The 57,391-nt window shown below is 72.2% G+C and carries 50 protein-coding genes (1 of these 50 cut by a window edge); 15 read left to right on the forward strand and 35 right to left on the reverse strand.

Going from position 1 to position 57,391, the window contains the following annotated elements:
• The 5 genes in view from hisH to hisD are tightly spaced (at most 14 nt apart) and all read right to left on the reverse strand, a layout consistent with a single transcriptional unit that may run on beyond the window.
• Positions 1-78, reverse strand: the beginning of a protein-coding gene (gene hisH, locus ABZX65_RS03535; RefSeq protein ID WP_355334049.1) for an imidazole glycerol phosphate synthase subunit HisH. It extends 570 nt beyond the left edge of the window; the window shows 78 of its 648 coding nt (coding positions 1-78); the start codon lies at positions 76-78; its stop codon lies beyond the left edge, outside the window.
• A gap of 14 nt (positions 79-92) precedes the next feature.
• Complete coding sequence (locus tag ABZX65_RS03540) at positions 93-245, reverse strand: hypothetical protein (protein ID WP_188280531.1); 153 nt, start codon at positions 243-245, stop codon at positions 93-95.
• Entirely contained in the window at positions 242-835 is a 594-nt protein-coding gene (gene hisB, locus ABZX65_RS03545; protein WP_355334053.1) for an imidazoleglycerol-phosphate dehydratase HisB, read from the reverse strand. Before hisB ends, ABZX65_RS03540 begins: the two co-directional genes overlap by 4 nt.
• Positions 832-1,989 carry a histidinol-phosphate transaminase gene (locus tag ABZX65_RS03550; protein ID WP_355334055.1) on the reverse strand — a complete coding sequence of 386 codons (1,158 nt, stop codon included), beginning with the start codon at positions 1,987-1,989 and terminating at the stop codon, positions 832-834. Before ABZX65_RS03550 ends, hisB begins: the two co-directional genes overlap by 4 nt.
• Positions 1,974-3,287 carry a histidinol dehydrogenase gene (gene hisD / locus ABZX65_RS03555; RefSeq protein ID WP_355334058.1) on the reverse strand — a complete coding sequence of 438 codons (1,314 nt, stop codon included), beginning with the start codon at positions 3,285-3,287 and terminating at the stop codon, positions 1,974-1,976. The genes ABZX65_RS03550 and hisD overlap by 16 nt, the downstream gene beginning before the upstream one ends.
• Before the next feature lie 186 nt (positions 3,288-3,473).
• Here hisD and ABZX65_RS03560 point away from each other — a divergent pair, with 186 nt between their 5' ends.
• From ABZX65_RS03560 to ybaK, 3 genes are all read left to right on the forward strand, one after another.
• A complete protein-coding gene (locus tag ABZX65_RS03560) occupies positions 3,474-4,979 on the forward strand; it encodes an oxidoreductase (protein WP_355334698.1) in 1,506 nt (501 codons plus the stop codon).
• Positions 4,980-5,179: 200 nt separating this feature from the next.
• The gene (locus tag ABZX65_RS03565) at positions 5,180-5,938 is read left to right on the forward strand and encodes an LON peptidase substrate-binding domain-containing protein (protein WP_355334061.1); all 759 of its coding nucleotides are present in this window, start codon (positions 5,180-5,182) and stop codon (positions 5,936-5,938) included.
• A 20-nt stretch (positions 5,939-5,958) separates the two neighbouring features.
• Complete coding sequence (gene ybaK / locus ABZX65_RS03570; protein ID WP_355334064.1) at positions 5,959-6,480, forward strand: Cys-tRNA(Pro) deacylase; 522 nt, start codon at positions 5,959-5,961, stop codon at positions 6,478-6,480.
• Positions 6,481-6,516: 36 nt separating this feature from the next.
• Here ybaK and ABZX65_RS03575 read toward each other — a convergent pair whose 3' ends face one another.
• The 4 genes from ABZX65_RS03575 to ABZX65_RS03590 form a co-directional block, all read right to left on the reverse strand.
• Complete coding sequence (locus tag ABZX65_RS03575) at positions 6,517-7,167, reverse strand: hypothetical protein (protein ID WP_355334067.1); 651 nt, start codon at positions 7,165-7,167, stop codon at positions 6,517-6,519.
• A 34-nt stretch (positions 7,168-7,201) separates the two neighbouring features.
• A complete protein-coding gene (locus ABZX65_RS03580; RefSeq protein ID WP_355334070.1) occupies positions 7,202-8,023 on the reverse strand; it encodes an ABC transporter permease in 822 nt (273 codons plus the stop codon).
• A gap of 157 nt (positions 8,024-8,180) precedes the next feature.
• Positions 8,181-9,263: an ABC transporter ATP-binding protein gene (locus ABZX65_RS03585; protein WP_355334073.1), complete on the reverse strand. Its 1,083-nt coding sequence runs from the start codon at positions 9,261-9,263 to the stop codon at positions 8,181-8,183.
• Positions 9,264-9,371: 108 nt separating this feature from the next.
• The gene (locus ABZX65_RS03590; RefSeq protein ID WP_355334076.1) at positions 9,372-10,622 is read right to left on the reverse strand and encodes an NYN domain-containing protein; all 1,251 of its coding nucleotides are present in this window, start codon (positions 10,620-10,622) and stop codon (positions 9,372-9,374) included.
• Between the two features lie 226 nt (positions 10,623-10,848).
• On the opposite strand from ABZX65_RS03590, the gene ABZX65_RS03595 reads away from it, so the two are divergent.
• Positions 10,849-11,025, forward strand: a complete 177-nt coding sequence (locus tag ABZX65_RS03595; RefSeq protein ID WP_355334079.1) for a hypothetical protein — start codon at positions 10,849-10,851, stop codon at positions 11,023-11,025.
• Positions 11,026-11,189: 164 nt separating this feature from the next.
• On the opposite strand, the gene dnaE is transcribed toward ABZX65_RS03595, so the two are convergent.
• On the reverse strand, positions 11,190-14,744 hold the full coding sequence (gene dnaE, locus ABZX65_RS03600; RefSeq protein WP_355334082.1) for a DNA polymerase III subunit alpha: 3,555 nt from the start codon (positions 14,742-14,744) through the stop codon (positions 11,190-11,192).
• A gap of 210 nt (positions 14,745-14,954) precedes the next feature.
• Between dnaE and ABZX65_RS03605 the strand changes: the two genes are divergently transcribed.
• Both ABZX65_RS03605 and ABZX65_RS03610 read left to right on the forward strand, forming a co-directional pair.
• On the forward strand, positions 14,955-15,650 hold the full coding sequence (locus ABZX65_RS03605) for a hypothetical protein (protein WP_355334084.1): 696 nt from the start codon (positions 14,955-14,957) through the stop codon (positions 15,648-15,650).
• A gap of 55 nt (positions 15,651-15,705) precedes the next feature.
• A complete protein-coding gene (locus ABZX65_RS03610) occupies positions 15,706-16,488 on the forward strand; it encodes a thioredoxin domain-containing protein (protein ID WP_355334086.1) in 783 nt (260 codons plus the stop codon).
• 96 nt (positions 16,489-16,584) lie between these two features.
• Here ABZX65_RS03610 and ABZX65_RS03615 read toward each other — a convergent pair whose 3' ends face one another.
• Positions 16,585-17,238, reverse strand: a complete 654-nt coding sequence (locus ABZX65_RS03615; protein ID WP_355334701.1) for a dienelactone hydrolase family protein — start codon at positions 17,236-17,238, stop codon at positions 16,585-16,587.
• Positions 17,239-17,280: 42 nt separating this feature from the next.
• On the opposite strand from ABZX65_RS03615, the gene ABZX65_RS03620 reads away from it, so the two are divergent.
• The gene (locus ABZX65_RS03620) at positions 17,281-18,387 is read left to right on the forward strand and encodes a mechanosensitive ion channel domain-containing protein (protein WP_355334704.1); all 1,107 of its coding nucleotides are present in this window, start codon (positions 17,281-17,283) and stop codon (positions 18,385-18,387) included.
• Between the two features lie 67 nt (positions 18,388-18,454).
• On the opposite strand, the gene ABZX65_RS03625 is transcribed toward ABZX65_RS03620, so the two are convergent.
• The 4 genes from ABZX65_RS03625 to ABZX65_RS03640 form a co-directional block, all read right to left on the reverse strand.
• A complete protein-coding gene (locus ABZX65_RS03625; RefSeq protein ID WP_355334089.1) occupies positions 18,455-20,044 on the reverse strand; it encodes a Na+/H+ antiporter in 1,590 nt (529 codons plus the stop codon).
• Positions 20,045-20,122: 78 nt separating this feature from the next.
• Positions 20,123-21,064, reverse strand: a complete 942-nt coding sequence (locus ABZX65_RS03630) for an RluA family pseudouridine synthase (protein ID WP_355334093.1) — start codon at positions 21,062-21,064, stop codon at positions 20,123-20,125.
• A gap of 67 nt (positions 21,065-21,131) precedes the next feature.
• A complete protein-coding gene (gene lspA, locus ABZX65_RS03635) occupies positions 21,132-21,812 on the reverse strand; it encodes a signal peptidase II (protein WP_355334095.1) in 681 nt (226 codons plus the stop codon).
• Positions 21,813-21,916: 104 nt separating this feature from the next.
• Positions 21,917-22,654 (reverse strand): TraR/DksA family transcriptional regulator, encoded by a 738-nt coding sequence (locus ABZX65_RS03640; RefSeq protein ID WP_355334097.1) that lies wholly within the window; start codon positions 22,652-22,654, stop codon positions 21,917-21,919.
• Between the two features lie 687 nt (positions 22,655-23,341).
• Here ABZX65_RS03640 and ileS point away from each other — a divergent pair.
• The gene (gene ileS / locus ABZX65_RS03645) at positions 23,342-26,509 is read left to right on the forward strand and encodes an isoleucine--tRNA ligase (protein ID WP_355334099.1); all 3,168 of its coding nucleotides are present in this window, start codon (positions 23,342-23,344) and stop codon (positions 26,507-26,509) included.
• A gap of 124 nt (positions 26,510-26,633) precedes the next feature.
• Here the strand turns inward: ileS and ABZX65_RS03650 are convergent, their stop codons facing one another.
• From ABZX65_RS03650 to mraZ, 17 genes are all read right to left on the reverse strand, one after another.
• Positions 26,634-27,806, reverse strand: coding sequence for a DivIVA domain-containing protein (locus ABZX65_RS03650; protein ID WP_355334102.1), 1,173 nt, complete (start codon positions 27,804-27,806; stop codon positions 26,634-26,636).
• 46 nt (positions 27,807-27,852) lie between these two features.
• Positions 27,853-28,140 (reverse strand): YggT family protein, encoded by a 288-nt coding sequence (locus ABZX65_RS03655; protein WP_355334104.1) that lies wholly within the window; start codon positions 28,138-28,140, stop codon positions 27,853-27,855.
• Positions 28,141-28,203: 63 nt separating this feature from the next.
• A complete protein-coding gene (sepF, locus tag ABZX65_RS03660) occupies positions 28,204-28,842 on the reverse strand; it encodes a cell division protein SepF (RefSeq protein WP_355334106.1) in 639 nt (212 codons plus the stop codon).
• Positions 28,843-28,935: 93 nt separating this feature from the next.
• Entirely contained in the window at positions 28,936-29,688 is a 753-nt protein-coding gene (locus ABZX65_RS03665) for a YggS family pyridoxal phosphate-dependent enzyme (RefSeq protein WP_355334108.1), read from the reverse strand.
• Entirely contained in the window at positions 29,685-30,446 is a 762-nt protein-coding gene (gene pgeF / locus ABZX65_RS03670) for a peptidoglycan editing factor PgeF (RefSeq protein ID WP_355334110.1), read from the reverse strand. The genes ABZX65_RS03665 and pgeF overlap by 4 nt, the downstream gene beginning before the upstream one ends.
• On the reverse strand, positions 30,443-31,663 hold the full coding sequence (gene ftsZ, locus ABZX65_RS03675) for a cell division protein FtsZ (protein WP_355334113.1): 1,221 nt from the start codon (positions 31,661-31,663) through the stop codon (positions 30,443-30,445). Before ftsZ ends, pgeF begins: the two co-directional genes overlap by 4 nt.
• 250 nt (positions 31,664-31,913) lie before the next feature.
• Positions 31,914-32,705: an FtsQ-type POTRA domain-containing protein gene (locus tag ABZX65_RS03680; RefSeq protein ID WP_355334115.1), complete on the reverse strand. Its 792-nt coding sequence runs from the start codon at positions 32,703-32,705 to the stop codon at positions 31,914-31,916.
• Positions 32,706-32,824: 119 nt separating this feature from the next.
• Positions 32,825-33,916, reverse strand: a complete 1,092-nt coding sequence (gene murG, locus ABZX65_RS03685) for an undecaprenyldiphospho-muramoylpentapeptide beta-N-acetylglucosaminyltransferase (protein WP_355334117.1) — start codon at positions 33,914-33,916, stop codon at positions 32,825-32,827.
• A gap of 6 nt (positions 33,917-33,922) precedes the next feature.
• Positions 33,923-35,206, reverse strand: coding sequence for a putative lipid II flippase FtsW (gene ftsW / locus ABZX65_RS03690; protein ID WP_355334118.1), 1,284 nt, complete (start codon positions 35,204-35,206; stop codon positions 33,923-33,925).
• A gap of 97 nt (positions 35,207-35,303) precedes the next feature.
• Entirely contained in the window at positions 35,304-36,734 is a 1,431-nt protein-coding gene (murD, locus tag ABZX65_RS03695; protein WP_355334707.1) for a UDP-N-acetylmuramoyl-L-alanine--D-glutamate ligase, read from the reverse strand.
• A 71-nt stretch (positions 36,735-36,805) separates the two neighbouring features.
• A complete protein-coding gene (gene mraY / locus ABZX65_RS03700) occupies positions 36,806-37,870 on the reverse strand; it encodes a phospho-N-acetylmuramoyl-pentapeptide-transferase (protein WP_188282125.1) in 1,065 nt (354 codons plus the stop codon).
• Positions 37,867-39,327, reverse strand: coding sequence for a UDP-N-acetylmuramoyl-tripeptide--D-alanyl-D-alanine ligase (murF, locus tag ABZX65_RS03705; protein WP_355334122.1), 1,461 nt, complete (start codon positions 39,325-39,327; stop codon positions 37,867-37,869). Before murF ends, mraY begins: the two co-directional genes overlap by 4 nt.
• Entirely contained in the window at positions 39,324-40,937 is a 1,614-nt protein-coding gene (locus ABZX65_RS03710; RefSeq protein ID WP_355334124.1) for a UDP-N-acetylmuramoyl-L-alanyl-D-glutamate--2,6-diaminopimelate ligase, read from the reverse strand. The genes murF and ABZX65_RS03710 overlap by 4 nt, the downstream gene beginning before the upstream one ends.
• 2 nt (positions 40,938-40,939) lie before the next feature.
• Positions 40,940-43,066, reverse strand: coding sequence for a penicillin-binding protein 2 (locus ABZX65_RS03715; protein ID WP_355334127.1), 2,127 nt, complete (start codon positions 43,064-43,066; stop codon positions 40,940-40,942).
• Between the two features lie 66 nt (positions 43,067-43,132).
• Positions 43,133-43,603, reverse strand: coding sequence for a cell division protein FtsL (locus tag ABZX65_RS03720; RefSeq protein WP_355334129.1), 471 nt, complete (start codon positions 43,601-43,603; stop codon positions 43,133-43,135).
• A gap of 356 nt (positions 43,604-43,959) precedes the next feature.
• Positions 43,960-44,937, reverse strand: coding sequence for a 16S rRNA (cytosine(1402)-N(4))-methyltransferase RsmH (gene rsmH / locus ABZX65_RS03725; RefSeq protein WP_355334131.1), 978 nt, complete (start codon positions 44,935-44,937; stop codon positions 43,960-43,962).
• A gap of 198 nt (positions 44,938-45,135) precedes the next feature.
• The gene (gene mraZ, locus ABZX65_RS03730) at positions 45,136-45,567 is read right to left on the reverse strand and encodes a division/cell wall cluster transcriptional repressor MraZ (protein ID WP_355334133.1); all 432 of its coding nucleotides are present in this window, start codon (positions 45,565-45,567) and stop codon (positions 45,136-45,138) included.
• Positions 45,568-45,857: 290 nt separating this feature from the next.
• On the opposite strand from mraZ, the gene ABZX65_RS03735 reads away from it, so the two are divergent.
• From ABZX65_RS03735 to ABZX65_RS03750, 4 genes are all read left to right on the forward strand, one after another.
• On the forward strand, positions 45,858-46,421 hold the full coding sequence (locus ABZX65_RS03735) for a carbonic anhydrase (RefSeq protein WP_355334136.1): 564 nt from the start codon (positions 45,858-45,860) through the stop codon (positions 46,419-46,421).
• Positions 46,422-46,573: 152 nt separating this feature from the next.
• Positions 46,574-47,596, forward strand: a complete 1,023-nt coding sequence (locus tag ABZX65_RS03740) for a MoxR family ATPase (protein ID WP_188283215.1) — start codon at positions 46,574-46,576, stop codon at positions 47,594-47,596.
• Positions 47,596-49,119 (forward strand): DUF58 domain-containing protein, encoded by a 1,524-nt coding sequence (locus tag ABZX65_RS03745; protein WP_355334138.1) that lies wholly within the window; start codon positions 47,596-47,598, stop codon positions 49,117-49,119. The genes ABZX65_RS03740 and ABZX65_RS03745 overlap by 1 nt, the downstream gene beginning before the upstream one ends.
• Entirely contained in the window at positions 49,116-51,518 is a 2,403-nt protein-coding gene (locus ABZX65_RS03750; protein WP_355334140.1) for a DUF3488 and transglutaminase-like domain-containing protein, read from the forward strand. Before ABZX65_RS03745 ends, ABZX65_RS03750 begins: the two co-directional genes overlap by 4 nt.
• A 452-nt stretch (positions 51,519-51,970) precedes the next feature.
• Here ABZX65_RS03750 and ABZX65_RS03755 read toward each other — a convergent pair whose 3' ends face one another.
• From ABZX65_RS03755 to ABZX65_RS03765, 3 genes are all read right to left on the reverse strand, one after another.
• Positions 51,971-52,399, reverse strand: a complete 429-nt coding sequence (locus ABZX65_RS03755; protein WP_355334142.1) for a DUF3040 domain-containing protein — start codon at positions 52,397-52,399, stop codon at positions 51,971-51,973.
• 247 nt (positions 52,400-52,646) lie between these two features.
• Positions 52,647-53,417: a methyltransferase domain-containing protein gene (locus ABZX65_RS03760; protein WP_355334145.1), complete on the reverse strand. Its 771-nt coding sequence runs from the start codon at positions 53,415-53,417 to the stop codon at positions 52,647-52,649.
• A gap of 149 nt (positions 53,418-53,566) precedes the next feature.
• Complete coding sequence (locus ABZX65_RS03765; protein WP_355334148.1) at positions 53,567-54,064, reverse strand: SAV_6107 family HEPN domain-containing protein; 498 nt, start codon at positions 54,062-54,064, stop codon at positions 53,567-53,569.
• Between the two features lie 164 nt (positions 54,065-54,228).
• Between ABZX65_RS03765 and ABZX65_RS03770 the strand changes: the two genes are divergently transcribed.
• The 3 genes from ABZX65_RS03770 to ABZX65_RS03780 all read left to right on the forward strand — a co-directional run bounded on the left by ABZX65_RS03770 (position 54,229) and on the right by ABZX65_RS03780 (position 57,283).
• A complete protein-coding gene (locus ABZX65_RS03770) occupies positions 54,229-54,843 on the forward strand; it encodes a TetR/AcrR family transcriptional regulator (RefSeq protein ID WP_355334150.1) in 615 nt (204 codons plus the stop codon).
• Positions 54,844-55,124: 281 nt separating this feature from the next.
• A complete protein-coding gene (locus ABZX65_RS03775; protein ID WP_355334153.1) occupies positions 55,125-55,733 on the forward strand; it encodes a DUF4126 domain-containing protein in 609 nt (202 codons plus the stop codon).
• Positions 55,734-55,768: 35 nt separating this feature from the next.
• Entirely contained in the window at positions 55,769-57,283 is a 1,515-nt protein-coding gene (locus ABZX65_RS03780; RefSeq protein WP_355334156.1) for an NAD(P)/FAD-dependent oxidoreductase, read from the forward strand.
• Positions 57,284-57,391 lie beyond the last annotated feature (108 nt).

Raw genomic sequence — 57,391 nt, forward strand, 5'->3', positions numbered from 1 at the left:
GAGCGCCCGCTCGGCCGAACGGACGTTGCCGAAGCCGTAGTCGAGGACGACCACGCTCTTGTGCCTCAGTCCAGTCATGTCGGCTCCTCCCGCTAGAGCTGGAGCAGCCCGGCCGCCAGCGCCATCACGGAGCCGATGGCCAGGACCGCGATCATGCTCTTGGACTGCTTCTGCTGCCAGAAGGAGTAGACGCCTCCGGCGAGGAAGAGCCCGAGCAGGATGAAGAGGGTCGAGTACGTGTTCATAGCGCGCCCTTGGTCGACGGCAGGATTCCGGCGGCGCGCGGGTCGCGCTCGCTGGCGTAGCGCAGCGCCCGGGCGAGCGCCTTGAACTGGCACTCCACGATGTGGTGCGCGTTGCGCCCGTACGGCACGTGGACGTGCAGCGCGATCTGCGCCTGGGCGACGAAGGACTCCAGGATGTGCCGGGTCATCGTGGTGTCGTAGGAGCCGATCATCGGCGCCATGTTCTCCGGCTCGGTGTGCACCAGGTAGGGGCGGCCCGACAGGTCCACGGTCACCTGGGCGAGGGATTCGTCCAGCGGGACCGTGCAGTTGCCGAAGCGGTAGATGCCGACCTTGTCGCCGAGCGCCTGCTTGAACGCGGCACCGAGCGCGAGCGCGGTGTCCTCGATCGTGTGGTGCGTGTCGATGTGCAGGTCGCCCTCGGTCTTCACCGACAGGTCGAACAGGCCGTGCCTGCCGAGCTGGTCGAGCATGTGGTCGTAGAAGCCCACACCGGTGGAGACGGCCACCTGTCCCGTACCGTCCAGGTCGATCTCGACGACGACGGACGTCTCCTTGGTGCTGCGCTCCACGCGGCCCACGCGGGTCATGCGGACTCCTCCGTACGGTGGTGCCTGATGTGCTGCTGGTCGCTGTGTTCCTTGACCACGGTCCTGACGGCGTCGAGGAACGCGTCGTTCTCCGCCGGGGTGCCCGCGGAGACCCGCAGCCAGCCGGGGACGCCGTTGTCCCGGACGAGGACGCCGTGGTCGAGGATCGCCTGCCAGGCGGCGTGGCTGTCGGCGAAGCGGCCGAACTGCACGAAGTTGGCGTCGGACTCGGTGACCGCGCAGCCGATCGCCGTCAACTCGGCGACGAGCCGGTCCCGTTCGTCCTTGAGCTGCTGGACGTAGCCGAGCAGTGTGTCGGTGTGCTCCAGGGCGGCCAGCGCGGTCGCCTGGGTGACCGAGGACAGGTGGTACGGCAGCCGGACGAGCTGTACCGCGTCCACCACGGCGGGGTCGGCCGCCAGATAGCCGAGCCGGAGCCCGGCGGCGCCGAACGCCTTGGACATGGTGCGGGTCAGCACCAGGTGCGGGCGGCCCTCGATCAGCGGCAGCAGCGACGGGCGGTGCGAGAACTCGCCGTACGCCTCGTCCACCACCACCATCGACGGCTTGGCGGCCTGCGCGGCCTCGTACAGCGCCAGTACGGTCGCGGCGTCCACGGCCGTACCGGTCGGATTGTTGGGCGAGCAGACGAACACCACGTCGGGGCGGCGGCGGTGGATCTCGCGGACCGCCGCGTCCACGTCGATCCGGAACTCCGCGTCGCGCGGCCCGGAGATCCAGCCGGTGCCGGTGCCGCGCGAGATCAGCGCGTGCATCGAGTACGACGGCTCGAAGCCGATCGCGGTCCTGCCGGGGCCGCCGAAGGTCTGGAGGAGCTGCTGGATGACCTCGTTGGAGCCGTTGGCCGCCCACACCTGGTCGCTGCCCACGCGGTGGCCCGCGGTCCTGGACAGATACGCGGCCAGCTCGGTGCGCAGCTCGACGGCGTCCCGGTCCGGGTAGCGGTTGAGCTGCCGGGCGGCCTCGGTGACGCGCTCGGCGATCCGGGCGACCAGCGCGTCGGGCAGCGGATACGGGTTCTCGTTGGTGTTCAGCCGCACCGGCACGTCGAGCTGGGGCGCGCCGTACGGGGACTGGCCGCGCAGTTCGTCGCGGATGGGCAGGTCGTCGATGCCGGTCACGGGAGGTCCCATCCGAAGCGGGCCTTGACCGCGGCGCCGTGCGCGGGCAGGTCCTCGGCCTCGGCGAGCGTCACCACGTGGTGGGCGACCTCGGCGAGCGCGTCGCGCGTGTAGTCCACGACGTGGATGCCGCGCAGGAAGGACTGCACGGACAGGCCCGAGGAGTGGCAGGCGCAGCCGCCGGTGGGCAGGACGTGGTTGGAGCCCGCGCAGTAGTCGCCGAGCGAGACGGGGGCGTGCGGGCCGACGAAGATCGCGCCCGCGTTGCGCACGCGGGCCGCGACGACGGCGGCGTCCTCGGTCTGGATCTCCAGGTGCTCGGCGGCGTAGGCGTCCACCACCTCAAGGCCCTGGTCGAGGGTGTCGACCAGCACGGTCGCCGACTGGCGGCCGGTGAGCGAGGCGGTGATCCGCTGGGTGTGCCGGGTGGCCTCGACCTGGGCCTCCAGCTCCTTGTCGACCGCGTCGGCCAGCTCGGGCGAGGTGGTGACCAGGACGGCGGCGGCGAGCGGGTCGTGCTCGGCCTGGCTGATCAGGTCGGCGGCGACGTAGCCGGGGTCGGCGGCGGCGTCGGCGAGGATCGCGATCTCGGTGGGCCCGGCCTCGGCGTCGATGCCGATCCGGCCCTTGAGCAGGCGCTTGGCGGCGGCCACGTAGATGTTGCCGGGGCCGGTGACGAGGTTGACCGGGCGGCACTCGTCGGTGCCGTACGCGAACATCGCGACGGCCTGCGCGCCGCCGGTGGCGTACACCTCGGTCACGCCGAGCAGCGCGCAGGCGGCGAGGATGGTGGGGTGCGGGGAGCCGCCGAAGTCCTTCTGCGGCGGGGAGGCCACCGCGATGCCCTCGACCCCGGCCTCCTGCGCGGGCACGACGTTCATCACGACGGACGACGGGTAGACGGCGAGGCCGCCGGGCACGTAGAGGCCCACGCGCTGGACGGGCAGCCACTTCTCGGTGACGGTCCCGCCGGGCACGACCCGTGTGGTGACGTCCTGGCGGCGCTGTTCGCAGTGGACCAGGCGGGCGCGGCGGATCGACTCCTCCAGCGCGGCGCGCACGGCCGGGTCGAGCGCGGCCAGCGCGTCGCTCAGCGCCCGCTCGGGCACCCGCAGCCGGTCGACCCTGACGCCGTCGAACCGCTCTCCGTACTCGATGACCGCCGCCGTGCCGCGATGGCGCACGTCCTCGCAGATCGGCCGCACGGTGTTCAGCGCCGCCTCCACGTCGAACTCGGCTCGGGGCAGCAGGTCGCGGTCGATCCCGCCCTCGGGGAAGGCGGCACCGCGCAGATCGATTCGGGAGATCACCCTGCCAAGTGTAGAGACCCGGGCATGGGGGACGTTCCGCGGTTCCACTCCGTGATACGCCGCCCGGGACGGGCCCGCCGCTGTCGCGGGCATGCCCTAGCGTGGCGGCGGGTCGTGGGAGGGGGAAGGGTGAGCGAGCGTCGTGGTGAGGGGCCGCCGGGCGACTGGACGGCTGTGGAGCAGGGGATGTGGCGGGCCTTCCGGCTCGGTGCGGCCTTCGGGGCGGGGGCCGGGGGGACGCCCGCGGTACGGGCCGACGCCGTCGCGCAGCTGCTGCTGGACGGGCCGCCGCCGGAGCCGGGGCGGGTGGCGGCGCTCAAACTGGCGGGCCTGCGGATCACCGGCCGTCTGTCGCTGGCGGGCGGCACCGTCGCCCCCTACGTGCAGTTCGACGACTGCCGCTTCGAGGACCAGGTGCTGCTGCCGGAGTGCCGGGCGGGCAGTGTCCGGCTGGTGCGCTGCCACCTCCCGCGGCTGGAGGCCGCCCGGCTCCAGATCACCGGTGACCTGCATCTGCCGCAGTGCGTCGTGACCGGCGGCATCCGCCTGACCGACGCCCAGATCGGCACCGACCTCCTGCTCAACCAGCTCACCGTCCGCCGCGACCGCCACGGCCGCGCCATCGCCGCCGACGGTCTCACCGTCGGCCAGGACCTGGACGCCGAACTCCTCGACCTGCGCGGCGAGTTCAGCCTCCGCAGCGCCCGCGTCGGCGGCCGTCTCAACCTGCGCGGGGCCACCCTGCGCAATCCGTACGGCCGCGACGCGCTCAACGCCGCCCGCACGACGGTCGAGCACACCGTCTACCTCACCACCAGTTGGCCCGCGAACCGCTCGCCCGACACGACCGCGGCTCCCGGCGGGACGGACCCCGCGGGCGGCGGCGAGCCGTCCGGCACAGCCCGCAGGGAATTCAGCGCGGAGGGCGGGGTGCGGCTGGACGACGCCCGGGTGGGCAACGCCGTGGTGATCGACCGGGCGCGGTTCCGGCTGGGGGAAGGGCAGCAGCTCTCGCTACGGCGCTTGCAGACGCCCGAGTTGCGGATCACCTTGGGGACGCCGCCCAGCGGGCCGGTGTCGTTGGCGGGCGCGCGGGTGGGGCGGCTGACCGACGCGCCGCAGAGCTGGCCGGGGCCTGGGCAGGTCGATCTGACGGACTTCTCGTACGAGGCGCTGACCCCGCGCACCGCTTTCCCGCTGCGCGAGCGCGTCGCGTGGCTGAACGCGGCGACGCCGGAATACAGTCCCGGCCCGTACGAGCGGCTGGCCGCCGCACTGCGGGCGGGCGGCGAGGACGCGCACGCCCGCGAGGTGCTGCTGGCCAAGCAGCGCCGCCGCCGCGAGTCGCTGCCGCCGGCCGGGCGGGCGTGGGGGTGGCTCCAGGACGTGACGGTCGGATACGGCTACCGGCCCGGCCGGGCGGCGGTGTGGATGGCGGTGCTGTGGGCGCTGGGCGCGCTGTACTTCGCCCTCCACAGGACGCCGCCCCCGGCGGGGAACGACTACCGGCCGCATTGGAGCCCCGCGCTCTACGCCCTTGACCTGCTCCTGCCGGTGATCGACCTCGGCCAGGACAACGCGTGGCGGGAGGTCGGCGTCAGCCAGTGGGTGGCCTCCCTGCTCACCCTGCTCGGCTGGACCCTGGCCACCACGGTCGCCGCGGGCGCCTCCCGCATGCTCAGCCGCGGTTGAGCACGGGCGGCCGCCCTCGGCCGCGGTCGAGCCGGACGACAGCCGTCAGAGCCGGGCGGGCCGGACGGCCGGACGACAGCCGTCAGGGCCGGGCGGGCGCCGTGTGCGGGAGAGCCGGGCGGCAGCCATGAGGTGCGTCACCCCCGCTCAACCGATCGGCGGCGTTTCGGGGCCCGCCGCGGCCCCGAGGGGCGCAGCGGATGCCTAAGGCGGGCGTACTGCCCGTACCCTTGCTCACTGTGACCGATCGTCTTCCGCTCTTCCCGCTCAGTACGGCGCTCTTTCCCGGCCTGGTGCTGCCGCTGAACGTCTTCGAGGAGCGGTACCGCGCGCTCGTGGGCGATCTGCTGGCGCTGCCCGAGAACGCGCCGCGGCGTTTCGGCGTGGTGGCGATCAAGAACGGCCAGGAGGTCGCTCCGACGGGCCAGGACGGCGGGGACACCGGTCCGGCCGCCGGTCTCGGCGAGGACCCGGAGGCGGCGCTGTACGGCTACGGGTGCATCGCGGACGCGGCGGGCATCGCGGAGCGCGACGACGGCGGGTACGAACTGGTGGCCACGGGTCTGATCCGGTTCAAGCTGCTGTCGGTGGACGCGAGCGGGCCCTATCTGACGGCCGAGTACGAGGAGCTGCCGGACGAGCCCGGCGCGGGCGCGGGCGCGCTGGCCTCCGAGGTCTCACGGGTGTTCGGCACATATCAGAAGCGGCTGGCCGGGGCGCGCGAGCGCACCCTCGCGCCGGGGCAGGAGTTCCCCGACGACGCCACGGTGCTGTCGTATCTCGTCGCGGCGGCGGTGGTCGTGGAGACCTCGGTGAAGCAGGAGCTGCTGGAGGCGGCGGACACCGCCGCCCGACTGACGGCCGAACTGCGGCTGCTGCGCCGCGAGAGCGCGGTGATCGACAAGCTGCCGTCACTGCCCGCGGTGGAACTCACCCACCAGGCGATCAGCGCCAACTAGCGCGCATCAGGGGGTCGGCGATGGCGAAGAAGGCGCGTGCGGCCGGAGGCACCCCGGCCACGGTCGCCCTGGAGAAGGCGGGCCTGCCGTTCACCGTGCACGCCTACGCGCACGACCCTGCGTCCGAACTCTCCTACGGCGCCGAGGCCGCGGCGGCGCTGGGCGCGGCGCTCGGGGTGCCCCCCGACGAGGTCCGGGGCCGGGTCTTCAAGACGCTGGTCGCGGAGGTGGACGGCGCTTTGACCGTGGCGGTCGTCCCGGTCGCGGGCTCGCTCGACCTCAAGGCGCTGGCCGCGGCGGTCGGCGGCAAGCGCGCCACGATGGCGGCGCCGGCCGACGCCGAGCGCAGCACCGGTTACGTGCTCGGCGGGATCTCCCCGCTGGGCCAGCGCAAGCGCCTGCCCACGGCCCTGGACGCCTCGGCGCTCGGCTTCCCCACGGTCTTCGTCTCCGCGGGCAAGCGCGGCCTGGAGCTGGAGCTGTCCCCCACCGACCTGGTGACGCTCACCTCAGCGGTGACGGCCCGGATCTCCCGTATCTGACCGGGACGTCTCGACCTCGCCTTGAGCGGGAGAGCGTCACTGCGCCGGGGGCGGCGGCGGAGGCGGCGGCGCGCCCCACGGCTGCGGCGCCACGTACACCGGCTGCGGGTCACGCGGCCCGAAGAGCGAGGTCAGGCCCAGGTGCACCAGCATCGCCGCCGCCGACCAGGCGACCAGCGCGCTCTTGGCGCGCAGCTTCAGCGGCCCGTCGAAGACGACGTTCGGGCCGACCTCCTTGGCGTGTGCCTTGATGTGGACGGTCGGTCCGAGGGCGATGCCCAGCCGCCAGCCGACGAGGGAGGCGAGGACGCCGCCGACCGCGAGGCCGAGGACCACGGCGACGCCGCCGCGGCGGTACCAGAGGAAGACGCCGAGGGCGGTCAGCGCGCCCAGGCACAGCGCGATCAGCACGAAGGTGCCGTCGCCGCCGATCGCCTCTTCGCCCTCGGTGTCCTTGAGGTAGATGTACTTGCCGTCCGAGATCAGCGGGACGCGCGGTGACAGCCACGCCCACAGCAGCCCGAGGAACACCCCGCACACCGTGACGGCGACCGCGACGAGCGCGGCGCGGCCCAACTCGGCGACCGGTGAGGGCCGGTCCCCCTTGCCGTCGCCTCCACCGGGGCCTGCGCCCGGGTACGGCGGGAACGGCGGCGGCTGATCATGCGGCGTCAGGGGTGCGGTCACCCGCCCATCGTGCCAGGTCTGCCTGTCCGTCGCTTCATCGGCAGGCCGCCCTGCGGTAGGCCCAGGTGGCGACGGCCAGCGAGCCGACGCCGACAGCCGCGCACACGGACAGGTCGCCGACGACCGCGGCCCAGTGCGGATGCCCGCCGAAGGTGCGGGCGAACGCCTCGACGCCGTACGTGGAGGGCAGCAGATCGCGCGCCCAGGAGATCGGCGCGGGCATGTGCGAGGCGGGCAGCACGCCGAGCAGCAGCGCCGCCGACATGCCCAACTGGCCGAAGAGCGTGGCGATCTCCTGCCGCGGCGCAAGCAGCCCCAGGGCCGCGCCGAGGCCGGAGAGCGCGGCCCCGGCCAGCGGGATCACGACGGCGAGAATCCACAGATTGGCCAGCGGCAGATGGAACAGGACGCAGCCCGTCACGGCGGTCACGAGGGTGCCGGGCACGGTGAAGGACGCGTACGCGCCCGCCGCGCCGAGGACGACGGCGGCCGGCGGCACCGGCAGCGTCGCGTAGTGGTCGAGTCCGCCGGACGCCCTGAGCTGTCCGAAGTACTGCGCGAGCAGATTGAGCGCGACAAAGGCGACCACCAGGACGCTGGAGCCCGCGACGACCGAGCGCGCCGCCTCCCCGTCCCCGCCGTCGACCACTCCGCGCATCATCACCATGATCCCGACGGACTGGAAGGTGGCGACGAACAGCAGCGGTATCCGGGCCACCCGGGCCCGCGAGAGCTGCGCGCGGTAGACCGCGCCGAAGGCGGGCCACAGCCGGGCCCGCGGCGCGAGCGGCGCGGCGCCGGACTGCTGCGCGGCGACGCCCCGGGGCGCGGGAACGGTTGGGGTGAGCACGCTCATACGCAGGCTCCACGCGTCGGTGCGGAACACGGCGGGGCCGTGTCGTACGGCGAAAGCACGGGGTCGCACCGCCTGGGGGCGGGTGCGTACGGCCGGAGGGCGGGGTCGTACGGCGCGACCGCCGGCCGGGGCGGCGCGGACCGCGGGGGGACCCGTCTCATGACTTCACCAGGCCCTCTCCCCTGCCGCCGAGCGCGAGGTAGACGTCCTCCAGGCTGGGCATCGCCAGGGTGAAGTCGTCCAGGGCGGCGAAGGCCGGTCCCCCGGTGACCTCGGCGACGGCGGCGCGGGCCCGCTCCTGGGGCAGCCGCAGCGTCCAGCGGCGGCCCGAGATGTCGGCGAGCGGGTGCAGGGCGGCGATGGCGGGCAGCGACATCGGCGGCTCGTCGCGCCACACGAGGTCGAGCCTGACCTCGTCGGCGACCAGCGACCGCAGGCCCGTGGGGGTGTCGCAGGCGATGACCTTGCCGTGGTCGAGCACGGCGACCCGGTCCAGGACGTTCTCCGCCTCGATGACGTTGTGGGTGACCAGCAGCACCGTCGCGCCGTGCTCGGTCCTGCGGCGGCCGACCGCGGCCCACACCGCGCGCCGGGCGACCGGGTCCATGCCGGTGGTGGGCTCGTCGAGGACCAGGACGGGCCGCTGGCCGACCAGGACGGCGGCGAAGCAGGCCAGCCGCCGCTGGCCGCCGGAGAGGCGCTTGATGGGGCGTCCCGCGATCGGGCCGAGTTCGAGTTCGTCCAGGACGGCGTCGCGTTCGGCGCGGGCGGCGCGCGCGTCCAGGCCGCGCAGCCGTCCGGTGGTCTCGGCGGCGAGCGCGACGGTCAGCTCGTCCAGCGCGGACGACTCCTGGCCGAGGTAGCCGACCAGCCGGGAGGCCCGGTCCGGGTGGCGTACGAGGTCGTGGCCGAGCAGGTCGATCGATCCGGCGTCGGGCCGCAGCAGGCCGGTGAGCTGGCGGACCAGGGTGGTCTTGCCCGCGCCGTTGGGGCCGAGGATGCCGAAGAGTTCACCGCGGCCGACGTCGAGGTCGATGCCGTCGTTGGCGCGTACGACACCGGGCCTGGGCGCCGCGGCGGTCTCGGGTGCCTGGTCGGCGGCGGTACGGCGGCGGCGCAGCCCTCGGCCCCTGGCCGCGGAACCGGCCGGGTACGTTCTGACCAGACCGCGCACGGTGCACACCGTGTCGCGGGCTGTGGCGACCGCTGGGGGCGCCGTCTCCTCCGTGCCCGTACTCACGAGGATCGAGAGTACGCGCCGCACGCGGCATCCGGCGCAAGGGGGGCCCGGTTCACCCGCTTTCCCCTCGGACCCGCCCGAGGCGCGGGAGGGCGCGGGCCCGGCCGCTCACTCCCCCGCGGGTGCGTGCTCGGCGACCGCGTGGGCGTCGACCTCGCGCCAGAATCCGGCCCTGATCGCGTACCGGTCGTGCTCGTCGATCTGGTCGTCCTTGTGGGCGAGCAGGCCGAAGCGGGCGGCGTATCGCAGCAGCTCACCGTCTATGCGGTGCGGGACGCGGGGGTAGTGGGTGGAGAGCTGCTGGAGCTGGGAGGTGTCGGTGAGGCGGGCGATCCAGCGGCGGGCGAAGACCTGGCCGACCTCGAAAGGGTCGCCGCTGACCGCCGTGATGTCGGCCTCGCGGTCCGCCCAGCGCTGCTCGGCGGAGGTGAGCTGGGCGAGGGTGGGCAGGCCGCTGGTGTCGGGCAGGTCGGCGCCCGCGCCGCGGTCGGTCCAGCCCTTGTCCGACGACCAGCGCAGGGTGGCGCTGGGGGCCGGCTGGGCCGGCGGCGGCGCGGGGGCGGCGTGGCTGCGGCCGAGATCGGCGAGATCCTTCGGGGTGGGCACGGTGGGACCGGCGGGTTCCGGCGGGGCAACCTTGCCCGGCGGTGTGCTCTCGGCCGCCGCCGGTTCCGGCGCGGCGCCGTTCTTGCCCGGCCGCTCCTCCGGGGGCGCCAGCCGCTCGCCGCCCGAGGCCGACTCGGGCAGCGGCGCGGAGAGGATCGCGGCGATCTCCGGGCGCGGGCCGGGCGGCGGACAGACGCCGGGGATCTCGCGGGCCCTGATCGCCGCGGTGATCCACTGGCGGTCCAGCACGCGCCGCTCGTCGGCCTCCGCGACCAGGTCTTCCGACTGGTTGTAGTCCCCGTCGGCGGCCTGGACGGCCCACAGGTGCACGGCGACGCCGTGCTCCTTGGCGGACATCATGCCGGGCAGCAGATCGCCGTCACCGGTCACCAGGACGACGTCGGAGCACGCGCGGTTGCGGGCCAGCTCCGACAGCTCGGCGTGCATGGCGGCGTCCACGCCCTTCTGCGCCCACCGGCCGTCCGTCCGGGTGAGTGCGCCCAGTCGTACGGTCACTCGGGGCATCACCCGCAGCCGACGGTGTTCCGGTTGCGGAACCCGGTCGGGTGCGCCGTCGAACCAGTAGATCCGCAGCAGTGGCTGACCGGTCTCCAACTCGGCACGTTCGCGCAGGCCAGCGACGACGGCGGCATGATCAACGGTGATCCGGGACCGGGAGGGTTCACCCGCCAACAGACTCGCCGCAGCACCCAGTAGGTAGCCTGCGTCCACCAGGACGACGCAGCGGTCCATGTTGCACCTCTTCCGGTCGCCCCCCGGCACGGATTTCCCCCGAGTCTGCCCGAATGCTCGGGGGTTATGACCTCGAACCCGATCATCGGCGTGGCGGTGGTCACTTTTCCGGCCGCCCCACTCCGTCAACTGCCCGAAATGCGCGCTTCGTACTCCCATGCAAATCTGATGGCGGCCGATGGGCCACCAGGCCAACGGCCGACATCCCCCACTAGGAGAGACGATCGTGGCTAAGAACAAGAACCAGAACCGTCAGCGCGAGAACCAGAACCAGCAGCGCGGCGCCGCCGCCACCGAGGAGCGGGAGCGCACGCAGCGCCCGATGGACGAGAACCAGCCGGAGATGGCGCCCGCGCAGGACTTCTCGCACAAGCAGAACAAGCAGAAGTTCGGCCACAACTAGTCCCACCGCGTGGTCGCGGGGGCACCCCTCCACCAGGGGTGCCCCCGCACTCACATCACGCGCGCCGGGCTCGTGCGGCCCGCGCCCCGGCGGTCAACCCGCCCCCGGCCCGGCGGTCAACGCGCGCGCCGCTCCGGCGGTCGACCCGCCCGCCGCGCCGGTGATCAGCCCGCCTGTTGCTGCGCGGCGCCCAGGCACGCGGGGCCCAACAGGGCCTTGAGGTCGCCGAAGAGCGAGGGGTCCGCGGTCACCCGGTGCCGGTCGAGCCGCAGCACCGTGGTCGTGCGCGCGCCCTGGAGCTTCACCCGTACCTCGGTGTTGCCCTTGTGGCTGGAGAGCACTTCGCCGAGCCTGGCCACCAGCGGCGGGGTCACCTTGACCGTCGGGATGGAGATCATCACCGGCGCGTTGGTGCCCACGTCCGACAGGTCGGGGACCATCAGCTCCATCGCCACCAGCCGCGGGATGTCCTCCCGCTTGTCGAGCCGCCCCTTGACGAAGACCACGGCGTCCTCGACGAGTTGGGTCGAGACCAGTTGGTAGGTGGCGGGGAAGAACATGCAGTCGACCGAGCCCGCCAGGTCCTCGACGGTGGCGATCGCCCACGCGTTGCCCTGCTTGGTCATCTTCCGCTGGAGCCCGGAGATGATGCCGCCGATGGTGACGATCGCGCCGTCGGAGTAGTCACCGGCCAGCGCGGCGATCGCGGCGTCCGTCTTGTCGTTGAGGATGTGCTCGATGCCGAAGAGCGGATGGTCGGAGACGTAGAGGCCGAGCATCTCCCGTTCCTGCGCGAGCAGATACGTCTTGTCCCACTCGATGTCGGAGAAGACCACGTCCATCCCGAAGGCCGGGGTGTCGTCGCCCTCCTCCCCCGCGCCGCCGAACAGGTCGAACTGGCCCTCGGCCTCCTTGCGTTTGACCTGCACCACGTTGTCGATCATCGTCTCGAAGTGCTCGGTCAGACCGCGCCTGGTGTGCTTCATCGTGTCGAACGCGCCGGCCTTGATCAGCGATTCGACGGTCCGCTTGTTGCACGCCACCACCTCGACCTTGTCGAGGAAGTCCGGGAAGGTCGCGTACCGCCCCTTGGCCTTGCGGCTGCGGACCACCGACTCCACCACGTTCGTCCCGACGTTGCGCACGGCGGTGAGGCCGAAGACGATCGTGTCGTCACCGCGCGGTGTGAAGTTGGCGTTGGACTCGTTGACGTCCGGCGGCAGCACCTTGATGCCCATCCGGCGGCACTCGTTGAGATAGAGCGCCATCTTGTCCTTGTCGTCCTTGACCGAGGTCAGCAGGCCCGCCATGTACTCGGCCGGGTAGTTGGCCTTGAGATACGCGGTCCAGTAGGAGACCAGGCCGTACGCGGCGGAGTGCGCCTTGTTGAAGGCGTATCCGGCGAACGGCACCAGCACGTCCCAGACCGCCTGGATGGCCTGGTCGGAGTAGCCGCGCTCGCGCATGCCCGCCTGGAAGGGGATGAACTCCTTGTCGAGGACTTCCTTCTTCTTCTTGCCCATCGCGCGGCGCAGCAGGTCGGCCTGGCCGAGCGAGTAACCGGCCAGCACCTGGGCGGCCTTCTGCACCTGCTCCTGATAGACGATCAGGCCGTAGGTGATGTCGAGGACTTCGCGGAGCGGCTCTTCCAGCTCCTTGTGGATCGGGGTGATCTCCTGCTGCTTGTTCTTGCGCAGCGCGTAGTTGATGTGCGAATTCATGCCCATCGGGCCCGGCCGGTACAGGGCCGAGACGGCGGAGATGTCCTCGAAGTTGTCGGGCTTCATCATGCGCAGCAGGGCGCGCATGGGGCCGCCGTCGAACTGGAAGACGCCCAGGGTGTCGCCGCGCCCGAGCAGCGCGTACGTGTTGGGGTCGTCCAGCGGCAGGGACAGCAGGTCGATGTCGATGCCCTTGTTGGCCTTGATCGACTTGACCGCGTCATCCATGATCGTCAGGTTGCGCAGGCCGAGGAAGTCCATCTTCAGCAGGCCGAGCGACTCACAGCTCGGGTAGTCCCACTGCGTGACGACCGCGCCGTCGTTCTTCGGCGAGAAGATCGGCACGTGGTCGATCAGCGGCTCGGCGGACATGATCACGCCCGCCGCGTGCACGCCCATCTGCCGGACCAGGCCCTCGATGCCCTTGGCCGAGTTGATCACCTTGGTGACGTCCGGCTCGTTCTCGTACATCGCCCGGACCTCGCCCGCCTCGCTGTAGCGCGGGTGGTCCTTGTCGGTGATGCCGGAGAGCGGGATGCCCTTGCCGAGGACGTCGGCGGGCATGGCCTTGGTGATCCGGTCGCCCATGGAGAAGGGGTAACCGAGCACGCGGGCCGAGTCCTTGATCGCGGCCTTGGCCTTGATGGTGCCGTAGGTGGCGATCTGCGCGACCTTGTCGGAGCCGTACTTCTCGGTCACGTAGCGGATGACCTCGCCGCGCCGACGCTCGTCGAAGTCGATGTCGACATCGGGCATGGACACGCGCTCGGGGTTGAGGAAGCGCTCGAAGATCAGGCCGTGCGGGACCGGGTCGAGGTCGGTGATGCCCATGGCGTAGGCGACGATCGAACCGGCCGCGGAACCACGCCCGGGGCCGACCGCGATGCCGTTGTTCTTCGCCCACATGATGAAGTCGGCGACGACGAGGAAGTAGCCGGGGAACCCCATCTGGACGATGGTGTCCATCTCGTAGTCGGCGAGCTTCTGCCGGTCCTCGGGGATGCCGGCGGGGAAGCGCCGGGCCATGCCGCGGGCCACTTCCTCGCGGAACCAGGTCACTTCGGTGTAGCCCTCGGGGACGTCGAACCTGGGCATCAGGTTCTTCGTCTCGAACATGCCCTCGGTCTCGATCCGGTTCGCGATCAGGAGCTGGCTGTTGCGGCAGCCCTCCTGCCACGCGTCCGAGGAGTCGATCGCGTACATCTCGGCGGCGGACTTCAGGTAGTAACCGCTGCCGTCGAACTTGAACCGGTCGGGGTCCGACATGTTCGAGCCGGTCTGGATGCACAGCAGGGTGTCGTGCGCCGAGGACTCGTTGGCGTACGTGTAGTGCGAGTCGTTGGTGACGACGAAGGGCGCGTCGATCTTCTTGGCGATCTCCTCCAGGCCCGCGCGGGCCCGGCGGTCGATGTCGATGTCGTGGTCCATGATCTCGACGAAGAAGTTCTCTTTGCCGAAGATGTCCTGGTACTCGCCGGCGGCCTTGATCGCCTCGTCCATCTGCCCGAGCCGGATGCGGGTGGAGATCTCGCCGGAGGGGCAGCCCGTGGTGCCCATCAGGCCCTCGGCGTACTCGCTGAGCAGTTCGCGGTCCATCCGGGGCTTGCGGAAGTAGCCCTCGAAGGCCGCCCGCGACTGGGCGCGGAAGAGATTGTGCAGCCCGACGGCGTTGCGCGCCCAGATGGTCATGTGGGTGTACGCGCCCGCACCCGAGATGTCGTCCCGCTTCTGGTGCGGCGCGCCCCACTTGACGGGCTTGTTGTACCGCCGCGACTCGGGCGCGAGATACGCCTCGATGCCCATCACCGGCGTGACACCGGCGTCCTTGGCCTGGTGGAAGAAGTCGTACGCCCCGTGCAGATTGCCGTGGTCGGTGATGGCCACATGGCTCATCCCCATCTCGTTGCACGCCTTGAACATGTCCTTCAATCTCGCCGCTCCGTCCAGCAGCGAGTACTGGGTGTGGACATGGAGATGGGTGAAGGGCTGGTCGGTCACGGGCGGCGATACCTCCGGCGAGAGGGGCGGACTGCTGGTGCGTCGCTGGCTGATTCTGGCGGCGCTGCGAGTCTACGACTCGGGTCCGACAACGCGGCGCGGCTCCCCGTACCGCCACCCGCGCCGGTCCGCCGGAGGAGTCCGCCGCGTGCCGGCCGCCCTCTGTAGTCCCATCCGTTACCCGCCTTTAGGTCACACATACGCTCGCGCATGGCACACTCTGTCGCCATGGAGGACATACGGCCGAGGCTGAGGGCGCTGCGCGCTGCCCTTTTCGCCGCGCTGTGCGTCACCCTCTCCTCCACCTCCCATGTGCTGATGTCGCACACCCCGCTGCCGCTGACCGTGGTCGGCGGCGCGTTCGGCGGTGTCTTCGCGCTGGCGTATCTGCTCGGCGGCCGGCACGAGCGCGGCTTCTGGCCGATCGCGGGCCTGATGGTCCCGCTGGAACTGGCCGTCGACACCGTCTTCACCGCGGGCCAGCAGGCCTGTTACGGGCCCGCGGGCGGCCCGGTGACCGGTTCGTGGTGGTCGTTCCACGAGACGTTCCTGTGCAACGGCGGCCAGGTCGGCGGCCAGGGGCTGTCCGCGGTACCGGGCGGCGCCGCCGCGGCGCAGATGCCGTCCACCGCGCTGCCGTGGCTGCTGCTGGCCGTCCATGTGACCGTCGGCCTGGTCGCGTCCTGGTGGCTGCGGCGCGGTGAGGCCGCGCTGCACCGGGTGCTGCGCGTGATGGCCGCCGCCGCCTTCCGGCCGCTGCTGCTGGCCGTGGCCGCCCGCACCGGGCTCGCGGTGCCGCCGCGCCGGTTCCGCCCGGCCGCCCGCGCCTCGGCGGGCCCGCTCGCCGCGCGCCCGCTGCTGCACTCCGTCGTACGCCGTGGTCCGCCCGTCGCGGTCGCAGTCTGACCGTCGTACCGGCACTTTCCTCTCATACCACCACGCGTCATCACGGAGATCCCCCATGAGCAGCAGGAACAGCAAGGCCAGCAAGCAGGCCGCCCGCGAGCGGCTGCGCGCGGAGCGCGAGCGCGAGGCGAAGCGGGCGAAGGTCCGCCGCCAGATATTCGTCGGTGTCGGCGTCGTCGCGGTGCTGGCCATCGCGGGCGGTGTCGCCGTCGCGGTCAACGCGGCGAACAAGCCCAGCTACTGGGAGTCCGCCAAGAAGGACAAGCTGGTCAAGCCCGCGAACACCTCGGGCACCAACGGCTCGACCATCGTGGTCGGCGACCCGAAGAACAAGAACAACCTCGACCTGTTCGAGGACCTGCGCTGCCCGGCGTGCGCGCAGTTCGAGCAGACCTCGGGCGCGGACGTCCTCAAGGGCGCCAAGGACGGCAAGTACAAGATCACGTACCACTTCGGCACGTTCCTGGACGGCAACCTCGGCGGCACCGGCTCCAAGAACGCGCTGAGCGCGGTCGGCGCGGCGGCCAACGTGAGCCTGGACGCCTTCGAGGCGTACCACACGCTGCTCTACTCCAAGGACCACCACCCGGAGGAGTCCGGCCCCGACCTGTTCGCGGACGACGCCAACATGATCAAGCTGGCGCAGTTGGTCCCGGCGCTCAAGGACAACGCCGCGTTCCAGACCGCGGTCAAGGAGGGCACCTACGACAAGTGGGCGCTGGACTCCTCCGACGCGTTCAACGCGGCGGGCATCAAGTCCACGCCGACCATCAGGCTCAACGGCAAGGCGCTGACCGCCGACGGTGTGATGGACCAGATCACGGCGGCCCTGAAGTAGCGGCACACCGCTCCGAACGGCGGGAGCCGGTCCCGTACGCGTACGGGACCGGCTCCCGCCGTTTCGCGCGGCCCGGTCTCCTGCGGCCCCGCGGTCCTACAGCCCGGCCAGGAAGTCCAGCGCGACCGCCCAGGTCTTCTCGGCGGCCTCGGCGTCGTGGTCCGGCAGGTCGGGGTCGGTGTAGAGGTGGCCGGCGCCCCGGTAGCGGTGCACCTCGACGTCGGCGCCGGCCTTGCGCATCCCCAGGTACCAGGAGTTCAGCCAGTCCTCCGGCTCGAAGGGGTCGGGGTCGGCGACATGGAGCTGTACGGGGATGTCGGTGGCCGCGTCGTCGGCGATGTCCGAGGTGCCGTGCAGGAGCAGCAGCCCGCGCGCCTTCTCGTCGCCGAGCGCCACGGTCTGCGCGAGGGCCCCGCCCAGCGAGAAGCCCGCGTAGACCAGCTCCCGCTCGGAGTACGGCGCCGCCGCGAGGACCGCCCGGCGCAGCAGCTCCTCGTTGCCGATCTCCTCGCGGATCGCCCGTCCCGCCTCGACGGTGTCCACGACCCGGCCGTCGTACAGATCGGGCACGACGACCTCGTGCCCGGCCGCCCGCAGCCGGTCGGCGGCGGCGTGCACGGCGGGACGCGGTCCGTAGACGGAGTGGAACAGGACGATCGTCACAGTGCTGCCTTTGTTCGGGTTCGGTACGCGACCATGGTGCCAGCTACCCTCCTTGGGCGGAGCGCCGCGATACGAAGACCCGATGATCCGGGTTTCCTACAAGAAAGCCGAGGTGGACGCGGGATGGTGATGGACAGCGCGCTGCGCCCGGTTCTCGTCGTCTGTGTGGCGGTCGGGGTCTCGCTGGTCGTGGGGTGGACCGTCGACCGCTCCCTGCGCAAGGTGGACGGACGGCACCCGGAGACCCCGCTGTGGCATCTGCTGCGCCGCTGCGGCATACCCCTCCAGGTGGTGATCTGCACCGCCATACTGCGCGGCGGCTACCGGTCCGCCCATCTGTCGAAGGACCACGCGGAGGCCGTCGGCCAGTTCCTCGTGCTGGTGCTGATCGCCGCGTCCGGCTGGCTGGTGGTACGGGTCGCCGCCGCGGTCATCGACTCCTCGTACGCGCGCTATGTCGCGGTCAGCCACGACGTGCCCAAGATCCGCCGCCTGCGCACCCAGCTCACGCTGATCCAGCGGGTGTTCACCGCGATCGTGACGGTCATCGTCGTCGCGTCGATGCTCTTCACCTTCCCCGCGATGCGGACGGTCGGGGCGTCGGTGCTGGCCTCCGCGGGCATCATCGGCATCGTCGCCGGTGTGGCCGCCCAGTCCACGCTCGCGAATCTCTTCGCCGGTCTCCAGATCGCCTTCGGCGACATGGTGCGGATCGGCGACACCGTGGTCGTGGAGGGCCAGTGGGGTGTGGTCGAGGAGATCACCCTCACCTTCCTGAGCGTGCGCACCTGGGACGAGCGGCGGATCACGATGCCGGTGTCGTACTTCACCAGCAATCCGTTCGAGAACTGGTCGCGCGGCGACCCGCGGATGACCGGCACCGTCCTGCTGCACCTGGACCACTCGGCGCCGGTGGCGCTGATGCGCAAGCGGCTGCTGGAGATCCTGGAGAGCTGCGCGGAGTGGGACCGCAGGGCGTGGGGGCTCGTCGTGATCGACTCCACCCCGACCACGATCCAGGTCAGGGCGCTGGCCACCGCGAAGGACTCGGACGACATCTTCAACCTGCGCTGCATCGTCCGCGAGCAGCTGATCGACTGGCTGCGCTGCGAGCACCCGTACGCGCTGCCCCGGCTCAGCACCGCGCCCGCGCCCGGCCAGGAGCAGGACCCGGGCCGGGAGGCGGCCCCGGCGCCGGACTCGGGCGACCTGGGCCCGGGACCGGGCACCAGGTAAGAGGCTCTTACGCCCCCACGGGGCCCTCACGCTGCGGGGCGTTACGGCAGTGAGAGGCTCTCACCTGTCAGCCGCGCATCGAGCGCAGGTCCAGCTGGCGCAGCACCCGGTCGACGACCTCCGGGTCGTACCCCGCCTCGCTGCGCGCCGACAGCACCTCGTGCCGGGCGGCGGACATCATCTCGTCCTGGATGCGGCGCACCGACTTGAGCCGCTTGACGCGCTTGGCGTGGCTCTCGCGCCGCTCGTCGTCCACGATGTCCGGGCAGATCCGCGCGCCGAGGTCGAAGGCGCGGCGGTGCAGCAGCTCCGACAGGTCGTCGCTCAGCGGCTCGACGGACTCGATGTCGCGCAGCCGCGCCTTGGCGGCCGTCATGGCCCGCAGCGCCAGCATCTTCTCCAGGTCGTGCTCGGCGTCGATGTCGCTGCGCACCCCGAGCCGTTTCACCAGCCACGGCAGCGTCAGCCCCTGGAGCACCAGGGTGCTGAGCACCACCGCGAAGGCGATGAACAAGATCTCCGTGCGGGCCGGGAAGCCGTCGCCGCTGTCGGTGGTCAGCGGGATGGCCAGGGCCAGCGCGACGGACGCCACCCCGCGCATCCCCGACCACCACATGATGACGCTCTCGCGCCAGCTCATCGGGATGTCCTCGTCCAGGTCGCGCAGCTTGTGCATCTTGCGCGCCGCCCAGGTCGCGGGCAGCAGATACAGCAGCCGCACGCCGATGACCACCGCGACCACTATGGCGGCGTGCCGCACCATCGGGCCCCAGTCGCCCGCGCCGACCCGGAACACATTGTGCAGTTCGAGGCCGATCAGGCCGAAGGCGATGCCGGTGACGAGGGTGTCGACGATCTCCCAGAAGGTGTTGCCCGCCAGACGGGCCGTCACGTCGTCGGCCTCGAAGGCGTATTCGGCCAGGAACAGCGCGGTGGTGAGCACGGCCAGGACCCCGGAGCCGCCGAACTCCTCGGCCAGCGCGTAGGAGGCGAAGGGCACCAGCAGTGACAGGCCGATCTGCAAGGTGGGGTCGCCGACGACGCCCATCAGCTTGTTGGCGCCCCAGCCGAGGGCCAGGCCGACCGCGATCGCGACCACGGCGGACAGCACGAGCTCCAGGGCCGCGTGGGGCGCGGAGAAGTTGCCGGACAGCGCCGCCGCGACGGCCACGTGGTACAGCACGATGGCGGTGACGTCGTTGAACAGCCCCTCGCCCTCCAGGATGGAGATCATGCGCCGGGGCAGTCCGAGGCTGCCCGCGACGGCCGTGGCGGCCACCGGGTCGGGCGGCGCCACGAGCGCGCCGAGCGCGAAGGCCCCGGCCAGTGTGATCTCCGGCACGACCGCGTCGGCGACCGCCGCCACCGCGGCCGTGGTGACGAAGACCAGCGCGACCGCGAGCAGGAAGATCGCCCGCCGGTTCGCGGCGAACTGCCGCCAGGAGGTGCGCTGTACGGACGCGTAGAGCAGCGGGGGCAGCACCAGCGGCAGGATCAGATCGGGGTCGATCTGGACGTTGGGCACCTGCGGGAGCAGCGCGAGGACCCCGCCGAGCAGCGTCATCAGGACCGGCGAGGGCAGCCCGATCCGGTCGCTGAGCGGCACCATGACGATGGCCGCGAGCATGAGGAAGAAGAAGAGAGCGAGCTGATCCACGGCGTCACGATGCCACACCGGCTCCGCGCCGCCGGACCCGCGGCCGCCCCGCCGTGCCTTTCACCGGCCCCGATACGGCTACTCGCTGTCGGCGCGGATCACGTCGAGCGCGTGCCGGAGGTCGTCCGGGTACTCGCTGCTGAACTCCACCCAGCGCCCGTCCGAGGGGTGTTCGAAGCCCAACTGCTTGGCGTGCAGCCACTGCCGGGTCAGGCCCAGGCGCTTGGCGAGCGTCGGGTCGGCGCCGTAGGTGATGTCGCCGACGCAGGGGTGGCGGTGCGCGGACATGTGCACCCGGATCTGGTGGGTGCGGCCGGTCTCCAGCTTGATGTCCAGCAGGCTGGCGGAGCGGAACGCCTCGATGAGGTCGTAGTGCGTCACGGACGCCTTGCCGTCGGCGACGACGGCCCACTTGTAGTCGTGGTGGGGGTGACGGCCGATCGGCGCGTCGATCGTGCCGCTCATCGGGTCCGGGTGGCCCTGCACCAGAGCGTGGTAGCGCTTGTCCACGACGCGGTCCCTGAACTGCGCCTTGAGCAGGGTGTACGCCCGCTCGGACTTGGCGACCACCATCAGGCCAGAGGTGCCGACGTCGAGCCGGTGCACGATGCCCTGGCGCTCGGCGGCCCCCGAGGTGGAGATCCGGTATCCGGCGGCGGCGAGGCCGCCGATCACGGTGGTGCCGGTCCAGCCGGGGCTCGGGTGGGCGGCGACGCCGACCGGCTTGAGGACGACGACGATGTCCTCGTCGTCGTGGACGATCTCCATGCCCTCGACCGGCTCCGCGACGATCCGCACCGGGGCGGCGGCCTCGGGCATCTCGACCTCCAGCCACGCCCCGCCGTGCACCCGCTCGGACTTCCCCGCGGCCGACCCGTCGATCGACACCTTGCCCGCCGCCGCCAGCTCCGCGGCCTTCGTCCGCGAGAAGCCGAACATCCGGGCGATGGCGGCGTCGACACGCTCGCCCTCGAGGCCGTCGGGCACGGGCAGGGAACGGATTTCCGGAACGGTACTCACCACACGAGTATGCCGGACCCGGCGCCCCCGGCCGTACCAGCGCGGGACCGGGCGCCTCCGGCGGGAGTCAGTCCTCGCGGTGGACGGTGCCGTCCGGGTCGACGCCGCGGAAGGAGAGCAGGACGATCAGGGCGCCGCCGCAGCAGATGGCGGAGTCGGCGAGGTTGAAGACGGCGAAGTGCTCGGGCGCGATGAAGTCCACCACCCGGCCCTGGAAGCCGCCGGGAGCGCGGAAGACGCGGTCGGTGAGGTTGCCGAAGGCGCCGCCGAGGAGCAGGCCGAGCGCGACGGCCCACGGCAGGCTGTGCAGACGGCGGGAGAGCCGGGCGATCACGACGATGACACCGGCCGCGATCATCGTGAAGACGATCGTCATGCCCTGCCCCATGCCGAAGGCCGCCCCGGCGTTCCGGATCGCGTCCAGCCGCAGGTAGTGGCCGAAGACGTTGACCGGCTCGTGGTTCTCCAGGCTGGTGACCACCCAGATCTTGGAGAGCAGGTCGAGGAGGTACGCCAGCGCCGCCACCCCGATCAGGGTGACGATCCGGCGCCGCCGCCGCGAGACGGCCTGCGGCCCGGCGGGCTCGTCGCCCCGCGCCGCCCCTTCCGCCCCGTCCGCCCCGTCCGCCGCCGGAGCGGCCTGCTCCGACGGCTCGGCGACGCCCGACTCCTCGACGCCCGTCCCGCCGTCAGGCGTCGCGTCCGGCGTCTCCTCCGGCGTGGTGATGGTGCGCTCCGCTTCCGTCACGTGAGTCCCTCAGCCTTTGTGCTCCGTGCCCGCCAGGCCGAATCCTGACTGATGACGAGGGTACGGCACACCCGTACGACCGGGGCCGTCCGCGGGCGGAGCCCTCAGCGCCGCTCCTGCTTCTGCTTGCAGTCCAGGCACAGCGTGGCCCGCGGGAACGCCTGCATGCGGGCCTTGCCGATCGGATTGCCGCAGGACTCGCAGAGGCCGTACGTGCCCTCGTCCAGCCGCTCCAGGGCGTGCCTGGTCTGCGCCAGCATCTCGCGGGTGTTGGCGGCCAGCGCCATCTCGTACTCGCGGGTGATGTTCTTGGTGCCGGTGTCGGCCTCGTCGTCACCCGCGCCGTCGCCCGAGTCGCGCAGCAGGCCCGCCACGGCCGCCTCCGAGGAGCTGATGCCCTCCGTGAGCCGCTGGACCTCGCCCAGCAGCTCGGCGCGGGCCTCCTCGACCTCTTCCGGCGTCCACGGGTCCTCACCGGGGAGGACGGCCAGGCCGCCGGGGCCCGCGGTGCGGGCGGCGGGCACCGCGGACGCGGCCCCCGTGGTCGCGGCCGTACCCGCCGCGGTCTTCTTCGCTGCCACCTTGCCGGCTCCCGTCTTCTTCGCCGTACGGCCCGTCGCCGCCTTTTCGGCCGCCGCCTTCTTCGCGGCCGTCTTCTTCGCCGGCGCCTTCGCGGCGGCGGCCTTCCCTGCCGGAGCCGTTTCCCTGGCTGCCGTCTTCTTCGCCGCCGCCTTCTTCGCCGCCGTCTTGGCCGGGGCCTTCTTGGCCGCCGCCTTCTTCCGCGGTGCCTCCTCGGCCGCGTCGCCCTCCTCCGCATCGATGGCGACCGTGACCGTACGCACGGACTTCCTCGCCGCCGCGGGCCCGCGGGCAGGCGCCACGGACACCCCGGTCACACCGGGATGGTCGGAGCCGGCCGCAGGCCGTCCCCTTTTCTTCACGACCATGGCCGCGACCCCTTCACATCCGTGATCTTGTTCGCGAATCGTGCCGGAAACGGTAAATCGGCTCCGGACCCGCGGCAACGGGGCGCGCTGCCTGGCCGACCGGTCCGCCCCGGAGGGCGGGCAGGTCTGCATCCGTTGTGCCCAGCTCACCGCCAGGTATTCCGGTACCTGGCGGTAACGATCCGTGACAGTCGCCGTCGGGGCGCGCGGAGCAGGCCATTCGGGTCAGTGGGCGGCCCCGGTAAACCGTTCGGCCGGGCCGCTCCCAGCGCCGTACACTGAGCGCAGCGAAAGGCGTGGATGGGACGAGTAGCGCCGCACGCAGCCATGAGCGACCCGGGGACGGTGGAAGCCCGGGGGTGTGCGCGGTGCGAAGATCACCCCGGAGCCGCCGGAAGAAAGCCCGCGGGAGGCCCCTCAAGGCCCCCGGGCGAGTAGAACCGGCGTCGCTGCCCCAATGAGGGGGCGGTGGGTTCCCCGTGCGCGGGGCGCCTCCACCGCCAAGGAGGGTGGTACCGCGGGAGCGCTCGCTCTCGTCCCTTCGACGGAGTACGCACCAGTGTCCGCCGGAGGAAACCACCGATGAGCGACCACCAGACCGCGCAGGGACAGCCGCAGCCGCCGCAGTACCGGCCGGTGCCCGCCCAGGTCGACCTGCCCGCCCTCGAACACGAGGTGCTCGACCTCTGGAGCGAGCGGAAGACCTTCGCCCGTTCCGTCGAGCAGAGCCGCGGACTGCCCGACTGGGTCTTCTACGAGGGCCCGCCGACCGCCAACGGCATGCCAGGCGCCCACCACATCGAGGCCCGCGTCTTCAAGGACGTCTTCCCGCGCTTCAAGACCATGCAGGGCCACCACGTGACCCGCAAGGCCGGCTGGGACTGCCACGGGCTGCCGGTCGAGCTGGCGGTGGAGAAGGAACTGGGCTTCACCACCAAGCAGGACATCGAGGACTACGGCGTCGCGGAGTTCAACGCGAAGTGCCGCGAGTCGGTGACCCGGTACACCGACGCCTTCACCGACCTGACCACGCGCATGGGCTACTGGGTCGACCTCGACAACGCCTACCGGACGATGGACCCGGAGTACGTCCAGTCCGTGTGGTGGTCGCTCAAGCAGATCTTCGACAAGGGCCTGCTGGTCCAGGACTACCGGGTGGCGCCCTGGTGCCCGAAGGACCAGACCGGCCTGTCCGACCACGAACTGGCCCAGGGCTACGAGACGGTCGTCGACCCGTCGGTCTTCGTCCGCTTCCCGCTGACCGGCGGCCCGCTGGCGGGCGAGGCCGCGCTGCTGGTGTGGACGACCACGCCCTGGACGCTGGTCTCCAACACCGCCGTCGCCGCGCACCCCGACGTGACGTACGTCGTCGCCACCGACGGCACCGAGAAGCTGGTCGTCGCCGAGCCGCTGCTCGGCAAGGCGCTGGGCGAGGGCTGGACGGCGACCGGGCAGTCCTTCACCGGCCGCGAGATGGAACGCTGGACGTATCAGCGGCCGTTCGACCTCGTCGAGATCCCGGACGCGCACTATGTGGTGAACGCCGAGTACGTCACCACCGAGGACGGCACGGGCCTGGTCCACCAGTCCCCCGCCTTCGGTGAGGACGACCTCAAGACCTGCCGCGCGTACGGCCTTCCGGTGGTCAACCCGGTGCGCCGCGACGGCACCTTCGAGCCGGACGTCCCCCTGGTCGGCGGGGTCTTCTTCAAGAAGGCCGACGAGGCGCTGGTCGCCGAACTCCACGCTTCGGGACGGCTGTTCCGGCACCTGCCGTACGAGCACAGCTACCCGCACTGCTGGCGCTGCCACACCGCGCTGCTCTACTACGCGCAGCCGTCCTGGTACATCAGGACCACCGCGGTCAAGGACGCCCTGCTGCGGGAGAACGAGAAGACCAACTGGCACCCGGACTCGGTCAAGCACGGCCGCTTCGGCGACTGGCTGAAGAACAACGTCGACTGGGCGCTGTCGCGCAACCGCTACTGGGGTACGCCGCTGCCGATCTGGCGCTGCGAGGACGGCCATCTGACCTGTGTCGGCTCACTGGCCGAACTCGGCGAACTGACCGGCACCGACCAGTCCGGGCTCGACCCGCACCGCCCGTACATCGACGCGGTCACCTTCGGCTGCCCGTCCTGCGGCGGCACCGCGACCCGCGTCCCCGAGGTGATCGACGCCTGGTACGACTCGGGTTCGATGCCGTTCGCGCAGTGGGGCTACCCGTTCCACAACAAGGAGGTCTTCGAGCGCACGTACCCGGCGCAGTTCATCGCGGAGGCGATCGACCAGACCCGCGGCTGGTTCTACACGCTGATGGCCATCGGCACGCTCGTCTTCGACAGGTCGAGTTACGAGAACGTGGTCTGCCTCGGCCACATCCTCGCCGAGGACGGCCGCAAGATGTCCAAGCACCTGGGCAACATCCTCCAGCCGATCCCGCTCATGGACCAGCACGGCGCCGACGCGGTGCGCTGGTTCATGGCGGCCGGCGGCTCCCCGTGGGCGGCCCGCCGGGTCGGCCACGGCACGATCCAGGAGGTCGTCCGCAAGACGCTGCTCACGTACTGGAACACGGTCGCCTTCCAGGCGCTGTACGCCCGTACGTCCGGCTGGGCCCCCTCGGCGGCCGACCCGGCCGTCGAGGACCGCCCGCTGCTCGACCGCTGGCTGGTCGGCGAGCGGAACGTGCTGGTGCGCGAGGTGACCGACGCGCTGGAGTCGTACGACACCCAGCGCGCGGGCAAGCTGCTGTCGGCCTTCGTGGACGACCTGTCGAACTGGTACGTGCGCCGTTCGCGGCGCCGCTTCTGGCAGGGCGACCCGGCCGCGCTGCGCACCCTGCACGACGTGGTGGAGACCGTGACGCGGCTGATGGCCCCGCTGGTGCCGTTCATCACCGAACGGGTCTGGCAGGACCTGGTGGTGCCGGTGGTCCCCGGTGCCCCCGACTCCGTCCACCTCTCGTCCTGGCCCGTCGTGGACGAGCGGCACGTCGACCCGGCCCTGTCGGAGCGGATGCTGCTCGTACGGCGGCTGGTCGAGCTGGGCCGTGCCACGCGCGCGGAGTCCGGTGTCAAGACGCGTCAGCCGCTGTCGCGCGCGCTGGTCGCCGCCGCGGGCTTCGAGGGGCTCTCGGCCGAGCTGCGGGCGCAGATCACCGAGGAGTTGAACGTCAGCTCCCTGGCGTCGCTGTCCGAGGTCGGCGGGTCGCTGGTCGACACCACGGCCAAGGCCAACTTCCGCGCGCTGGGCAAGCGTTTCGGCAAGGGCGTCCAGGCCGTGGCGGCCGCGGTCGCCGCCGCCGACGCGGCGGCCCTGTCGGCGGCGCTGCGCGACGGCGGTACGGCCTCGGTGGTCGTGGACGGCGAGGAGGTCGCGCTCGCTCCTGAAGAGGTCATCATCACCGAGACCCCGCGCGAAGGGTGGTCGGTCGCCTCAGACTCCGGCGCCACGGTCGCGCTCGACCTGGAGATCACTCCCGAACTCCGCCTGGCCGGGCTCGCCCGCGACGCCATCCGGCTGATCCAGGAGGCCCGCAAGACCTCCGGCTTCGACGTGGCCGACCGGATCCACGTCCGCTGGGCCACGGCCGAGCCCGACGTCTCGACGGCCCTGTCCGCCCACGCCCCGCTCATCTCCGAGGAGGTCCTGGCGGACAGCTTCACCGACGCGTCTGCCGATGCCTCCTTCGGCCCGGCGTTCACGGACGAGTCCCTGGCCCTGACCTTCCACCTGCGCAAGAGCTGAGCCCGTAGGGGGCGAAGTCCCCTACGCACGGTGGTCGTCGCACAGAACAGGGCCGGGCCCCGCGGGGAAAAAGGATTCCCCGGGGGCCCGGCCCTGTGTGGTGCGGGTCCAGCCGACCGCTAGGTCAGTTGTCGTCCTCGTCGATCAGGAAACCGCGCATCGGCGTCGGCGCCTGCTGCATCGGCTGCGGCGCCTGCGGCCGTACCGGTGCCATCGGCTGGGTCATGGCAGGAGACATCTGCTGCTGGCCGCCGTACGTCGGGCCGGGGGTGTGACCGCCGCCCATGCCCTGGCCGCCGTAGGACGGCGCGGAGCCCGCGTGTCCCATACCGGCGCCCGCGCCTGCCGGTGCCATGCCGTTGCCCATACCGCCGTTGCCCATGGATCCGCCCATCGAGCCGCCCATGGTGGACGCGGCCGGGAGGGAGGGAGCCGCGGGGGTGGTACGCGGCGGAGCCAGCGAGTCGTCGGCCTGGTTCTCGAGCTGACGGAGCTGGGACTCCAGGTAGGACTTCAGACGCGTGCGGTACTCGCGCTCGAAGCCGCGCAGGTCCTCGACCTTGCGCTCCAACGTGGCGCGGGCGGACTCCAGGGAGCCCATCGCGACGCGGTGCTTCTCCTGGGCGTCCCGCTCAAGAGCGTCCGCCTTGGCGCGGGCGTCCCGCTCCAGGCCCTCGGCGCGGCTGCGGGCCTCGCCGACGATCTTGTTGGCCTCGGAACGCGCTTCCGCGATGGCCTGGTCCGCCGTCTGCTGCGCGAGCGAGAGCACGCGGGCGGCGCTGTCGCCACCGGGTCCCTGCTGCTGCATCGGGTGGTGCTGCTGTTGTTGCTGCTGCTGCATCGGGTGCTGGCCCATGGGGCCGGGTCCCTGCTGCTGCATCGGGTGCTGGCCCATCGGACCAGGCCCCTGCTGCTGCATGGGGTGCCCCATCTGCTGCTGCATCGGGCCGGGCCCGTGCTGCTGCTGGGCGCTGGGGCCGGGCGGCAACTGCGGCATACCGCCCTGCTGCTGCGGCGGACCCATCTGCTGCTGCGGCACCGGCTGCGGACCGGATATGGCAGCGGGCACCGGCCGGTCCTGCTGTTCGGGCTTGCGCATGCCCTGTTGCTGGTTCTGGGCGGCGGCACGGGTGGCCGCGGCCAGTTTGGCGCGCAAGTCCTCGTTTTCGCGGAGCAATCGAGTCAGCTCCGCCTCCACCTCGTCGAGGAAGGCGTCGACCTCATCCTCGTCATAGCCCTCTCGGAGGCGGACGGTCGTGAACTGCTTGTTCCGAACGTCCTCGGGGGTCAGCGGCATCTCTTCACCTCAACGTGATCGTCGACATATCGGGAGCCCGCACCGTTCACATCAAGTTCCCCACGACGGAGATCAGGATGTACACGATGATCATCAATACGAAGAAGGACAGGTCGAGCGCCACGCCCCCGAGACGTAGCGGCGGGATGAACCGCCGCAAGAGCTTGAGTGGCGGATCGGTGACAGTGTAGGTGCCCTCCAGGACCACCACCATCGCCTTCCCAGGGTGCCATGAACGGGCGAACTGGAAGACGTAATCCATCACCAATCGGAAGATCAGCACAAACAGGAAGCAGTACAGCGCGATGTACAGCACCTGGAGTGCGACACTCATCGCGCTTCCCTCTCCCCTGCTCGTCTTCGGCCCGGTGGCCGGGTCCCTGCGGTTGCGTCTCGTTCAGCTCTGGTTGAAGAACCCGCCCTCGGCGATCCGGGCTTTGTCCTCCGCCGTGACATCGACGTTAGCAGGCGACAGGAGGAACACCTTCTGCGTCACCCGCTCGATGCTTCCGTGAAGACCGAAGACCAGGCCGGCGGCGAAGTCGACAAGACGCTTCGCGTCCGTGTCGTCCATCTCCGTCAGATTCATGATCACCGGCGTTCCCTCGCGGAAGTGTTCCCCGATGGTACGGGCTTCGTTGTAGGTCCGGGGGTGCAGTGTCGTGATCCGGTACGGCTCTCGCTCTGACACGACCTTGGGCATGATCACCGGTGCGTTCTTCTCCAGGCTGTGACGTTCGGGTGTGATGGACGCCACGGGGGCGATCCGCGGTTCACGGGGCGCCGGGGCGTGTACGAGACGCGCCGGTTCGTCCTGCGACGACTGGTGCTGGCTCTGTGCTACGTGCTGCGGTACGTGCTGGCTGACCTGCTGCTGACGGCGAGGGGCACGCTCGGGGTCGGCGCTGGCCCGTGCTGCGGGCGGAGCGGCCATCTCGGGCTCGAACTCGTCGTCGGGGTCAAATCCCGGCCCGTCGTATCCGTCGTCCTCCACGAGGCCGAGGTAGACCGCCATCTTGCGCATCGCGCCGGCCATGCTCTGCGTCCTCTCAGCGGGGTTGCGGTCCTCGGCCGCCGCTCGGACGGCCGCCACACCATATTTATGCTGTGGTCCGACTTGTTGGTGACGTTACCCGAGCCCGGGACGGACTCCGAGTACCGCCGTACCGACGCGTACATGTGTCGCTCCGGCCGCAACGGCTTCGTCGAGGTCCTGGCTCATCCCTGCCGAGACCATGGTCGCAGCCGGATGGGTCTCGCGCAGGCCGGATGAGATTTCCATCAACCGATCGAAGGCGGCGCGGGGTTGGCCCGCGTATGCCCCGGCCAGCGGCGCGACGGTCATCAGGCCGTCGAGACGCAGCCCCGGTGCCGCCGCGATCGCGTCGGCGAGCGCGGCGACCGCGTCGGGTGCCACCCCGCCGCGCTCTCCCTGAGTGCCCGACTCCGCGTCCAGGGCGACCTGAACGAGGCACCCGAGCCGCTTTCCTGCGGCGGTCGCCGCGGTCGACAGCGCGCCGGCCAGCCGGAGCCGGTCGACCGAGTGCACATGATCAGAGTAACGGACCACTGAACGAGCCTTGTTGGTCTGCAACTGCCCCACAAAATGCCAAGTAAGCGGAAGATCGGCGCACGCCGCCGCCTTGGGCGCGGCGTCCTGGTCGCGGTTCTCCGCCACATGCCGGACGCCGAGGCCGGCCAGCAGCCGGACGTCACTCGCCGGGTAGGTCTTGGTGACCACGATCAGGGTCACGTCCGCGCGGTCCCGCCCGGCCGCCTCGCAGGCGGCGGTGATCCGCTTCTCGACACGGTCCAGATTCGCGGCGAGTTCCGCGCGCCTGGCGCCGTCCTCGGCCTCGGGGTCGGTCTGATGCTCGGTCACGCGGCGCCGTCCAGCCAGACATAGCCCGCCAGGCGACCGGTGACACCGTCGCGGCGGTAGGAGAAGTGATCGGCGGACTCCAGGGTGCACACACCCGCGCCCGGCCCGTCGGATGATCCGGCGCTCGGCCCGAGGTTCACTCCGGCGCGCGCGAGTTGGGCGCGCACCCCCGAAGCCACGTCGACCGCCGGAGTGCCCCAGCTCGTCTCGGCGTACGCCTCCGGCACCGCCCGGGCGACCTCGTCCCGCATCGCGGCGGGCACTTCATAGCACTTTCCGCACACGGCGGGTCCGAGCAGCGCGGTGATCCGCGCGGGGTCGGCCCCCCGCGCCGTCATCGCCTCGACGGCGGCGGGCACCACACCCGCGACCAGTCCCGGCCGTCCCGCGTGCGCGGCGGCCACGACACCGGCCACCGGGTCGGCGAGCAGTACGGGCACGCAGTCGGCGGTGAGTACGGCGAGCGTGAGGTCGGCGCGGGTGGTGACGAGCGCGTCGACGGCCGGGACCGGCCGGTCGCCCCACGGGGCGTCCACGACGGCGACCTCGCGGCCGTGCACCTGGTTCATCCACACCACCCGGTCGGGGTCGCGGCCGAGATCGGCCGCGGCGCGCTCGCGGTTGGCGCGTACGGCGGCGGGGTCGTCCCCCACCGCGCCGCCGAGGTTGAGGCTGTCGTGCGGAACGGCGCTCACCCCGCCCCACCGGTCGGTGAAGGCGAAGTGCGCGCCGCTCGCTGTCTGGCGGTGCCCTATCACTTCAAGAAGTCGGGTACGTCGAGCTCTTCGGCCGCGGTGTCCTGGTAGGGACGGGCCGGCGGCACGTGCGGGGGCGGGACCGGGGTCGGCGCCTCCGCGACGGGCTCGTTGTCGCTGTCGCGGTCCGACGAGGCGACCGGGACACTGCCGAGGCCGGTGTACGAGGTCGCCGGGCGGGCGGGTTCGGGCTGGCTGGCGATCCGGGCGCCGGAGGCGGGGGTCGTGTCGCGGTATCCGTCGAGCGCCTTGGCGCTGCTCTTGGTGGGCGGCTGACCGCCGTCGAACCCGGCGGCGATCACGGTGACCCGCACCTCGTCGCCGAGCGCGTCGTCGATGACCGCGCCGAAGATGATGTTGGCCTCGGGGTGGGCCGCCTCGCTGACGAGTTGGGCCGCCTCGTTGATCTCGAACAGGCCGAGGTCGGAGCCGCCGGAGATGGAGAGCAGCACCCCGCGGGCGCCGTCGATGGAGGCTTCGAGCAGCGGCGAGGAGATCGCCATCTCGGCGGCGGCGACCGCACGGTCGTCACCGCGCGCGGAGCCGATGCCCATGAGGGCCGAACCCGCCTCGGACATCACGGACTTCACGTCGGCGAAGTCGAGGTTGATCAGGCCGGGGGTGGTGATCAGGTCGGTGATGCCCTGCACGCCGGAGAGCAGGACCTGGTCGGCCGAGCGGAAGGCGTCGAGCACGCTGACCTGGCGGTCCGAGATGGACAGCAGACGGTCGTTGGGGATGACGATCAGGGTGTCGACGTTCTCCCGCAGCCCCGCGATGCCGTCCTCCGCCTGGTTGGCGCGGCGGCGGCCCTCGAAGGTGAAGGGGCGGGTGACGACCCCGATGGTCAGGGCGCCGAGCGAGCGGGCGATGTTGGCGACGACGGGTGCGCCGCCAGTGCCGGTGCCGCCGCCCTCACCCGCGGTGACGAAGACCATGTCGGCGCCCTTGAGCACCTCTTCGATCTCCTCGCGGTGGTCCTCGGCGGCCTTGCGGCCCACGTCGGGGTTGGCCCCGGCGCCGAGGCCCCGGGTCAGTTCACGGCCGACGTCGAGCTTGACGTCGGCGTCGCTCATCAGGAGGGCCTGCGCATCGGTGTTGATCGCGATGAACTCGACGCCCTTGAGACCGACCTCGATCATCCGGTTGATGGCGTTGACGCCACCGCCGCCGATGCCGACGACCTTGATGACTGCGAGGTAGTTCTGCGGTGCTGCCACGTCGAAGGCCTCTCGCCTCGAGTTACGTATCTTGTGGGACGGTCGGTACGCTCGCCGATGCCGTTCCGAACCCTAACCGTGAGGTTTAGGGTTACCAGTATGCATGTCCCATGTGTTCCTTGGGACGAGACACTAAGTCGACAAGCGGTAGTGGTTCAACGAACACGCCGAACCTACCGTTTTTCTTTTGACCCTATGTGATCACGTCACCGGCTGGTGGGCCAGGGGTCGAATAATGCCATAAGGGGCGTCAACTCCCTGACGCCGCAGGGGCGCTGGGGGCACTCACGTCGTAGTGGGAGGCGTGTGGCTGGACCTTCAGGAGCGCATTGAGCACCGCGGCCTTCCGCGCGCCCTGTTCCGCGCTCCCCCACATCACGCTGCGTCCGCGCGAGAGTTCGACGGTGATGTTGTCGTAGGAACGGACCCGGATCGCGGTCGCCTGGCCGTGCAGCGATTCCGGAAGATCGGCGGCGACCGCAATGGCGGCCCGCAGCAGGCTCTTTGTTCCGAAATGCCGAAGGCTCGGCGACTGATCCGGCGTCAATTGCACGAGCGGTACGCCGCGCGGCGCGGTGTCGACCGTCGCGAATCGCACACCGCCCGGGTCCACTTCGGTGAACTTGTCGCCGCTTTTCAGTACGGCGGAGGCCGTTCGTTCGGTCACTTTCACCCGGACCGTGTGCGGCCACGACCGTTCCACGTCCACATGGTCGATCCGCGGCAGCGCGGTGAGCAGCCGCCTGCGGACCGCGCCGGTGTCCACGGAGGCCAGCGCGCCGCCCAGCGGTACGCCCGCGGCGCGCTCGATCTGCTGCGGCGTCAGCACGTCGTTGCCCGTGACGGTCACGCGCGTGGCGCGGAACCAGGAGGAGCCGTAGACGGCCCAGGTGCCGCCCGCGACGAGGACGGTGAGGACGGCCAGTGTGATGATCGCCGTCCGGCGGCTGGGGAGGGTCAGCCGGGGGCGCGGGCGCCGTCCGGCGCCGGGTACCGCCCCGTCCCGGTCGGCGCGGACCGGCTTCGCTTGCGTCCCGGTCACCCCGGTCACCCGGCCTCCCCGCGTCGACGGATGCGGAGCGCGTCCGCGCCCCGCGGGCCCTATCGTGCCAGGCCCGGTCCGCCGCGCCGCGGGACACGCCCTCGGCGCGGCGGCCACCGTCAGCGGCGGCCCGCGGCCACCGCCTCGTACACCATGGCGACCAGCAGGTCGTCCGCGTCGCGGCGGCCGAACTCGGCTGCCGCGCGCGACATGTCGTACAGGCGGTGCGGGTCCGTCAGGACGGGCAGCACGTGTCCCAGCACCCAGTCGGGGGTGAGTTCGGCGTCGTCGACCAGCAGGCCGCCGCCGGCCTTCACCAGCGGCTGGGCGTTGAGCCGCTGTTCGCCGTTGCCGATGGGCAGCGGCACGTAGGCGGCGGGCAGTCCGACCGCGGACAGTTCGGCGACGGTCATGGCACCGGCCCGGCAGAGCATCATGTCGGCGGCGGCGTAGGCGAGATCCATCCGGTCGACGTAGGGCACCGGGCGGTACGGCGGCATGCCGGGCATGTTGTCGGACCGCGGGAGTTCGTTCTTGGGGCCGACCGCGTGCAGGATCTGCACGCCGGACTGCTGGAGCCGCGGCGCGACGGTGGCGATCACCTCGTTGAGCCGCCGGGCGCCCTGGGAACCGCCGGAGACCAGCAGGGTGGGCAGGTTCTGGTCGAGGCCGAACGCGTGCCGGGCCTCGGGGCGGGCGGCGGCCCGGTCGAGGGTGGCGATGGTGCGGCGCAGCGGGATGCCGATGTAGCGGGCGTCGCGCAGCTTGCTGTCGGGGGTGGAGACGGCGACGGCGTGCGCGTACCGCGACCCGATCTTGTTGGCCAGGCCCGGCCGCGCGTTGGCCTCGTGCACGACGATCGGCACGCCGAGCCGCTTGGCGGCCAGGTAGCCGGGCAGCGCCACGTAGCCGCCGAAGCCGACCACGCAGTCCGCCTTGGTGCGTTCCAGGATCTGCTCGGCGGCCTTGATGGTGCCGCGCAGCCGTCCGGGGACGGTGATCAGTTCCGGGGTGGGGCGGCGCGGCAGCGGGACGGCCGGGATGAGCGCCAGTTCATAACCGCGTTCCGGCACCAGCCTGGTCTCCAGGCCCTTCTCGGTGCCGAGGGCCGTGATGCCCACGGTCGGGTCCTGCCTGCGCAGGGCATCGGCGAGCGCGAGCGCAGGCTCGATGTGGCCGGCGGTCCCCCCGCCGGCGAGTACGACATGCACCGAAATTCACCGCTCTCCGGACGGCCGCCTGGTGACGTACCGCCGCATCGTCCGTGTCATTGCCCCGCTGAAAGCACTACGCCCCCGCATGGCCAGGGCCGCTCGCGCTCCGGGCTCGTTTCTCGCGAAGGAGATGAGCAGCCCGATCGCGAACATGGTCGGCAGGATGGCTGAACCTCCGTAGGAGAACAGCGGGAGCGGGACTCCGGCGATCGGCAGCAGGCCGAGCACCGCACCGATGTTGATCACGGCCTGCGCCGTGATCCAGGTGGTCACGCCACCCGCTGCGAACCTGACGAAGGGGTCCTCCGTACGACCGGCCACGCGGATACCCGCGTAGCCTAGTGCCGCGAAGAGGGCGAGTACCGACAGCGTCCCCGCCAGACCCAATTCCTCCCCGGTTACGGCGAAGATGAAGTCGGTGTGCGGCTCCGGGAGTTCACCCCATTTTTCCACACTCGCCCCGAGTCCCGACCCGAACCAGCCACCGGAGGCGAGGGCGTAGATCCCGTGCACGGCCTGCCAGCACTGGTCGTTGGTGCCGGGGTCGGTGGCGGCGATGCAGTGCAGCCGGCCCATCCGGTTGGGGCTGGTGATGATGGCCAGGGCCGCCAGCGCCGCCGCGCCGGACAGCACGCCCGCGAAGAGCCTGGTGGGGGCGCCCGCGAGCCAGAGCATGCCGAAGAGGATCGCGGTGAGGATCATCGTGGTGCCCATGTCGCCGCCGAGCATGATCAGTCCGAGCAGCAGGAACGTCACGGGCACGAGCGGCACCAGCAGGTGCTTCCACTGGATCAGCAGATTCCGGTCGCCCTTGCGGGCGAGCAGGTCGGCGCCCCACATCACCAGGGCCAGCTTGCCGAATTCGCTGGGCTGGATCTGGAAAGGGCCGCCGATGGAGATCCAGTTGGTGTTGCCGTTGACCGTCTGCCCTATTCCGGGGACCTGGACCAGGCACATCAGGAAGACGGCGCCGAGCAGCAGCGGGTACGCGAGCGCGCGGTGCAGTCTGACCGGCATCCGGGCGGCGGCGTAGAGCAGCACGGAGCCGAGGGCGACCGCGAGGAGCTGCTTGCGGAAGTAGTACGTGGACGGCAGGCCGTAGCGCAGCGCCTGGATCATCGAGGCGGAGTACACCATCACCAGGCCGAGCACGGTGATCAGCAGGGCCGCGCCGAGGATGACGTAGTACGCCGTCAGCGGGCGGTCCCAGGCGGCGCGTACCCGCTCGGGGAGCCGGGCGGCGCCCCGGAGCGCGCTGCCGCGCTGCCGGGCCGGGTACGTGCTCATACCCGCCCCCCGCGGGGGCGGTGCGCGGGGCGGCGGGGGGACGCAGTGGCCGTCATGGGACCTCCATCGGAGCGAGGGCGCCGCACGACACCTGCGGCTAGGGCTCGTCGCTGTCGCTGTCGGCGGCGCCCAGGCGCCGGACGGCTTCCGCGAACATATCGCCGCGCTCGTTGTAATTGGCGAACATGTCCATCGACGCACAGGCCGGTGCCAGCAGAACGGTGTCGCCGGGCTGGGCCCGGTCGCGTGCCACGGCGACGGCGGCGGCCATCGCCCCAGTGTCGGTCCGGCCCAGCTCGACCACCGGGACCTGGGGGGCGTGTCGCGCGAGCGCTTCACGGATCAGGGCGCGGTCGGCGCCGATCAGGACGGCGGCCCGCAGCCGGTCGGCGGACTTGATGACCAGGTCGTCGAAGACCGCGCCCTTGGCGAGGCCGCCGGCGAGCCAGACGATCGACGGGTACGCGGCCAGCGACGCCTCGGCCGCGTGGGTGTTGGTGGCCTTGGAGTCGTCGACCCAGGTGATGCCGTCGCGGGTGGCGACCTCGGCGATGCGGTGCGCGTCCGGACGGAAGGCCCGCAGGCCCTCGCGTACGGCGGCCGGTTCGACGCCGTAGGCGCGGGCGAGGGCGGCGGCGGCCAGCGCGTTGGCGATGTTGTGCGGGGCCGGCGGGTTGACGTCGGCGGTCTCGGCCAGCTCCTGCGCGCTGTTGACCCGGTCGTCCACGAAGGCGCGGTCGACCAGGATGCCGTCGACCAGGCCGAAGTCGGAGGGCCGGGGCGCGTCGAGGGTGAAGCCGATCGCCCGGCAGCCCTCCTCGACGTCGGCCTCGCGGACCAGCCGCTCGGTCTCCGGGTCGGCGCGGTTGTAGACGCAGGCGACCTGGTTGCCCTGGTAGATCCGGCCCTTGTCGGCGGTGTACGCCGCCATCGAGCCGTGCCAGTCGAGGTGGTCGGGCGCCAGGTTGAGCACGGCGGCGGAGTGCGGGCGGATGCTGGGCGCCCAGTGGAGCTGGTAGCTGGACAGCTCGACGGCGAGGACGTCGTACGGTTCGTCGCCGAGGACCGCGTCCAGCAGGGAGACGCCGATGTTGCCGACGGCCGCGGTGCGCAGGCCCGCCGCGGTGAGGATCGCGGCGAGCATGCGGGTGGTGGTGGTCTTGCCGTTGGTGCCGGTGACCGCGAGCCAGGGGGCCGCGCCGGGTTTCCTGAGCCGCCAGGCCAGTTCGACGTCGCCCCAGATCTCCACGCCCGCCTTGGCGGCGGCCGTGAACAGCGGGCTGCTCGGCTTCCAGCCGGGGGCGGTGACCACGAGTTCGGTGCCCTCGGGCAGGGTCGCGCCGTCACCGAGGCGCACGGTGATGCCGAGCGCCTCCAGTTCGGCCGCCTCGGCCCGCTGCCGCTCGCCCGCGACGCCGTTGACGACGGTGACGCGGGCGCCGAGGGCGTGCAGCGCCTTCGCGGCGGGCACGCCGGAGACGCCGAGCCCGGCGACGGTGACGCGCAGGTCCGTGAAGTCGGGGTTCACGAAGCCCTGCCCGGCGGCGGACGGGGAGGCCGGAGACGCCGGGGACGCCGGGGACGCCGGGTAATCGGTCGTCACGACGCGGCCACCCAGCCCGCGTAGAAGATGCCGAGTCCGACGGCCATGCACATGCCCTGGATGATCCAGAATCTGACCACGACCAGGACTTCGCTCCACCCCTTGAGTTCGAAGTGGTGCTGGAGTGGCGCCATCCGGAAGACCCGCTTGCCGGTGAGCCGGAAGGAGCCGACCTGGATGATCACGGACATCGTGATCAGGACGAAGAGGCCGCCGAGGATGGCCAGCAGCATCTCGGTGCGGGAGCAGATCGCCAGGCCCGCGAGCGCGCCGCCCAGGGCCAGGGAGCCGGTGTCGCCCATGAAGATCTTGGCCGGTGAGGTGTTCCACCACAGGAAGCCGAAGCAGGCTCCCATCAGGGCCGCCGCGACCACCGCGAGATCGAGTGGGTCGCGGACCTCGTAACACGCGCCGTTGGCGCTGACCGGGGCCCCGCACCACTGGCCGTACTGCCACACGCCGATGACGGTGTACGCGGCGAAGACCATGGTGGAGGCGCCGGTGGCCAGGCCGTCGAGGCCGTCGGTGAGGTTCACGCCGTTGGACATCGCCAGGATCATGAACAGCGCCCAGACCACGAAGATCACCGGGCCGATGGACCAGCCGAAGTCGGTGGTGAACGACAGCTTGGTGGAGGCCGGGGTCTGGCCGCGGGAGTCCTTGAAGTTCAGCGCGAGCGCCGCGAAGGCGATGCCGACGATGAGCTGGCCCGACATCTTCGCCTTGGCGCGCAGGCCGAGGCTGCGCTGCTTGACGATCTTGATGTAGTCGTCGAGGAAGCCGACCAGGCCCATACCGGCGAAGAGGAAGAGCACCAGCACGCCGGACATGGTCGGCTTGTCACCGGTGATCAGCTTGGTCGCCGCGTAAGCGATCAGCGTGGCCAGGATGAACGCGATACCGCCCATGGTGGGCGTGCCGCGCTTGCTGTGGTGCGCCTTCGGACCGTCGTCCCGGATCATCTGTCCGTAGCCCTTGCGGGCCAGCAGGCGGATCAACAGCGGTGTGCCGACCAGCGACAGGAAGAGCCCCAGGACGCCGGAGACGAGAATCTGCTTCACAGGGCGGCACCCTCACGGGCCGAGCCGTCGAAGCCGTCGGCTTCGAGCAGCGCCAGGGCGACGGACTCCAGGCCGACCGACCTCGATGCCTTCACCAGTACGACGTCCCCCGGGCGCACTTCGCTGCGCAACAGGTCGATCGCCGCCTCCGCGTCGGACACGTGCACCGACTCCTCACCCCACGAACCCTCGTTATAGGCGCCCATTTGCAGCCAGGCGGCTTCGGTACCGCCCACGGCCACGAGCTTGCTGACGTTGAGCCGGACGGCCAGCCGCCCCACCGCGTCGTGCTCGACGAGTGCTTCCCCGCCGAGTTCGGCCATCTTTCCGAGCACCGCCCACGTGCGCCCCCCGCGCGCCTGTGTGGATCTGCCCATCGCTGCGAGTGTGCGCAGGGCAGCCCTCATGGATTCGGGGTTCGCGTTGTAGGCGTCGTTGACGACCGTCACGCCGTCGGGCCGCTCGGTGACCTCCATGCGCCAGTGCGAGAGCGTGCCGGCCTCGGAGAGCGCGGTGGCGATCTCGTCGACGGGCATGCCCAGTTCACGGGCTACGGCGGTCGCGGCGAGCGCGTTCGACACGTGGTGCTCACCGTACAGGCGCAAGGTCACCTCGGCGCACCCGGTGGGTGTTCGCAGCGTGAAGACGGCCTGACCCCGGTCGTTGAGCCGGACATTCTCGGCGGTCACCTCGACGTCCACGCCGTCGACCGACCTGGCCGACTCGCCGAAGTACACGACGCGCGCCTTGGTACGGGAGGCCATGGCGCGGACCAGCGGGTCGTCGGCGTTGAGTACGGCGATGCCGCCCTCGGCCGCCGCGGGCAGCGCCTCGACCAGCTCGCCCTTGGCCTGGGCGATCTGCTCCCGGCCGCCGAACTCGCCGATGTGCGCGCTGCCGACGTTGAGCACCAGGCCGATCCGCGGCGGGGTCAGTCCGGTCAGGTAGCTGATGTGGCCGATACCGCGGGCGCCCATCTCCAGCACCAGGTGCCGGGTGTGCTCGTCGGCGCTCAGCGCGGTCAGCGGCAGCCCGATCTCGTTGTTCAGCGAGCCCGGTGTCCACACGGTGGGCGCGTGCCGCTCCAGGAGCTGCGCGATGAGGTCCTTGGTGCTGGTCTTGCCCGCGGAGCCGGTCAGCGCCACCACGGTGGCGCCCAGCCGCTCGATGACGTGCTTGGCGAGGGCGCCGAGCGCGGTCTGTACGTCGTCCACGACGATCGCGGGTACGCCGACCGGCCGGGTGGCGAGCACCGCCACGGCGCCCGCCGCGACCACGTCGGCGGCGAAGTCGTGGCCGTCGGCCTTGGCTCCGGCGAACGCCACGAAGAGCGCGCCGGGCACCACCTCGCGGGAGTCCCTGACCACCGGGCCGGTGACACGTACTTCCGTGTCCGGTATGTCGTGCGTGCTCCCGCCGACCGCGCGTGCGACCTCGGCGAGGGTGAGGGGGATCACAGTGCTTGTCGGTCCTTCTCGATCGCGGCGCGCAGCACCTCTCGGTCGTCGAAGGGGCGTACCTCTCCGGCGATGTCCTGGCCCTGTTCATGGCCCTTGCCCGCCACCACCACGATGTCGCCGGGCTCGGCCCGTGCGACGGCGGCGGCGACGGCGGCGGCTCTGTCGGGTTCGACGATGACGTGTCCGCGCTGCTGCGCGGGGACCTCGCACGCGCCGTTCAGCATCGCGGCGAGGATGGCCAGCGGGTCCTCCGACCGCGGGTTGTCGGAGGTCAGTACGGCGGTGTCGGCAAGCCGGGCGACCGCCGCGCCCATCGGCCCGCGCTTGGTGGTGTCGCGGTCGCCGCCGCAGCCGAGCACGGCGTGGATCCGGCCGCGGGTGGTCTTGCGCAGCGCGCGCAGCATCAGCTCCACGGCGTCGGTCTTGTGCGCGTAGTCCACGACCGCCAGATACGGCTGTCCCGCGTCGACCCGCTCCAGGCGGCCGGGGACGCCGGGGACGGCGGCGATGCCGTCGGCTGCGGTCTGCGGGTCGAGGCCCGCGGCGGCCAGCGCGGTGATCGCGGCCAGGGTGTTGGCGACGTTGAAGGGGCCGGGCAGCGGCGCGGTGGCGTCCACCCGCTCGCCCTTGGGGCCGAGCACGGTGAAGGTGCTGCCGTGCAGCCCCGCCTCGACGTCCTCGGCCCGCCAGTCCGCGTCCAGCCGCCCTTCGGCGGAGAAGGTGACCAGCGGCACGGTGGCCTCGCCGACCAGCCTGCGGCCGTACGCGTCGTCCAGGTTGACCACGCCGAGCCGGCTGCGGCGCGGGGTGAAGAGCTGCGCCTTGGCCTGGAAGTAGTCCTCCATGCCCGCGTGGAACTCCATGTGCTCGGGGCTGAGGTTGTTGAAGACGGCCACGTCGAACACCGCCCCGTCGACCCGGCCGAGCACCAGGGCGTGGCTGGAGACCTCCATGACCACCGACTCGACACCGCGTTCGCGCATCACGGCGAAGAGCGCCTGGAGGTCGGTGGCCTCCGGTGTGGTGCGCTCGCTCTTGATCCGGTCGTCGCCGATCCGGGTCTCGACGGTGCCGATGAGGCCGGTGCCGCCGTCGCGCGCGGCCCGCAGGCCGCCCTCGACGAGGTAGGCGGTGGTGGTCTTGCCCGACGTGCCGGTGATCCCGACCCGCAGCAGGCCGTCGCCCGGCTGGTCGTAGACGGCGGCGGCCAGCTCGCCCATCCGGGCCCGCGGGTCGTCCACGGTCAGGACGGGCAGTCCGGTGGCGGCGGCGCGCTCGGTGCCCGCCGGGTCGGTCAGTACGGCGACGGCTCCGGCGGCGGCGGCCTGCGCGGCGAAGTCCGCGCCGTGGAAGCGCGCGCCGGGCAGCGCCGCGTACAGGTCACCGGGGCGGACCGCGCGCGAGTCGTGCGTGATGCCGGTGACCTGCGCGGTGGGGCCGTCCGGCACCCGCGTACCGAGAGGTCCGGTGAGTTCCGCGAGTTCGTGCAGGGTTTTGGGGCGGATACGCGTCGGGCGCGGCGCGCCCGGCTGGGTGAGGGTGGGCTGATCAGCTTTGGGCACGGCGGTGAGGTTACCGGGCTGGCCGGGGTGCGAGCCAAAATTCATGATCACCGCGCCTTGTCCGTGCCGGGCTTCGCGGTGCCGGGCGGCGTCGCGGGCTGGGCCGGGTCGAAGTCGACCGGCAGATGGGGAGCCTTGGTGCCGGACGGCGGGACCTTCAGCGTCTTGAGCGCGAATTCCATGACCTGCTTGAAGACCGGGCCGCAGATGGAGCCGCCGAAGTAGCTGCCCCTGGTCGGGTTCTGGATCACGCAGGAGACCGTGACGCGCGGGTCGTCGGCGGGCGCGAAGCCCAGGAACGACGAGGTGTAGCCCTTGTACTTGCCGGTCTCCGGGTCCACCCGGTTGGCCGTACCGGTCTTGCCCGCGACGCGGTATCCGGCGATCCGCGCGTGGAGTCCGGTGCCCTGTTCGTCGCCGACGACCGATTCGAGCATCGTGGAGAGCGTCTTGGCGGTCTGCGCGCTGACCACCCGGGTCTTCTTGGCCGGGTCCGCGGGGACGTAGCGGCCGTCGGGTCCCGTGGTGCCGCGGATCAGCGTGGGCTGGACGCGTACGCCCCCGTTGGCGATCGTCGAGTAGACCGAGGTGGCCTGGAGCGCGTTGACCGACAGGCCCTGGCCGAACGGGATGGTGAACTGCTGGGAGGCGTTCCAGTCCTGCGGCTTGGCCAGGATGCCGGGTGTCTCGCCGGGGAAGCCGATGCCGGTGGGATCGCCGATGCCGAATTTCTTCAGGTACGAGTAGAGCACCCGGTTGGCCTGCGGCTGGGTCGTGCCGAGCTGCTGGCTGGCCAGGATGGTGCCGATGTTGCTGGACTTGGCCAGGACGCCGTTGAGCGTCAGGTACCAGGTGCCGTGGTCGACGTCGTCGTGGAAGACCCGGTCGGCGCGCGGCAGGGTGCCGGGGACGGTGACCCGGGTGTCGGGGGTGGCGGTGCCGGTGTCGAGGATCGCGGCCATCGACATCAGCTTGCTGACGCTGCCGGGCTCGTACGCGTCCTGCATCGCCGCGTTGCCGAGCGCGCGCGGGTCGGCGTGGGCGAGGTCGCCGGGGTCGAAGCCGGGGGCGTCGGCCATGGCCAGCACCTCGCCGGTTCTGGAGTCCTGGACGATCACATAGCCGCGGTCGGCCTTGGACTTCTGCACCTGGGCGGTGATCGCGCTCTGGGCGGCCCACTGGATGTCCCGGTCCAGGGTCAGCTCGACGTCGGAGCCGGGCACGGCGGGGTGTTCCTGGACGCCCGCGGTGGGCACCTGGCGGCCGTCGGACTGGGCGTAGCGGATCTTGCCGTTCTTGCCCGCGAGTTCCTTGTTGAGCATGGATTCGAGGCCGCCGCCGCCCACGCCCTGGCTGTTGACGAAGCCGAGGACGCCCGCGGCCAGGTCGCCGCCGGGGTAGACGCGTTTGGTGTGGGTCTCGCTGAAGACCCCGGCCAGCACGTTGGCGCCCTGTCCCCTGGCGTACGTGGCGGCGAACGCCTTCTTCAGGTCCTTGATCTGGTTCCAGACCTGCGGGGACTGCTGGCGGGCGATCACCTGGTAGCGGGACTTGGGGGTGGCCAGCGCCTTGGCGATGGCCGTCGGGTCGCCGCCGACGATCGGCGCGAGCAGTTCGGCGGCCTGGAGCGGCGCGTCCTTGGTCTTGGTCTGTTCCGGGGTGAACAGATACGGGTCGGCGGTGATGTCGTACGCGTCCACGGTCGTGGCCAGGTCGACGCCGGAGCGGTCGGTGATGGTGCCGCGGTCGGCGGTGACGTCGTGGGTCACCCAGCGGTTCACCGCGGCCTTGGCCGCGTAGGTGGAGGCGTCCACGGCCTGGACCTGGAGCAGCCGGATCACGAAGGCGGCCATCACCAGGGTGAGGGCGACGCCGACCAGCCGCAGCCGGGGCTTGGGCCTGCCGAGCTTGACCAGCCGGGGGCCGCGGGGGGCCCGCGGCGGCGGGGCGGTGCGGCGCGGGCGGGGGGCGGCGGGGCGCTGGCCGAGCCGCTGGCCCGCGCGCTGGGCGGGTCGGGGCGCGGCGCCTTCGGGGCGGGGGCGGCGAATCCGGCCCGCGGGGGCTCCTGCGGCTCCGGCCGCCGCGCCGCCCGCGTTGCCCGCTCCGGACGCGCGGGGGCGGGGCGCGCCGGGGCGCGGGGCGCGGCCCGGCTGCGGTCGTCTCGGCTCGCTCACCGGCCGGCCCTCCGCGCGGGGCGCGGGGAACGGGCGGTCGGGGAGGGTGGCTGAGGCTTCACGAAGTCACCTGCCGGGAGGAGTGGGAGTGGTCGTGGCGGCGGCGTGCGCGCCGCCGGGGGTCGTGGGGGCCGAAGGAGTGGTGCCGGGGGCGCCGGTCGGCGACCCGGTCGGGGTGCCGCTCGGCGGGGTCGCGGTGGGCGTGCCGGTCGGGGCCGACGGCGCCTTGCTGGTCGGCGGCGGCGCGGGCGGCGCCGTGGCCTCCTCGGGGGTGCCCCGGACGCTGCCGTCCGGGTTGAGGAAGGCCGGGTTGCCGCCCGGCACCATGCCGAGCTGCCGGGCGCGCTGTTCCAGGCCGCCGGGGGCCGCGTACTGATCGACCTCCTGCTGGAGCTGCTGCTGCTCGTCCGTGTAACCGTTGGTCTCCTTTTGAAGTTTGTTCAGCTCGAAGGAGTCCTGGTTGACCGCTCCGTTGAGCAGCAGCAGGGAGAGCAGGCCGCCCGCGAGGAGGGTCACGACAAGAAGGACGAACGGCATACGGGCGGCGGTTGCGGACCGGGCGGACCCGCGGCCCGCGGACGGCCGTACGGACAGGCCGGGCGCGCGCGGCGGCCTGGGCACCCTCGCGGTCCCGCGGCGCGGCTCCCCGCGGTCCTGGCGCGGCGGCCGGTCCTGGCGGGCGGCCCGCTCGCGGGACGGTTCCTGACCGGCGGCCCGCTTACGGGGCGGTTCCTGGCGCGGGGGGCGGCCACGGGCGGGGTCCTCGCGCGGGGTGCGTCCGCGCGCCGGTTCCTCGCGTGCCCGGTCGTCGCCCGGCCGGCCCTCAGGTGACCGGTCCCGGCGTGCCCGGTCGTCGCCGGGGGGCCGTCGCCGGTCCCCCGGCCGGTCCTGGCTCACCGCGCGTCCTCGCGAATCCGCTCGGCGCCGCGCAGCCGGGCGGGCGCGGCCCGCCGGTTCTCGGCGATCTCGTCCTCGGTGGGCAGTTCCGCGCCGCGGGTGAGCAGCTTCAGGCGGGGCTGGTACTGCTCGGGCACCACCGGCAGGCCGGGCGGCGCGGTCGTGGCGGCCCCGGCCGCGAGGACCTGCTTGACCAGCCGGTCCTCCAGCGACTGGTACGACAGCACGGCGATCCGGCCGCCGACCGCGAGCGCCCCGACGGCCGCCGGGACCGCGCGCTCCAGCACCGACAGCTCGCCGTTGACCTCGATCCGCAGGGCCTGGAAGGTCCGCTTGGCCGGGTTGCCGCCGGTGCGCATCGCGGCCTGCGGCAGCGCCGTACGGATCAGCTCCACCAGGCGCGCGCTGTTGCTGAACGGCTCCCGTTCCCGCTCGCGCACCACCGCGTCCACGATCTTGCGGGCGAATTTCTCCTCGCCGTAGGCGCGCAGGATGCGCACCAGGTCGCCCGGCGGATACGTGTTGAGCACCTCGGCGGCGCTGATCCCGGTGGTCTGGTCCATCCGCATGTCCAGCGGCGCGTCCTGGGCGTAGGCGAAGCCGCGGCCGGCCTCGTCGAGCTGCATGGAGGAGACGCCGAGGTCGAACAGGACGCCCTGGACGCGGACGATGCCGAGCCGGTCCAGGACGTCGGGCAGCTCGTCGTAGACCGCGTGCACGAGGGTGGCGCGGTCGCCGAAGGGCGCGAGTCGCTCGGCGGAGAGCTTCAGCGCCTCGGTGTCGCGGTCGAGCGCGACCAGCCGGGCGGCGGGGAACGTGCTGAGCAGCGCCTCGCTGTGGCCGCCGAGGCCGAGGGTGGCGTCCACGACGACCGCGCCCGGCTCGGCGAGCGCGGGGGCCAGCAGGTCCAGGCAGCGCCGGAGCATGACCGGCACATGGCGCGGCTCGGGCTGCGCGGGGGTGGTGTCGCTCATGGGGCCCTTCTCGGCGGTACGAGGGACGTAGAACCGGGTCCCCGCCCGCTCGAAAGGAAACGTTCCCCTGGCACCGGGGAAGTGGTGCCAGCGGAGCGGCAGAGCGGGAGGAGGCCGGGCCGTACGTCCGCGCGGTGGTACGGAGTCAAGCGTGGGGTGCGCGCAGGTGCGCCGGGGCGCGGACCGGTCGGGCCGCGCTCACAGTAATCCGGGCGGAACCTCCTCGGACAGGGCCGAAAAGGTGTCTTCCTGGGCCGCGAGATAGCCCTCCCAGGCGGTCGCGGACCAGATCTCCACCCGGCTGCCCGCGCCGATCACCGCGCAGTCCCTGACCAGCCCGGCGTAGGCGCGCAGCGGCTGCGGCACCGTGACCCGGCCCTGCTTGTCGGGGACCTCGTCATGCGCCCCGGCGAACAGCACGCGCAAGTAGTCCCGCGCGCCCTTCGAGGTCAGCGGGGCGTCGGACAGGCTTCTGGTGGCGGCCTTGAAGCCGTCGACCGACCACACGCACAAGCAGCGTTCCTGCCCCTTGGTGATCACCAGTCCGTCGGCGAACTGCTCGCGGAACCTGGCGGGCAGCACCAGCCGGTTCTTGTCGTCGAGCCGCGGGGTGTACGTCCCGAGGAACATGCACACCTCCAGCAGACGGCACCACTTCGCGCCACTTTACTCCACCGGCCCCCACGGTCAACGCAGAGCGGAGCCGGGCGCGTCACGTCCCCCGCGGCCTCCGCGTCACCCCTCGCGTCCTCTCGCGTCACCCCTCACGTCCCCTCGCGTCACCCCTTTCCGGTGAGCCCCGGAGGGCGTGTGGGCTACCTCACACATCGTGGAATTGCCGATGCTTATCCTTTTTGAGCCGAAATTTCGTGGGAACTCACAGCAGGTGGAACGGCACCCGGAGCCGTACCGTCAGAGACATGTCGATATCTGCCAGTGGTTCCCCAGCGCCGACCGACGTCAGCGGCCGCTCCGGAGACACCGCCACCGCGTCCGTTACCGACCGGCTCGTCGCAGCCAACCAGCGCTACGCCGACGCGTTCCAAGACCCCGGCATGGATGCCAGGCCCGTTCTGAAGGTCGCCGTCGTGGCCTGCATGGACGCCCGCATCGACCTGCACCGGGCGCTCGGCCTGGAGCTGGGCGACTGCCACACCATCCGCAACGCGGGCGGCGTGGTCACCGACGACACCATCCGCTCCCTCACCATCAGCCAGCGCGCGCTGGGCACCCGCTCCGTCGTGCTGATCCACCACACCAATTGCGGCCTGCAGAGCATCACCGAGGACTTCCGCACCGAACTGGAACGGGAGGTCGGCCAGCGGCCGACCTGGTCGGTGGAGGCGTTCACCGATATCGACCAGGATGTCCGGCAGTCGATGAACCGGGTGCGCACCTCGCCCTTCCTCGCGCACACCGACGACGTGCGCGGGTTCGTCTTCGACGTGCACACTGGTCTACTCCGGGAAATCACGAACAAGTAACGGCAGGCGAGTGACGTGGGGTGCCGCGTAAGGGAAGAATGCATCGTGCGGCACCGCACTGCCTCGCCCGGCGCGAGCACGAGCGGCACGCAAGTGGGGTGGGCCGGTCCAGGGATGACCGTGTCCCGAGGAACATGGCCGAGGAGTACCGGGTGACGACCTTTGACGCACGAGCAAGCCTGAGCGATCTGACGACGACCGCTGACCGGGTGCGCCGCAGTGTGGAGAACGTGATCGAGGGCAAGCCCGAAGTCGTCCGCATCGCACTGACGGTGCTGCTCGCCGAGGGACATCTGCTGATCGAGGACGTGCCGGGTGTCGGTAAGACGATGCTGTCCAAGGCCCTGGCACGGTCGATCGACTGTTCGGTACGGCGCATCCAGTTCACACCCGACCTGCTGCCGTCCGACATCACCGGAGTGAGCGTCTTCGACCAGCAGCGGCGGGACTTCGAGTTCAAGCCGGGCGCGATCTTCGCGCAGATCGTGGTCGGCGACGAGATCAACCGCGCCTCGCCCAAGACCCAGTCGGCGCTGCTGGAGTCGATGGAGGAGCGGCAGGTCACCGTGGACGGCACCACGTACGAACTGCCGAGCCCCTTCATGGTGATCGCCACCCAGAACCCGGTGGAGATGGAGGGCACCTATCCGCTGCCCGAGGCGCAGCGGGACCGGTTCACCGCCCGGGTCTCGATCGGCTACCCCAGCCCGGACGCCGAGTTGAAGATGCTCGACGTGCACGGCGGTGTCTCGCCGCTCGACGACCTCCAGCCCGTCGCGCACGCCCACGAGATCGTCAAGCTCGTCGAGGCCGTACGGATGGTGCATGTCTCGGAGCCGGTACGGCGGTACGCGGTGACGCTGGTCGGCGCCACCCGCAACCACCCCGATCTGCGGCTCGGCGCCTCGCCGCGCGCCACCTTGCACCTGGTGCGGGCCGCCAGGGCCTCCGCCGCGCTGGACGGCCGGGACTACGTGCTGCCCGACGACGTGCAGGGCCTGGCCTCCTCCGTACTGGCGCACCGCCTGCTGCCCACCGCGCAGGCGCAGTTGAACCGGCGCACCCCCGAACAGGTGGTCGCCGAGATCGTGCAGCGCGTCCCGGTGCCCGACCCGGCGGCCGGCGGCTGGCCGCAGAAGCCGTCCGCCCGCCCGCAGGGCCTGCGGGGCCTGTGATGGCGACGCCCGGCGCCGGGACCCCGCCGCCGACCCGACCGCCGCAACCCGCGCCGCAGCCGCAGCGCGGTCCGGCGCAGGGCCGCCAGGGCGGCCAGCCGGGCGCCGCGGGGCCGCAGCAGGCGAGCGGCGGATTCCGTACCGCGCTCGGCGGACTCACCACCCGGGGCCGGTCCTTCGTCGCGGCCGGGGTCGCCGCCGGGATATGCGCCTACGTGCTCGGCCAGCCCGACCTGCTGCGGGTCGGACTGCTGCTGGCGATCCTGCCGCTGGTCTGCGTCGCCGTCCTGTACCGCACCCGTTACCGGGTCGCGGGCAGCAGGCGGCTCGCCCCGTCGCGGGTGCCCGCCATGTCGGAGTCCCGCGTGCACCTGCGGGTCGACAACGTCTCGCGCATCCCCACCGGACTGCTGATGCTCCAGGACCGGGTGCCGTACGTGCTCGGCCCGCGCCCGCGCTTCGTACTGGACCGGGTGGAGCCCGGCGGCCACCGCGAGGTGTCCTACCGGGTCCGCTCCGACCTGCGGGGCCGCTACCCGCTCGGCCCGCTGCAACTGCGGCTGACCGACCCCTTCGGCATGTGCGAACTGACCCGCTCCTTCAGCGCGTTCGACACCCTCACCGTGGTGCCGCGCGTCGAGGCGCTGCCGCCGGTACGCCTGGCCGGTGAGGCCAACGGCTACGGCGAGAGCCGCACCCGCGCGCTGGCCTTCGCCGGCGAGGACGACGTCATCCCGCGCGGCTACCGGCACGGCGACGACCTGCGCCGGGTGCACTGGCGCTCCACCGCCAAGTACGGCGAGCTGATGGTGCGCCGCGAGGAGCAGCCGCACCGCGCGCGCTGCACCGTCCTGCTGGACACCCGGCGCTCCGCCTATTACGGCGCGGGCCCCGACTCGGCGTTCGAGTGGGCGGTCTCGGCCGCCGCCTCGGTCTCCACCCACATGCTGGAACGCGGCTTCGCGGTACGGCTGCTGACCGACACCGGCAGCAGCGTCCCCGGCCCCGAGGGCACCGGCGGCTACGTCGGCGACTCCTCGGACATGGCGGGCGTCCTGCTGGACACCCTCGCCGTGGTCGACCACTCCGACGACCTGGCGCAGTCGCCCGGCTCCGGCTCCGGCCCCGACGCCGCGCACAGCGACGGCCTGTCCCGCGCCTACGAGGTGCTGCGGTCCAGCCACGAGGGCCTGCTGGTGGCCTTCCTCGGCGACCTGGACGAGGAGCAGGCGGCCAACGTCGGCCGGATGCGGCAACGGGCGGGCGGCGCCGTCGCGTTCGTCCTGGACAGCGACGACTGGACGGCCCGCGAGCCGGGCGCCAGGTCGGAGCCCCCGGCCGAGCACGGCGCGCGGGAGACCGGCGCCGAGGACGACGACACCCCGACACCGCTGCGGATGCTCCGCGAGGCGGGCTGGACGGTGCTGTCGGTACGCGCCGGGGACTCTCTGCCGGAACTGTGGCAGCGGGCCGACCGTTACCGCTCACGCGAGGAACAGCAAGAGGCAGGGGCCACAACATGAGCGGACGTGCCCGGCTGACGGTGTGTGCGGCGGCCGCCTCCGTGATGGCCGCCTGCTCGCTGCTGCCGCTGGCCACCCCCGCGGGCTGGATGTTCCAGGCCGTGCTCTTCGTGGCACTCCAGTCCGGGGTCGGCGCGCTGGCCCGACGGGTGCCGCTGGCCCGGCCGTTGACCGTCCTCGCGCAGGCGGTGGTCTCACTGCTCGTGCTGACCGTGATGTTCGCGCCGCACCAGGCACTGGGCGGCGTCATCCCCGGTCCCAACGCCTTCGTCCACCTCAGCGACCTGGTACGCGACGGGCTGACCGACGTCAGCCAGTTCGCCATCCCGGCGCCGGTCACCCCCGGCATCAGGATGCTGCTGGTCGGCGGTGTGCTGGTGGTCGCGCTCGCGGTGGACGCGCTGGCCGTCACGTACAACAGCGCGGCCCCCGCGGGACTTCCGCTGCTGGCGCTGTACTCGGTGGCCGCGGGGCTGTCCAACGGCGGTGCGCAGTGGCTGTACTTCGTGGTCGCCGCCGCCGGTTACCTGCTGCTGCTCCTGGCCGAGGGCCGGGACCGGCTCTCGCGCTGGGGCCGGGTCTTCGGCGGCGGTCCGCCGGCCAACGGCTGGGGCGGCTCCGCCAACCCGGCCTCCGGCAGCCGGGCACTGGCCCCGGTGCGCACCGGCCGCAGGATCGGCGTGATGGCGCTGGGCCTGGCCCTGGTCGCGCCCGCCGTGCTGCCGTCGCTGGGCAGCGGCCTGCTGGACACCTCGGGCACCGGTACGGGACCGGGGCGCGGCGGCACGATCTCCGCGGTCAACCCGGTGGTGGCCCTCCAGGACAACCTCAACCAGCAGGACAACCGCGAAGTCCTCTCGTACCGGACCAACTCCACCGATCTGTCCAGCATGTACTTGCGGATCGTGGCGCTCGACCAGTTCGACGGCACGCAGTGGCAGCCGTCGAAGCGGAAGATCGAGGACATCCCGTCGGTGCTGCCGCAGCCCGCGGGCATGGCCTCCGACGTGAAGTACTCCAAGGTCCAGACGACGGTGAAGGTCGACGACGGCTACGCGCAGGGCTGGCTGCCGATGCCCTTCCCGGCGCTGGGCGTCGACGTGTCGGGGCACTGGCGGTTCGAGCCCGAGGGCCGGACGATCATCGGCGACCGCGGGCAGAACACCTCGGGTCTGACGTACTCGGTCACGAGCATGCAGGTGCAGCCGACGGCCGCGCAGCTCGCCGCCGCGCCCCCGGCCACCGGACGGGTCGCCGAGGAGTACACCAAGGTGCCCGGCTCGCTGCCGAAGGTGGTCGCGCAGACCGCGCAGCAGGTGACGGAGTCGGCGAACAACGACTACGAGAAGGCGCTGGCGCTCCAGCGGTACTTCACCTCGGGCGCGTTCGTCTACAACACCAAGGCGCAGTCGGGCACCGGCGTGGACGCCATAGCGCGGTTCCTGCGCACCAAGGAAGGCTTCTGCATCCACTTCGCCTTCACCATGGCGGCGATGGCCCGCACGCTGCACATCCCGGCGCGGGTGGCGGTCGGCTTCACCCCCGGCTCGCAGCAGGGCTCGGACGGCACGATGTCGGTGGGCCTCAAGGACGCGCACGCCTGGCCCGAGCTGTACTTCGAGGGCATCGGCTGGACCCGTTTCGAGCCGACCCCGTACCGGGGCACGGCCCCCTCGTACACCCAGACCACGACGCCCTCGGGCACCAACGAGCCCGCCGACCAGGGACAGCACGGCACGGCGACGACGCCGACCCCGACGCCGTCGGCGAGCGCGAGCTGCGGCAGCGACAACCGGGCGCAGAGCTCCTGCGACAACACGGCGGTGGCCGCTTCCGGCGGTTCCGGCGGCGGCGGGTTCGGCGGCGGCAGGATCGCCGTGCTCACGCTGCTCGCGCTGCTGGTGCTGGCCGTCCCGCTGCTGCCCATGCTCTGGCGGCGCCGACAGCGGTCCAGACGGCTCGGCGGCGGACGGGACAGGGCCGAAGGGCTCGCCCTGTCCGCCTGGCGCGAGGTGGTCGACACCGGCTGGGACTACGGCGTCCCGCCGGACGACTCCGAGACCCCGCGGCGGGCGATGGCCCGGCTGGTCCAGGACGGCGGTCTGACCGGCCAGGCCGCGGTCTCCGCGGGCGCCCTGGCCACGGCGGTGGAGCAGGTGCTCTACTCGCCCAGGCCCCAGCCGGTCACCGGGTTGCCGGCCGATGTCCGGCACGTCCGCGAGGGCCTGCACGCGGCGGCCGGGCGCCACGGTCGCCTTCGGGCGGTGCTTCTGCCGCGTTCCTCCGCCCGGGTGATCTGGCAGCTTTCTGACCGGTGGTCCGCGGTCACTCTCCGTCTGTCCGAGGCCGGGCATCGCCTTGTCGCTCCGCTGAGGAGGCGCCTGGCGCGCCAGGCGTGAGTCACCACCGCGCGGGTGGGGCGCCCCTCAGGGGGCTGCGCTGTCCGCGCGGGGCGTGGCCCCGTCAGGGGCGGGAGGAACTGCGCGCCCGCCCCCAGGGGCCGGTGGTCCGGGAACGACCGGACTGCCCCGCCGGAGCGGGTGGTGACCTGCGGGAGCGCGGCCGGCGGCGGACGGCGCGGTTCCTCAGCGCGGTCCGCCGCTGACCGCGCGGTTCCTCAGCGCGGCGGGCGGCGGACCGCGCGGTTCCTCCCCCAGCTAACGCTGGGAGGTGCCCCCCAGCGCCCTTCCGGGGCACACGCCTCGCGCCGGCACGGCCTCAGGGGCCGCGACCCTCAGGGATCGGCTCGCCGCACGGCGACAGGTGGGCGCCCAGGGGGCAAAAAGATCGGCGCACCGCCGGGAGGGTGCGGGACCCTCGGACGGTGCGCCGTGCTGGCGGAAGTGACCCTCTAGCGGCCACCCTGCTGCTCGTCGCGGCGGCGCTGCCACCGCTCCTCGATCCGGTCCATGACCTTGCCCCGCTTGGCCTGGTTGCGGCGACTGAGCCGCCGGCCGGGTGCGCCGGGGGCACCGGGAACCCCGGCGGCGGGCGCCGCCTCGCCCGGCTTGCCCGCCTTGCGCCAGCCGGTGACGGCCAGCACCGCACAGGCCAGCATGACCAGGAAGCCCACCACACTGATCCAGGGCTGCTTGGCGATCATGCCGCCCATGAGCAGCGCGATACCGACCAGGAAGCCCGCCACCGACTGGTAGACACGCCGCCTGGTGTACGTGCGCAGCCCACTTCCCTCAAGCGCCGACGCGAACTTGGGATCTTCGGCGTACAGCGCTCGCTCCATCTGCTCGAGCATGCGCTGCTCGTGCTCCGAGAGCGGCACGGAGTCCTCCTACTCGTCGGTCGCAGGGGGGCGACCGGTCCGACCCTTTCAGGATAGGCAGGGATTCGCCCCCATGAAACCCGCCCCACTACGCCAATCCGACGGGGGCTTCATTCCCCGTCCGCCGTTACGTCATGCCAGCATACGGTCAGCAATGGCGGTACGGGGGGCCTGTGACCGACTACTCCGGCCGGTGGCGGGGGCGGGTGAAGCGGAAGAGGTCCTTCCGGGGGTCTCGCGGGGTCCGTCAGCCGCGCTCGCCGAGGACGTGGAGCTGGGTGGCCACCGAGTGGAATCCGGGCTCCTCCGCCGCTGCCAGCTCCAGCCGCAGCAGCGCCTCCAGGGCGCCCGGCTCGGTGTCGACCAGGACGCCGGGTACGAGGTCGGCGAAGACCCTGATGCCGTGCACGGCGGCGGCCCGCAGGCCCGCGTCGGTGACCAGCCGGGTGAGCTGGTCCGCGGTGTAGCGGCGGGGCAGCGAATCGCCGTCGCCCCATCGGCCGTCCGGGTCACCGAGGGCGTGCTGGGCCTCCGCGAAGTGCCCGGCGAGGGCGCGGGCCAGTACGGCGCCGCCGCGGCCCGCCGCGAGCAGGCTGAGGGCGCCGGAGGGGCGGAGGGCTCCGACCACGTTGCGCACGGCCTCCGCCGGGTCGTCCACGTACTCCAGGACGCCGTGGCACAGCACCATGTCCCAGCTCCCGCGGGGCACGATGTCGGGCAGCCCGTGGGTGTCGCCCTGGACGGCGCTGACCCGGTCGGTGACCCCGGCCTCGGCGGCTCGCCGCTCCAGTGCGAAGAGCGCGTCGGGGCTGGGGTCGACGACGGTGACGCGGTGGCCGAGCCGGGCGACGGGCACCGCGAAGTTGCCGGTGCCGCCGCCAGTGTCCAGGACGTCGAGTGCCGCCGTGTCCGCGGTCTTGGCCCGCCGTTCGAGAGCGTCCTTGAGGACCTCCCACACCACGGCGGTACGCAGACTGGCACGGGGGCGCATCGGGTCCACCCCTCCTTGACGGGACATGGCGCGCGGCTCCTCGCAGGGGCTGGTCACATCGGGCGGCTCCACTCTAGAGCCCCCGGCCGAGGTGGGGCCGCCGCGCGCGGCCGGGCGTCGTGGTCCAGGTGCTCGTGCGCGACCAGGACGACGGGGCCGCCGCGCGCGGCCGGGTGTCAGTTGGCGCGTCTGCGGGGTGGCTCCGCGGCCGCGGGGGCCGGGATCAGGGGCGGCTTGCCCGCGAGCGCGGGCTGGAGGAGCAGCATGCGCTCCACCAGGCGCAGGAACATGGTCGCGGCGCGCAGCAGGTCGTCGGCGTCGCGGGGGCCCGCGGCTCCGGCTATGCCGGCCTCGGCGCGGGCCCTGCGGGCCGCGCCCGCCTCGAACAGGGCGCTCCACTCCGCCAGTTCGGGCGCGACCTCGGGCAGCACCTCCCAGGCGGTGCGTATCCGCTGGCGGCGGCGCGGGGCGGGCTCGGGTCGGCCGCGTACCGCGAGCACCGCGGCGGCGGTGCGCAGGGCGGCGAGGTGGGCGGTGGCGTAGCGCTCGTTCGGAGTCTCCAGGACGGCGGCCTCTTCGAGGCCGAGGTGTGCCTGGGTGAGCAGGTCAAGGGCGGCGGGTGACGCGGTGGCGCGGCGCAGCACAGGATGGATGTCGCTTACGGGAGCTGCCATGGCGAGCCTCCTTTCTCCGTGCCACCCATAGTGGGGGCTACCACTGACAATCGGTCCTGACCTGGGGTAACGCCCGAAAACGGGACATTCGCGCGGTGGCCGGAATCCGCCGGGTGAACGTGCCCGGTGAACATGCCGGACGCCGGACAGGCAGAATCGGCACCATGACCACCGCACGACGCCAGGCCACTCGTCAGAAGCTGTACGAGGCCGCCGTCACCCTCATCGCCGAACAGGGCTTCTCCGCCACCACGGTCGACGAGATCGCCGAACGGGCCGGGGTCGCCAAGGGCACCGTCTACTACAACTTCGCCAGCAAGAACGACCTGTTCGAGGAGTTGCTGCGGCACGGCGTGGGTCTGCTGACCGTCTCGCTGCGCGAGGCCGCGCAGGACGCGGAGGCCAAGGGCGGCGGCAAGGTCGACGCGCTGGACGCGATGATCCACGCGGGGCTCGACTTCATCGTGCGCTACCCGTCCTTCACGCAGCTCTACGTGGCCGAGCTGTGGCGCACCAACCGCGCCTGGCAGGACACGCTGATGATCCTGCGTCAGGAGGCGGTGGCGGTGGTCGAGAAGGTGCTGGGCGAGGCGGTGGCGGCGGGTGAGCTGAACGACGAGATCGACGTACCGCTGACGGCGTCCGCGCTGTTCGGGATGGTGCTGGTCGCCGCGCTGGACTGGCAGGCGTTCCAGCCGGAGCGCGGTATCGACGAGGTGCACGCGGCGCTGTCCCGGCTGCTCCAGGGCAGGGTCGGCGGGCGTTCGGCGCGCCAGTGAGCGGTCCGCGGGTGCGCTGTTCTGGCAGGGTCCGGTCCCCCGCAGGTCCGTGCCAGAACAGCGCCTCCCCCGTGCGCCCCCCGTTCACGTACGGACCGGTGTACTTCCGCCGCCCCGTGTCGGCGGTTCTGGCACCGAAGCCCGTCCGCGGTCCCCACTCTTCCGGTTTCCCGGCCGACGCCCCATCCGCGAACGTACTCAACCGCGCGTCTAGGTACGGATACTCATGACCGCGCGATTTCACTCGGTGACAGTGGGCGCGGTTCGCTAGAGTCCCGCGCATGTCCGTACTTCCGCTGGTCTTCACCAGCGGCTGGGCGAGCGGGATCAACGCCTACGCCGTCGTGCTGCTGCTCGGTGTGATGGGCAGGGCGGGTATCACCGACGAGGTGCCGCTCTCGCTCCAGCGCACCGATGTGCTGCTGATCGCGGCTGCCCTGTTCCTCTGCGAGGCGGTGGCCGACAAGATCCCTTACGTGGACTCGGCGTGGGACGCCGTGCACACGGTGATCAGGCCGGTCGCGGGCGCGGTGGTGGCGGCGCTGCTGGCCGGGCAGTCGGGTTCGCTGTCGGAGCTGGCGGCGGGCGCGGTCGGCGGATCCACGGCGCTGGCCAGCCATCTGGTGAAGGCGGGCACGAGGCTGGCGGTGAACACCTCGCCCGAGCCCGCGAGCAATATCGTGGTCAGCCTCGCCGAGGACCTGGGCGTCGCGAGCATCGTCACCTTCGCGCTCTTCCATCCGCTGCCCGCCGCGATCATCGCGGCGGTGCTGCTGGTGCTCGGCATGACCGTCGTGCTCCTGCTGCTGTCCCGGATCCGGCGGGCGCTGCGCCGCCGCAGGGAGCGCAGGGAGCGCAAGAACCGGAACGGCACCCCGGCGCCCACCTGAGAGCCTGTCGGGCGGCCTTCGATACAGTCCCTGCCATGGCACGGATTGCGGTGATCGGCGCGGGTATGGGCTCGCTGGCGGCGGCGGCCAGGCTCGCCATCGGCGGCCACCGGGTGGTGGTGCACGAGCGGTCGGCGACGTACGGCGGCGGTGTGGGCCGGGTCGAGAGGGACGGTTTCGCCTTCGACACCGGTCCTGGACTGCTGCTGCTCCCCGCCGTGCAGCGCGATCTGTTCGTCAAGACCGGCCGGGAGTCGCTCGAACAGTCCGTCGGTCTGGCGCAGGCCGATCCGGCCGCCCGCCACGTCTTCGCCGACGGTACGGATCTGACGCTGCCCAACGCGTCGCGCTCCGGGGTCATGGAGGCGCTGGACGGCGCTCTGGGCGCCGGAAGCGGCGAGCGGTGGAGCGAGGTCATGCTGCGCGCCCGGGAAGCCTGGGAGGCCACTCGCAGGCCCTTGTTGGAGGACGCGGTGTCCGGGGCGACCGCCGCGCTGCGCGAGGATCCGTATCCGGCGGCCGGGAAGCGCGGTCTGCTGCGGCGCCCGGCGCGGGCGCGGACCCTGTCCGCCGTCGCGGACGGCGAGTTGCGCGACCCCCGGCTGGCCGCGCTGCTGGAGAGCTATCCGCTCGACTACGGCCTCGACCCGCGCACCGCTCCCGCCTCCGCGACCGTACTGGCGTACGTGGAGCAGACCTTCGGGGTCTGGTACGTGCCCGGCGGGCTGCGGGCGCTGGCCGACGCGGTGTACGCGCGCTGTCTGGCACGGAAGGTGGAGTTCCGGTTCGGCTCCGAGGTCACCGGGGTGCTGGAGAAGGACGGCCGGGCCGCCGGGGTGGAACTGGCCGACGGCGGTAAGGCGGAGGCGGACTTCGTGGTGGCGGGCGCGCCGCTGCCCGCGCTCCACCGGGACCACGTGCTGCCCTGGGAGTCCGAGGACGAGTTGCCCGACTGGGGCCCGCGGCACCCGCGGGGCGTCCTCACCGTCCACCTGGCGCTGCGCGGCGCGCGCCCGGCCGACGCCGTGCACCGTACGGTCGTGCACGCCCCGGACCGCGAGCGCGCGCTGACCTGGGCATTCGACTCCCCCGGCACCACGGACGCCGTCCCCACGGTGACGGTGCTGCGGCCCGACGACCCCGCGCTGCGCCCGGACGGGCACGAGGCGGTCACCGTGAGGGTGACCGTGCCGCCGCACGGCCGGGCCGGCCTGGACTGGACGGCTCCCGGCGCCGCCGACGCCGTCGCCGAGCGGGCGGTGGCCGCCGCGGAGGCGGCCGTACCCGGCCTGCGGGAGCGGGAGTTGTGGCGGATCGTGCGGACACCGGCGGACACGGAACGCGAGACCGGCGCACCGGGCGGCTCGGTCCCCGCCCCGGCGCTCGCGGGCGCGCACGGCTCACTGCTGCGCTCCCCCAACGCCGACGGCCTGCCGGGGCTCTACCGGGTCGGCGGCTGGGCCCACCCCGGCGGCGGACTGCCGCACGCGGGCATGTCGGGCGCGATCGTGGCCGACCTGATCATGGGCGGGCCCGGCGGCAGCCGGTGAACGGGCGTGCGCCGCGCGCTCGTTGACGGCCCGCTCGACGGATTCCCCTCCGCTGGCCGCCTCTTGCCGCCCCCGTTACCGCCGCGAAGATCCTTAAGCGGACCACCG

Origin of the sequence: Streptomyces sp. NPDC003300, from assembly GCF_040610915.1 — a bacterium.
Lineage (GTDB): Bacteria > Actinomycetota > Actinomycetes > Streptomycetales > Streptomycetaceae > Actinacidiphila.

What these genes read in the sequence shown, in the direction of transcription:
- ABZX65_RS03710 (WP_355334124.1), bottom strand. Translation starts at nt 40,937, where the DNA reads ATGAATTTTGGCTCGCACCCCGGCCAGCCCGGTAACCTCACCGCCGTG.
- ABZX65_RS03780 (WP_355334156.1), top strand. Translation starts at nt 55,769, where the DNA reads ATGGCACGGATTGCGGTGATCGGCGCGGGTATGGGCTCGCTGGCGGCG.
- ABZX65_RS03550 (WP_355334055.1), bottom strand. Translation starts at nt 1,989, where the DNA reads ATGGGACCTCCCGTGACCGGCATCGACGACCTGCCCATCCGCGACGAA.
- ABZX65_RS03775 (WP_355334153.1), top strand. Translation starts at nt 55,125, where the DNA reads ATGTCCGTACTTCCGCTGGTCTTCACCAGCGGCTGGGCGAGCGGGATC.
- ileS (WP_355334099.1), top strand. Translation starts at nt 23,342, where the DNA reads ATGAGCGACCACCAGACCGCGCAGGGACAGCCGCAGCCGCCGCAGTAC.
- mraZ (WP_355334133.1), bottom strand. Translation starts at nt 45,567, where the DNA reads ATGTTCCTCGGGACGTACACCCCGCGGCTCGACGACAAGAACCGGCTG.
- ABZX65_RS03735 (WP_355334136.1), top strand. Translation starts at nt 45,858, where the DNA reads ATGTCGATATCTGCCAGTGGTTCCCCAGCGCCGACCGACGTCAGCGGC.
- rsmH (WP_355334131.1), bottom strand. Translation starts at nt 44,937, where the DNA reads ATGAGCGACACCACCCCCGCGCAGCCCGAGCCGCGCCATGTGCCGGTC.
- ABZX65_RS03745 (WP_355334138.1), top strand. Translation starts at nt 47,596, where the DNA reads ATGGCGACGCCCGGCGCCGGGACCCCGCCGCCGACCCGACCGCCGCAA.
- ABZX65_RS03720 (WP_355334129.1), bottom strand. Translation starts at nt 43,603, where the DNA reads ATGCCGTTCGTCCTTCTTGTCGTGACCCTCCTCGCGGGCGGCCTGCTC.
- ABZX65_RS03620 (WP_355334704.1), top strand. Translation starts at nt 17,281, where the DNA reads ATGGACAGCGCGCTGCGCCCGGTTCTCGTCGTCTGTGTGGCGGTCGGG.
- ABZX65_RS03750 (WP_355334140.1), top strand. Translation starts at nt 49,116, where the DNA reads ATGAGCGGACGTGCCCGGCTGACGGTGTGTGCGGCGGCCGCCTCCGTG.
- ABZX65_RS03650 (WP_355334102.1), bottom strand. Translation starts at nt 27,806, where the DNA reads ATGCCGCTGACCCCCGAGGACGTTCGGAACAAGCAGTTCACGACCGTC.
- ABZX65_RS03770 (WP_355334150.1), top strand. Translation starts at nt 54,229, where the DNA reads ATGACCACCGCACGACGCCAGGCCACTCGTCAGAAGCTGTACGAGGCC.
- ABZX65_RS03540 (WP_188280531.1), bottom strand. Translation starts at nt 245, where the DNA reads ATGAACACGTACTCGACCCTCTTCATCCTGCTCGGGCTCTTCCTCGCC.
- ABZX65_RS03765 (WP_355334148.1), bottom strand. Translation starts at nt 54,064, where the DNA reads ATGGCAGCTCCCGTAAGCGACATCCATCCTGTGCTGCGCCGCGCCACC.
- sepF (WP_355334106.1), bottom strand. Translation starts at nt 28,842, where the DNA reads ATGGCCGGCGCGATGCGCAAGATGGCGGTCTACCTCGGCCTCGTGGAG.
- hisB (WP_355334053.1), bottom strand. Translation starts at nt 835, where the DNA reads ATGACCCGCGTGGGCCGCGTGGAGCGCAGCACCAAGGAGACGTCCGTC.
- ABZX65_RS03560 (WP_355334698.1), top strand. Translation starts at nt 3,474, where the DNA reads ATGTGGCGGGCCTTCCGGCTCGGTGCGGCCTTCGGGGCGGGGGCCGGG.
- ABZX65_RS03760 (WP_355334145.1), bottom strand. Translation starts at nt 53,417, where the DNA reads ATGTCCCGTCAAGGAGGGGTGGACCCGATGCGCCCCCGTGCCAGTCTG.
- ABZX65_RS03590 (WP_355334076.1), bottom strand. Translation starts at nt 10,622, where the DNA reads ATGGACCGCTGCGTCGTCCTGGTGGACGCAGGCTACCTACTGGGTGCT.
- ABZX65_RS03605 (WP_355334084.1), top strand. Translation starts at nt 14,955, where the DNA reads ATGGCACACTCTGTCGCCATGGAGGACATACGGCCGAGGCTGAGGGCG.
- ABZX65_RS03580 (WP_355334070.1), bottom strand. Translation starts at nt 8,023, where the DNA reads ATGAGCGTGCTCACCCCAACCGTTCCCGCGCCCCGGGGCGTCGCCGCG.
- ABZX65_RS03610 (WP_355334086.1), top strand. Translation starts at nt 15,706, where the DNA reads ATGAGCAGCAGGAACAGCAAGGCCAGCAAGCAGGCCGCCCGCGAGCGG.
- ABZX65_RS03655 (WP_355334104.1), bottom strand. Translation starts at nt 28,140, where the DNA reads ATGAGTGTCGCACTCCAGGTGCTGTACATCGCGCTGTACTGCTTCCTG.
- ftsW (WP_355334118.1), bottom strand. Translation starts at nt 35,206, where the DNA reads ATGAGCACGTACCCGGCCCGGCAGCGCGGCAGCGCGCTCCGGGGCGCC.
- ABZX65_RS03565 (WP_355334061.1), top strand. Translation starts at nt 5,180, where the DNA reads ATGCCTAAGGCGGGCGTACTGCCCGTACCCTTGCTCACTGTGACCGAT.
- ybaK (WP_355334064.1), top strand. Translation starts at nt 5,959, where the DNA reads ATGGCGAAGAAGGCGCGTGCGGCCGGAGGCACCCCGGCCACGGTCGCC.